Origin of the sequence: Photobacterium arenosum, assembly GCF_014841115.1 — a bacterium.
GTDB classification, from domain to species: Bacteria; Pseudomonadota; Gammaproteobacteria; order Enterobacterales; family Vibrionaceae; genus Photobacterium; species Photobacterium arenosum.
Genome location: NZ_JACYTP010000006.1, coordinates 57,672 through 113,564, shown reverse-complemented (window position 1 = coordinate 113,564; position 55,893 = coordinate 57,672). Strand labels below are relative to the sequence as shown.

At 53.8% G+C, this 55,893-nt stretch carries 57 protein-coding genes (2 of these 57 running past the window's edge); 19 read left to right on the top strand and 38 right to left on the bottom strand.

The window, feature by feature from the left end; translation table 11 throughout:
* Both mutM and IFO68_RS11425 read left to right on the top strand, forming a co-directional pair.
* Positions 1 to 60: the end of a bifunctional DNA-formamidopyrimidine glycosylase/DNA-(apurinic or apyrimidinic site) lyase gene (gene mutM / locus IFO68_RS11430; RefSeq protein WP_192015996.1), read on the top strand. The gene continues 750 nt to the left of window position 1, outside the view; the window shows 60 of its 810 coding nt (coding positions 751–810); the start codon falls outside the window, past its left edge; its stop codon occupies positions 58 to 60.
* An 83-nt stretch (positions 61 to 143) separates the two neighbouring features.
* Positions 144 to 1,157, top strand: coding sequence for an NAD-dependent epimerase (locus tag IFO68_RS11425; RefSeq protein ID WP_192015995.1), 1,014 nt, complete (start codon positions 144 to 146; stop codon positions 1,155 to 1,157).
* A gap of 55 nt (positions 1,158 to 1,212) precedes the next feature.
* On the opposite strand, the gene coaD is transcribed toward IFO68_RS11425, so the two are convergent.
* From coaD to IFO68_RS11405, 4 genes are all read right to left on the bottom strand, one after another.
* Entirely contained in the window at positions 1,213 to 1,695 is a 483-nt protein-coding gene (coaD, locus tag IFO68_RS11420) for a pantetheine-phosphate adenylyltransferase (RefSeq protein ID WP_192015994.1), read from the bottom strand.
* Positions 1,692 to 2,486: a glycosyltransferase family 2 protein gene (locus IFO68_RS11415; RefSeq protein ID WP_192015993.1), complete on the bottom strand. Its 795-nt coding sequence runs from the start codon at positions 2,484 to 2,486 to the stop codon at positions 1,692 to 1,694. Before IFO68_RS11415 ends, coaD begins: the two co-directional genes overlap by 4 nt.
* A complete protein-coding gene (locus tag IFO68_RS11410; RefSeq protein WP_192015992.1) occupies positions 2,483 to 3,268 on the bottom strand; it encodes a glycosyltransferase family 2 protein in 786 nt (261 codons plus the stop codon). Before IFO68_RS11410 ends, IFO68_RS11415 begins: the two co-directional genes overlap by 4 nt.
* Positions 3,269 to 3,414: 146 nt before the next feature.
* On the bottom strand, positions 3,415 to 4,458 hold the full coding sequence (locus tag IFO68_RS11405; RefSeq protein WP_192015991.1) for a glycosyltransferase family 9 protein: 1,044 nt from the start codon (positions 4,456 to 4,458) through the stop codon (positions 3,415 to 3,417).
* Between the two features lie 172 nt (positions 4,459 to 4,630).
* Between IFO68_RS11405 and IFO68_RS11400 the strand changes: the two genes are divergently transcribed.
* Positions 4,631 to 5,347: a 3-deoxy-D-manno-octulosonic acid kinase gene (locus IFO68_RS11400; protein WP_192015990.1), complete on the top strand. Its 717-nt coding sequence runs from the start codon at positions 4,631 to 4,633 to the stop codon at positions 5,345 to 5,347.
* Here the strand turns inward: IFO68_RS11400 and waaA are convergent.
* The 8 genes from waaA to rfaD all read right to left on the bottom strand — a co-directional run bounded on the left by waaA (position 5,344) and on the right by rfaD (position 13,472).
* A complete protein-coding gene (gene waaA, locus IFO68_RS11395) occupies positions 5,344 to 6,615 on the bottom strand; it encodes a lipid IV(A) 3-deoxy-D-manno-octulosonic acid transferase (protein WP_192015989.1) in 1,272 nt (423 codons plus the stop codon). The two genes, IFO68_RS11400 and waaA, sit on opposite strands and share 4 nt — an antisense overlap.
* Complete coding sequence (locus IFO68_RS11390; protein WP_225445188.1) at positions 6,612 to 7,583, bottom strand: glycosyltransferase family 90 protein; 972 nt, start codon at positions 7,581 to 7,583, stop codon at positions 6,612 to 6,614. Before IFO68_RS11390 ends, waaA begins: the two co-directional genes overlap by 4 nt.
* Positions 7,583 to 8,623 (bottom strand): lipopolysaccharide heptosyltransferase II, encoded by a 1,041-nt coding sequence (gene waaF, locus IFO68_RS11385; protein WP_192015988.1) that lies wholly within the window; start codon positions 8,621 to 8,623, stop codon positions 7,583 to 7,585. Before waaF ends, IFO68_RS11390 begins: the two co-directional genes overlap by 1 nt.
* Before the next feature lie 19 nt (positions 8,624 to 8,642).
* Positions 8,643 to 9,608, bottom strand: coding sequence for a lauroyl-Kdo(2)-lipid IV(A) myristoyltransferase (gene lpxM, locus IFO68_RS11380; protein ID WP_225445187.1), 966 nt, complete (start codon positions 9,606 to 9,608; stop codon positions 8,643 to 8,645).
* Between the two features lie 61 nt (positions 9,609 to 9,669).
* A complete protein-coding gene (locus tag IFO68_RS11375) occupies positions 9,670 to 10,350 on the bottom strand; it encodes a glycosyltransferase family 32 protein (RefSeq protein WP_192015987.1) in 681 nt (226 codons plus the stop codon).
* The gene (locus tag IFO68_RS11370) at positions 10,347 to 11,678 is read right to left on the bottom strand and encodes an O-antigen ligase family protein (RefSeq protein ID WP_225445196.1); all 1,332 of its coding nucleotides are present in this window, start codon (positions 11,676 to 11,678) and stop codon (positions 10,347 to 10,349) included. The genes IFO68_RS11375 and IFO68_RS11370 overlap by 4 nt, the downstream gene beginning before the upstream one ends.
* A 49-nt stretch (positions 11,679 to 11,727) precedes the next feature.
* Positions 11,728 to 12,456 (bottom strand): glycosyltransferase family 25 protein, encoded by a 729-nt coding sequence (locus IFO68_RS11365; RefSeq protein WP_225445186.1) that lies wholly within the window; start codon positions 12,454 to 12,456, stop codon positions 11,728 to 11,730.
* 71 nt (positions 12,457 to 12,527) lie between these two features.
* Entirely contained in the window at positions 12,528 to 13,472 is a 945-nt protein-coding gene (gene rfaD / locus IFO68_RS11360; RefSeq protein ID WP_192015985.1) for an ADP-glyceromanno-heptose 6-epimerase, read from the bottom strand.
* 184 nt (positions 13,473 to 13,656) lie between these two features.
* Here rfaD and IFO68_RS11355 point away from each other — a divergent pair, with 184 nt between their 5' ends.
* The 3 genes from IFO68_RS11355 (at position 13,657) to tdh (ending at position 16,723) form a co-directional block, all read left to right on the top strand.
* Positions 13,657 to 14,304 (top strand): TetR/AcrR family transcriptional regulator, encoded by a 648-nt coding sequence (locus tag IFO68_RS11355; RefSeq protein ID WP_192015984.1) that lies wholly within the window; start codon positions 13,657 to 13,659, stop codon positions 14,302 to 14,304.
* A 130-nt stretch (positions 14,305 to 14,434) separates the two neighbouring features.
* On the top strand, positions 14,435 to 15,628 hold the full coding sequence (locus IFO68_RS11350; RefSeq protein WP_192015983.1) for a glycine C-acetyltransferase: 1,194 nt from the start codon (positions 14,435 to 14,437) through the stop codon (positions 15,626 to 15,628).
* Positions 15,629 to 15,691: 63 nt separating this feature from the next.
* Entirely contained in the window at positions 15,692 to 16,723 is a 1,032-nt protein-coding gene (gene tdh / locus IFO68_RS11345; protein ID WP_027250583.1) for an L-threonine 3-dehydrogenase, read from the top strand.
* 56 nt (positions 16,724 to 16,779) lie between these two features.
* Here tdh and IFO68_RS11340 read toward each other — a convergent pair whose 3' ends face one another.
* Genes IFO68_RS11340 through gpmM form a run of 3 tightly spaced genes read right to left on the bottom strand, consistent with a single transcriptional unit; the run spans position 16,780 to position 20,261 of the window.
* On the bottom strand, positions 16,780 to 17,499 hold the full coding sequence (locus tag IFO68_RS11340; protein ID WP_192015982.1) for a divergent polysaccharide deacetylase family protein: 720 nt from the start codon (positions 17,497 to 17,499) through the stop codon (positions 16,780 to 16,782).
* A 48-nt stretch (positions 17,500 to 17,547) separates the two neighbouring features.
* Positions 17,548 to 18,714: a peptidoglycan DD-metalloendopeptidase family protein gene (locus tag IFO68_RS11335; RefSeq protein ID WP_192015981.1), complete on the bottom strand. Its 1,167-nt coding sequence runs from the start codon at positions 18,712 to 18,714 to the stop codon at positions 17,548 to 17,550.
* 8 nt (positions 18,715 to 18,722) lie between these two features.
* A complete protein-coding gene (gene gpmM, locus IFO68_RS11330; RefSeq protein WP_192015980.1) occupies positions 18,723 to 20,261 on the bottom strand; it encodes a 2,3-bisphosphoglycerate-independent phosphoglycerate mutase in 1,539 nt (512 codons plus the stop codon).
* A 425-nt stretch (positions 20,262 to 20,686) separates the two neighbouring features.
* On the opposite strand from gpmM, the gene IFO68_RS11325 reads away from it, so the two are divergent.
* The 4 genes from IFO68_RS11325 (at position 20,687) to cysE (ending at position 23,724) form a co-directional block, all read left to right on the top strand.
* Positions 20,687 to 21,121, top strand: coding sequence for a rhodanese-like domain-containing protein (locus IFO68_RS11325; RefSeq protein WP_192015979.1), 435 nt, complete (start codon positions 20,687 to 20,689; stop codon positions 21,119 to 21,121).
* 111 nt (positions 21,122 to 21,232) lie between these two features.
* On the top strand, positions 21,233 to 21,703 hold the full coding sequence (gene secB, locus IFO68_RS11320; RefSeq protein ID WP_027250588.1) for a protein-export chaperone SecB: 471 nt from the start codon (positions 21,233 to 21,235) through the stop codon (positions 21,701 to 21,703).
* Positions 21,704 to 21,716: 13 nt separating this feature from the next.
* The gene (gene gpsA, locus IFO68_RS11315) at positions 21,717 to 22,733 is read left to right on the top strand and encodes an NAD(P)H-dependent glycerol-3-phosphate dehydrogenase (RefSeq protein WP_311567646.1); all 1,017 of its coding nucleotides are present in this window, start codon (positions 21,717 to 21,719) and stop codon (positions 22,731 to 22,733) included.
* A 133-nt stretch (positions 22,734 to 22,866) separates the two neighbouring features.
* Positions 22,867 to 23,724 carry a serine O-acetyltransferase gene (cysE, locus tag IFO68_RS11310; RefSeq protein ID WP_225445185.1) on the top strand — a complete coding sequence of 286 codons (858 nt, stop codon included), beginning with the start codon at positions 22,867 to 22,869 and terminating at the stop codon, positions 23,722 to 23,724.
* Positions 23,725 to 23,796: 72 nt separating this feature from the next.
* Here cysE and trmL read toward each other — a convergent pair whose 3' ends face one another.
* From trmL to IFO68_RS11280, 6 genes are read right to left on the bottom strand one after another with little or no spacing between them, the layout of a single operon-like run.
* Complete coding sequence (trmL, locus tag IFO68_RS11305; RefSeq protein ID WP_192015978.1) at positions 23,797 to 24,261, bottom strand: tRNA (uridine(34)/cytosine(34)/5-carboxymethylaminomethyluridine(34)-2'-O)-methyltransferase TrmL; 465 nt, start codon at positions 24,259 to 24,261, stop codon at positions 23,797 to 23,799.
* A 43-nt stretch (positions 24,262 to 24,304) separates the two neighbouring features.
* Positions 24,305 to 25,057 carry a sulfite exporter TauE/SafE family protein gene (locus IFO68_RS11300; RefSeq protein WP_192015977.1) on the bottom strand — a complete coding sequence of 251 codons (753 nt, stop codon included), beginning with the start codon at positions 25,055 to 25,057 and terminating at the stop codon, positions 24,305 to 24,307.
* Complete coding sequence (locus tag IFO68_RS11295; RefSeq protein WP_192015976.1) at positions 25,054 to 25,848, bottom strand: SDR family NAD(P)-dependent oxidoreductase; 795 nt, start codon at positions 25,846 to 25,848, stop codon at positions 25,054 to 25,056. Before IFO68_RS11295 ends, IFO68_RS11300 begins: the two co-directional genes overlap by 4 nt.
* Complete coding sequence (locus IFO68_RS11290) at positions 25,841 to 26,794, bottom strand: SDR family oxidoreductase (RefSeq protein WP_192015975.1); 954 nt, start codon at positions 26,792 to 26,794, stop codon at positions 25,841 to 25,843. The genes IFO68_RS11295 and IFO68_RS11290 overlap by 8 nt, the downstream gene beginning before the upstream one ends.
* Positions 26,791 to 27,717 (bottom strand): bile acid:sodium symporter family protein, encoded by a 927-nt coding sequence (locus IFO68_RS11285; RefSeq protein WP_192015974.1) that lies wholly within the window; start codon positions 27,715 to 27,717, stop codon positions 26,791 to 26,793. The genes IFO68_RS11290 and IFO68_RS11285 overlap by 4 nt, the downstream gene beginning before the upstream one ends.
* On the bottom strand, positions 27,718 to 29,013 hold the full coding sequence (locus IFO68_RS11280) for a flavin-containing monooxygenase (protein ID WP_192015973.1): 1,296 nt from the start codon (positions 29,011 to 29,013) through the stop codon (positions 27,718 to 27,720).
* Positions 29,014 to 29,220: 207 nt separating this feature from the next.
* Here IFO68_RS11280 and IFO68_RS11275 point away from each other — a divergent pair, with 207 nt between their 5' ends.
* The gene (locus tag IFO68_RS11275) at positions 29,221 to 30,210 is read left to right on the top strand and encodes an AraC family transcriptional regulator (protein ID WP_192015972.1); all 990 of its coding nucleotides are present in this window, start codon (positions 29,221 to 29,223) and stop codon (positions 30,208 to 30,210) included.
* Here the strand turns inward: IFO68_RS11275 and cpxA are convergent.
* Complete coding sequence (cpxA, locus tag IFO68_RS11270; RefSeq protein ID WP_192015971.1) at positions 30,180 to 31,613, bottom strand: envelope stress sensor histidine kinase CpxA; 1,434 nt, start codon at positions 31,611 to 31,613, stop codon at positions 30,180 to 30,182. The genes IFO68_RS11275 and cpxA overlap by 31 nt on opposite strands.
* Positions 31,610 to 32,299 (bottom strand): response regulator, encoded by a 690-nt coding sequence (locus IFO68_RS11265; RefSeq protein ID WP_192015970.1) that lies wholly within the window; start codon positions 32,297 to 32,299, stop codon positions 31,610 to 31,612. Before IFO68_RS11265 ends, cpxA begins: the two co-directional genes overlap by 4 nt.
* Before the next feature lie 165 nt (positions 32,300 to 32,464).
* Here IFO68_RS11265 and IFO68_RS11260 point away from each other — a divergent pair, with 165 nt between their 5' ends.
* Positions 32,465 to 32,971, top strand: coding sequence for a CpxP family protein (locus IFO68_RS11260; protein WP_370630678.1), 507 nt, complete (start codon positions 32,465 to 32,467; stop codon positions 32,969 to 32,971).
* A gap of 477 nt (positions 32,972 to 33,448) precedes the next feature.
* The gene (gene pfkA / locus IFO68_RS11255; RefSeq protein WP_027250596.1) at positions 33,449 to 34,411 is read left to right on the top strand and encodes a 6-phosphofructokinase; all 963 of its coding nucleotides are present in this window, start codon (positions 33,449 to 33,451) and stop codon (positions 34,409 to 34,411) included.
* A 117-nt stretch (positions 34,412 to 34,528) separates the two neighbouring features.
* Here the strand turns inward: pfkA and tpiA are convergent, their stop codons facing one another.
* Entirely contained in the window at positions 34,529 to 35,299 is a 771-nt protein-coding gene (gene tpiA / locus IFO68_RS11250) for a triose-phosphate isomerase (RefSeq protein ID WP_192015969.1), read from the bottom strand.
* 371 nt (positions 35,300 to 35,670) lie between these two features.
* On the opposite strand from tpiA, the gene IFO68_RS11245 reads away from it, so the two are divergent.
* Positions 35,671 to 36,018, top strand: coding sequence for a 5-carboxymethyl-2-hydroxymuconate Delta-isomerase (locus tag IFO68_RS11245; protein WP_192015968.1), 348 nt, complete (start codon positions 35,671 to 35,673; stop codon positions 36,016 to 36,018).
* Between the two features lie 110 nt (positions 36,019 to 36,128).
* On the opposite strand, the gene IFO68_RS11240 is transcribed toward IFO68_RS11245, so the two are convergent.
* The 6 genes from IFO68_RS11240 to IFO68_RS11215 all read right to left on the bottom strand — a co-directional run bounded on the left by IFO68_RS11240 (position 36,129) and on the right by IFO68_RS11215 (position 41,782).
* Positions 36,129 to 36,440 carry a DUF3135 domain-containing protein gene (locus IFO68_RS11240; protein WP_192015967.1) on the bottom strand — a complete coding sequence of 104 codons (312 nt, stop codon included), beginning with the start codon at positions 36,438 to 36,440 and terminating at the stop codon, positions 36,129 to 36,131.
* 152 nt (positions 36,441 to 36,592) lie between these two features.
* Positions 36,593 to 37,336, bottom strand: a complete 744-nt coding sequence (locus IFO68_RS11235; protein WP_192015966.1) for a ferredoxin--NADP reductase — start codon at positions 37,334 to 37,336, stop codon at positions 36,593 to 36,595.
* Between the two features lie 29 nt (positions 37,337 to 37,365).
* A complete protein-coding gene (locus tag IFO68_RS11230; RefSeq protein WP_192015965.1) occupies positions 37,366 to 37,983 on the bottom strand; it encodes a helix-turn-helix transcriptional regulator in 618 nt (205 codons plus the stop codon).
* Between the two features lie 166 nt (positions 37,984 to 38,149).
* Positions 38,150 to 39,157, bottom strand: coding sequence for a class II fructose-bisphosphatase (glpX, locus tag IFO68_RS11225; protein ID WP_192015964.1), 1,008 nt, complete (start codon positions 39,155 to 39,157; stop codon positions 38,150 to 38,152).
* 213 nt (positions 39,158 to 39,370) lie between these two features.
* The gene (gene glpK, locus IFO68_RS11220) at positions 39,371 to 40,888 is read right to left on the bottom strand and encodes a glycerol kinase GlpK (protein ID WP_192015963.1); all 1,518 of its coding nucleotides are present in this window, start codon (positions 40,886 to 40,888) and stop codon (positions 39,371 to 39,373) included.
* A 42-nt stretch (positions 40,889 to 40,930) separates the two neighbouring features.
* Positions 40,931 to 41,782, bottom strand: a complete 852-nt coding sequence (locus tag IFO68_RS11215; protein WP_192015962.1) for an MIP/aquaporin family protein — start codon at positions 41,780 to 41,782, stop codon at positions 40,931 to 40,933.
* Positions 41,783 to 42,256: 474 nt separating this feature from the next.
* Between IFO68_RS11215 and zapB the strand changes: the two genes are divergently transcribed.
* Positions 42,257 to 42,499, top strand: a complete 243-nt coding sequence (zapB, locus tag IFO68_RS11210) for a cell division protein ZapB (RefSeq protein WP_192015961.1) — start codon at positions 42,257 to 42,259, stop codon at positions 42,497 to 42,499.
* Positions 42,500 to 42,583: 84 nt separating this feature from the next.
* On the opposite strand, the gene rraA is transcribed toward zapB, so the two are convergent.
* From rraA to priA, 7 genes are all read right to left on the bottom strand, one after another.
* Positions 42,584 to 43,069, bottom strand: a complete 486-nt coding sequence (rraA, locus tag IFO68_RS11205) for a ribonuclease E activity regulator RraA (protein ID WP_192015960.1) — start codon at positions 43,067 to 43,069, stop codon at positions 42,584 to 42,586.
* A gap of 117 nt (positions 43,070 to 43,186) precedes the next feature.
* On the bottom strand, positions 43,187 to 44,095 hold the full coding sequence (locus IFO68_RS11200; RefSeq protein ID WP_192015959.1) for a 1,4-dihydroxy-2-naphthoate polyprenyltransferase: 909 nt from the start codon (positions 44,093 to 44,095) through the stop codon (positions 43,187 to 43,189).
* A gap of 155 nt (positions 44,096 to 44,250) precedes the next feature.
* A complete protein-coding gene (gene hslU / locus IFO68_RS11195; RefSeq protein ID WP_192015958.1) occupies positions 44,251 to 45,582 on the bottom strand; it encodes an HslU--HslV peptidase ATPase subunit in 1,332 nt (443 codons plus the stop codon).
* A gap of 9 nt (positions 45,583 to 45,591) precedes the next feature.
* Positions 45,592 to 46,119 (bottom strand): ATP-dependent protease subunit HslV, encoded by a 528-nt coding sequence (gene hslV / locus IFO68_RS11190; protein ID WP_027250611.1) that lies wholly within the window; start codon positions 46,117 to 46,119, stop codon positions 45,592 to 45,594.
* Between the two features lie 199 nt (positions 46,120 to 46,318).
* Positions 46,319 to 46,972, bottom strand: coding sequence for an SPOR domain-containing protein (locus tag IFO68_RS11185; RefSeq protein WP_192015956.1), 654 nt, complete (start codon positions 46,970 to 46,972; stop codon positions 46,319 to 46,321).
* A gap of 161 nt (positions 46,973 to 47,133) precedes the next feature.
* The gene (gene cytR / locus IFO68_RS11180) at positions 47,134 to 48,147 is read right to left on the bottom strand and encodes a DNA-binding transcriptional regulator CytR (protein WP_192015955.1); all 1,014 of its coding nucleotides are present in this window, start codon (positions 48,145 to 48,147) and stop codon (positions 47,134 to 47,136) included.
* A 177-nt stretch (positions 48,148 to 48,324) separates the two neighbouring features.
* Positions 48,325 to 50,523: a primosomal protein N' gene (priA, locus tag IFO68_RS11175; RefSeq protein ID WP_192015954.1), complete on the bottom strand. Its 2,199-nt coding sequence runs from the start codon at positions 50,521 to 50,523 to the stop codon at positions 48,325 to 48,327.
* A gap of 229 nt (positions 50,524 to 50,752) precedes the next feature.
* Between priA and rpmE the strand changes: the two genes are divergently transcribed.
* Both rpmE and IFO68_RS11165 read left to right on the top strand, forming a co-directional pair.
* Positions 50,753 to 50,965, top strand: coding sequence for a 50S ribosomal protein L31 (gene rpmE / locus IFO68_RS11170; RefSeq protein ID WP_192015953.1), 213 nt, complete (start codon positions 50,753 to 50,755; stop codon positions 50,963 to 50,965).
* Positions 50,966 to 51,225: 260 nt separating this feature from the next.
* Positions 51,226 to 52,473: a malic enzyme-like NAD(P)-binding protein gene (locus IFO68_RS11165; RefSeq protein ID WP_161445616.1), complete on the top strand. Its 1,248-nt coding sequence runs from the start codon at positions 51,226 to 51,228 to the stop codon at positions 52,471 to 52,473.
* A gap of 77 nt (positions 52,474 to 52,550) precedes the next feature.
* Here the strand turns inward: IFO68_RS11165 and metJ are convergent, their stop codons facing one another.
* Positions 52,551 to 52,868 carry a met regulon transcriptional regulator MetJ gene (gene metJ, locus IFO68_RS11160; protein WP_027250617.1) on the bottom strand — a complete coding sequence of 106 codons (318 nt, stop codon included), beginning with the start codon at positions 52,866 to 52,868 and terminating at the stop codon, positions 52,551 to 52,553.
* Between the two features lie 188 nt (positions 52,869 to 53,056).
* Here metJ and IFO68_RS11155 point away from each other — a divergent pair, with 188 nt between their 5' ends.
* Both IFO68_RS11155 and IFO68_RS11150 read left to right on the top strand, forming a co-directional pair.
* Entirely contained in the window at positions 53,057 to 54,226 is a 1,170-nt protein-coding gene (locus tag IFO68_RS11155) for an O-succinylhomoserine (thiol)-lyase (RefSeq protein ID WP_192015952.1), read from the top strand.
* Positions 54,223 to 55,893: the 5' portion of a bifunctional aspartate kinase/homoserine dehydrogenase II gene (locus IFO68_RS11150; protein ID WP_192015951.1), read on the top strand. Its footprint extends 735 nt past the window's final position; the window shows 1,671 of its 2,406 coding nt (coding positions 1–1,671); its start codon is at positions 54,223 to 54,225; its stop codon lies beyond the right edge, outside the window. Before IFO68_RS11155 ends, IFO68_RS11150 begins: the two co-directional genes overlap by 4 nt.

Genomic DNA, 55,893 nt, shown 5'->3' with positions numbered 1-55,893 from the left:
CTGAATGAGGTCAAAATCGGCCAGCGTGCTACAGTCTATTGTAGTGAGTGCCAACGATAATAAGTTTGTCAGAGAGATAGGCCCTCATATCTGTCTTTAGGGAAGAGAAGGTGGGCAGCAACACGCCTTCTTCGGGGGTGTGCATGCGCATTTTGGTAACAGGAGTGGCCGGTTTCATTGGCAGTGCAGTGGCTCAGCGTTTGTGCCATATGGGCCATGAAGTGGTGGGCATTGATAATTTCAACAGCTACTACGATGTGAAGCTGAAGCAGGCCAGAGTCAGGCATATTGCCCATCCGGCGCTTTTGGTGCTGGATTGCGATATCGCAGACAGGGAAGCCATTGCCCGTTTGTTTCTCACCCACAGATTTGAGAGAGTTATCCATCTGGCCGCGCAGGCCGGGGTTCGCTATTCGCTGGACAACCCTATGACCTACGCTGACAGTAATTTGATCGGCCACCTGACGATTCTGGAAGGCTGTCGCCGTCATCAGGTTGAGCATCTGGTGTATGCTTCTTCCAGCTCTGTGTATGGCCTTAATCGCAAGCAGCCTTTCTCGACCTCTGACAGCGTCGATCATCCGGTATCCCTGTATGCCGCCACCAAAAAAGCCAATGAACTGATGGCACACACCTATTCCCACCTCTATGGTCTGCCTACCACGGGCTTGCGCTTTTTTACTGTGTACGGGCCGTGGGGCAGACCCGATATGGCATTATTTCGTTTTGCTGAAGCGGTCATGGCCGGGCAGCCGATCGAGGTATATAACCACGGCGATATGCAGCGCGATTTCACCTACATTGATGATATCGCTGAAGGTGTGGTCAGAATTCAGGATGTGATTCCTGCCCGCCAGCCTGACTGGAGCGCCGAACAGGGCTCTGCGGCCAGCAGTTCCGCGCCGTACCGTGTGTATAACATCGGCCATGGTCAGCCGGTTAAGCTGATGGACTTTATTGCCGCGCTGGAAAAGGCACTGGGCAGAGAGGCCAGCAAAGACTTCCTGCCGATGCAGCCGGGCGACGTTTATGCCACCTTTGCCAACACCGACGATTTATTTGAGGCGACAGGATTCAGGCCACAGGTGGGTATTGAACAGGGGGTGCAGCAATTTGTGGACTGGTATCTGGGGTATTACGGCCATCAGGGGAAGTAAAACATGACGGCGCGCTAAGTGGCGAGCCGTCAGTTCTGAGTGTTCGGTTTGAGTGTTATTTAGCCAGTTTGGCTTTCAGTGCCTGTGCCACAGTCGGGTGAACGAACTGATCCACCTGTCCTTTGTGCAGCGCCACTTCTTTGACTATGGTGGACGAGATAAAAGAATTTTCCTCGGCCGGTGTCAGGAAAACCGTTTCCAGTTCCGGCATCAGGCGGCGGTTCATATTCGCCAGCTGGAACTCATATTCAAAGTCTGACACCGCACGCAGGCCACGAACCAGAATTGTAGCCTGCTGCTCACGGGCAAAATCGACCAGCAGACCGGAAAACCCTACCACTTCAACATTAGTGAGATGACTGGTGATGGCTTGGGCGAGATTCACTCGCTCCTGCAGGTCGAATAACGGCTTTTTGCTCGGGCTGAAAGCGATACCGACGACCACCTGATCGAACATGGCGGCAGCGCGCTCAATCAGATCCTGATGGCCGTTAGTGATAGGGTCAAAAGTGCCGGGGTAAATGACTCGGGTTGTCATGATTTTTCATCCAGAAATTTATCAATACCATTTTCGCAACGTGTCAGTTTCTGACGGACGGTATTTTCCAGTATCTCATCGTTCTTGGCTAACGATGCTCTTGAACTCTCATCATGGTAGAGGTGGTAGCCTACGCCGGCAAATTTGAGATACAGCCTTTTTTTACCGCTATTTAGCATGCGGTGAACAAATTCACTGTCTTCACGGCCCCAGCCGACAAAGTCTTCATTAAAGCCGTTGACCTCGATCAGATCGGCTCGCCAGAATGCCATGTTACAGCCACGCGTTGAGGCATCATTATTGCGCTCATACGAGCACAATTTGCTGAGCCAGGCACTGCTGATGCAGTTGTGGCGGTTTTTAATGCCGGGAGAGAACAGATTGGGTACTACCTGCTGATGCATGATCTGCTGGCTGATATCATTGTTAGCCAGCACGCGCCCACCCTGAACGAAATAACCGAGCTTTGCCGCCTGCTTATGAGAACGAATAAAATCCGGAGACATAACAATGTCGCCATCAATCATAATGATATAGTCCGCCTGCGATTTAGCCATGGCACGGTTACGGCTCATGGCGAGCTGGAAGCCGTCATCGGGTTGCCAGGAATGTATCAGAGGGCAGGGGAACTGCGCTTGGTAGGACTGAATCAGTTCAGCGGTATCTGCTCGGGAGCCATCATCGGCGATGATCACTTCATCAGGTAACTCAGATTGGCGCTTCACGCTGTCCAATACGGCCTGTAAGGCTTCTTTCCAGTTGTAAGTCGTAATAATGAGAGCGACTTTCATTGATTTCTCTCTTTTTGATAATCCCGTAGCCAGAGATCAATATATTTTACGAAGGTCGAGTGCATGCTGAGCCACGCCAGAATAAAACCATGGCGACCATCCAGAAAACCGAGCTTAAGAATGTACATTTTCAGAAAACTGGCAAGGGCATGCAGCAAAGCGGTACCCAGTCCGGCTTTTTTCCGGCCTTCGCGTTCATCCGTCCAGGCTTTGAGGTATTGGGTGGTCTTGCCTATGTAATGGTGCAGATTGTCATAGGTAAAATGCAGTAACCGGCCTTCTAGCGGGCGGACAGTCAGGCCATCCGTCAGCACTTTTTCATGCACCAGGGCATCGTTGTAGCGGGTTTCGTCGCGGCGGTACAGGCGGATCACCCAATCCGGCGACCAGCCCGAATGGTGGATGGTTTTGCCAAAGGCGTCGCTCAGGCGGTTTATCTTAAAGGCAACACCGGTCGGGTTGCTGCTGACCGCAGACTGTATTGCCGCTTTCAGCTCAGGGGTGACCCTCTCATCGGCATCCAGCACCAGTACCCAATCTGTGGTTGCATGCTGCTGGGCGCGCTGGCGCTGCGGGCCAAAGCCGGGCCAGTCGTCATAGCGGAAGAATTTATCTGTGTAACGACGGGCAATGTCTTCCGAATCATCCGTACTGCCGGAGTCAATAATTACAATTTCGTCGACCCAGTCTTTCACCGTATCCAGGCAGCCAGCCAGATGCTTGGCTTCGTTCTTGATGATCATCAGCACACCCAAAGTGGTGTTGGAGGTGTTAGGCGCCATTAGGTGTCCAGTTTTCAGGTAGATGAGTAGTGACTGTCAAAGCAGTGATATGCGAACGATTATGCCGACCGGGGTGGGGAATGTAAAACCCCGGCCCTGATTCAGGGATCAATCTATCGCTTTCATTTCGTCTGAAATGCATACGATCACAGTTCAGAGGTAATTTTGTCGAACATAGCGATGACGCGCTCTGCCGTGATACGTTTCATCGCTGCGTCATCTTTGACCCGGCTGCGCCAGGGCAGCAACTCAGGGGCTTTACCTGTTTCGGCCGCAATGCATTCATCGTATACACTCACTACATACTGCCGTGACAGGTAAGGGCCGGTACGTTTGGGGTTATGGTGGGCATACAATCCCAGCACCGGGGTACCGACAGCCACCGCCATGTGGGCCGGGCCGGTATCCGGCGCGCACACCAGTGCTGCTTTCTGTAGCAGGGCCAGCAGTTGTTTCAGGCTGCTCTGGCCAATCAGGTTGGTGATCGGAAAATTCAGATTTTCTTCAATGGCATTGCCCAGATCAATCTCAATCTTTGCCGGGCTGCCGGCCAGAATGATCTCATAGCCCTGCTGGCGGGCATGGCGGGCTAATTCGGCATACCCTTCCGGCGTCCAGTTTTTATAGCCTTTACTGGCTGCGGGTGTGATGACCAATGTTGCGTCCTGATGGATTTGCTGATCGGCCCAACGGTGGTCATCTTCAGATAAAGGGATATCCCACTTAGGTGTCAGATCGGTAACGCCCAGAGTGGCGGCAAACTGCATGAAGCCATCCAGCACATGGGGGGAATCCGGTGACGGGACTTTCACATTGGTGAACAGCTGCTGAAGATCGCTGCTGCGGGCGGCATCAAATCCCAGCTTGTATCTGGCGTTGATACCGAGACTGACGATACTGGCACGAATGGCGGTTTGCATATGCAAAAGCGCATCAAAACGTTCGCCTTTGAGTGCCTGCCAGACAGCTTTGTAACCCTGCCAGCCCTGCTTTTTATCGAAGATGATCACCCTGATGCCCGGTAAATCTTTCAGCAGCCGTGCCTCTGCTTTACCGCAGATCCAGGTCAGGCGCGTTTGAGGCCATTGCCGCTGGATAGCCTGTGCCATGGCAATACTGTTGCAGACATCACCAATCGCCGACAGGCGCAGGATGCACAAAGACTGGGGAGCGGAGTGGAATAATGTCATGACACCTGCTTTCAACGGAATAGATGTGATTGTGTGTTGGGAATTATATACATATAGCATGCCGGAATCAGCGTGATTGCGCGAACACTGTGCAAAGATTCTGTCTATCCCATGACGGGCACGGACAAACCTGTATAAAATAGATCTTTTCAGTAGTTTGGGATACCGCGCAATGGAAATACGGGAGCAAGATAACTGCCAGGTCATGTTTGACCCTGCTTTGCTGGCAGAAGATCCCTGGCAGTGCTTTGAGCCGGATTTCTGGCAGCGTCAGCAGGCTGTGCTGGGCAGTGCCAAAGGGCGGGGAACCACCTGGTTTGTGCGCGGCGAACAGATCGATATGGCATTGCGGCATTACTTCCGTGGCGGGCTGTTCGGTAAGCTGGTGAAAGATCAGTATTGGTTTAACACCTGGTCAACTTGCCGCAGCATGGCTGAATTTACCCTGTTGCAGCATCTGGTGGAGCAGGGCGTCAGAGTGCCGAGACCCGTCGCGGCAAGGGTGTGTAAATCCGGGCCTTACTATCGGGCTGATCTGCTGACAGAAAAAGTACCGCAGGCGACTGACCTGGTGGCTCGTTTGCAGCAGGGCGCCTTGTCAGCCGGGCAATGGCAGGCGGTGGGCGACATGATTCGCCGTATGCACGATTGCCGGGTTAATCACACTGACCTGAATGCGCACAATATTTTGCTGGATAATCAAGAGCAGATCTGGCTGATCGATTTTGATAAATGCAGTATTCATCGTGACGATGATGGCTGGCAGGAGGACAACTTGTCCCGGCTGCGCCGCTCTTTTGTCAAAGAAGTCGATAAAGCCGGTATTCACTGGCAGGAAAGCGACTGGCAGCAACTGTTGTCAGGTTACCGCCGATCGCCTGCCGATTAATTGAGGCTGGCAGAGAGTGCATGCAAGGTGCGCGCTATGGCACCTTGATTGGTTTTTACCACGTCAAGGGCGGCCTGGCCTGTCTTGGCTTGTTCTGCTTTATCCGCCATCAGGCGTGACACGGCGCGCGCTAATTCCTCGCTGTTGCCGACGATTTCTGCGCCACCCGCGTTTAACAGCTGAGTGGTAATGTCGGTAAAGTTGTAATAGCTCGGGCCACTCAGAACAGGTTTTGCCAGTGCGGCAGGCTCAAGTAAGTTGTGACCGCCGACTTTGTTGCCCAGCAGGCTGCCGCCGACAAACGCGAGATCGCAGGCGCCGAGCAGCAGCATCATTTCGCCCATAGTGTCGGCCAGATAGACTTGTTTACCGGCCAGCGGCTCATTGCTCTGAGTGCGGCGGGCGGCGGTAAAACCCTGTTGATCAATCAGCGCGTAGACAGGGTCGAATCGCTCGGGGTGCCTTGGCACCAGAATCAGCAGCGCGTCAGGATGGCGGCGTAAAATCTGTCTGTGCGCCTCAAGTACCTGCTCATCTTCGCCCTGGTGGGTGCTGGCGGCAATCCACACCGGACGCTGGCTGCCCAGCTCATCTCTCAGTATTTCGCTGGCCTGTTCCAGCCCTTCAGGTAAAGCAAGGTCAAACTTGATAGAGCCGGTAATCTGTACCGCTTCCGGCGAAACGCCTAAGCGGATGAAGCGCTCGGCATCATCCTGATGCTGGCATAATACCTGATCCAGTTTATGGGCAAGCAGGTTAAACAGAGGTTGTACTCTGGCATAGCGCTGGCAGGAGCGCTCAGATAAGCGGGCGTTGAACACAGTGACGGGCAGGCCGGCATGCTTTGTTTCCGCCAGCGTGTTGGGCCAGAGCTCAGTTTCCATGATGCACAGTGCCCGCGGTTGCTGTATTCGGATGAAGCGGCGCAGTGCCCAGGGAAAATCGAGCGGCATATAGCGGTGCTCAACCAGTGATCCGAGGCGTGCGGCCTGTTCTGCCCCCGTGGCTGTTGTGGTCGTCAGCAGTATCGGTAAATCGGGATATTGGGCTTTCAGGGCTTTGATCAGCGGCGTGACAGCCAGGGTTTCCCCGACGGACACTGCATGTATCCAAAGTGGACGCTGGCCCTGCACCTGAGGACTGACCCCGAAATGCTCTTTCCAGCGCTGACCAATAGGCGGGACACCCGGCCGCTTTTTATAGAGTGACACCAGCAGCATCGGAGCCGCTACAGCGAGCAGGCAGGTGTAGAGAAAGCGCAGCATCACTTATTCGCTTCCCGTTGCCATTGGCCGGACAGTTCGAAATATTTCTTCAGTACCAGCAGACCTATCAGTTTCTCCTGCCGCGGATGACAGAACTGGTGGACGTGCTCATGAGCATTGGCAATGATAGCCTCGGCCGCTTCAGGGTGCTGATTGTAGTAGTGAATCTTTTCTTCTAAATCAGAAAAGTCATCCTTCAGCTCGACATAATGGACCCCAGCCTTGAGTGTTCCTTCCATAAACCATGTCTCGTATTTAGGTTTGGGCATCATACACAGAGAGTTCGATGACATGGCCCACTTCAGGTTAGTGGCGACATCGTTGCCTTCGATACAGAGAATAAATTTATAACCGAGCTGCTCAGCAATCGACATGAAGCCTTTATCCCACGGCTGCGGTGTGTCGCCTGGGTTGGTCTGGCCGATATCACAAAGGGGATGATTGTAGTATTGCCTGACGAAGCTGGCACGATGGGGCTGGTAGGCGGCACCGCGCCAGACGGCCTTGTCAGTTTTTTCACGAAAACTCAGCGAATCTTCAATGAAATTAAAGTGGCGGACTTTATTGAGCTTAAATAAAACGGCGTTGGCATTGTCACCGGCAATAGGTCTGGCTTTGACCAGGAACGGGTAAGGTTCCAGGTGGGTGTCATCGCCAAAGCGGTAGGTCACTTTGAAGTGCCGATCAAAGTAATGCAGGTATTCTTTCAGATCGTAATAATAGGCACTCTGACCTTTTTTGCGATAGCGCTTGATGGATACGGCTTTATCGTCGGGCAATGAGAATGCGTCATTGTGCTTGAGGTAGTAATTGACCCTGGAGACAATGTACTGCCTGTCGTAGCTGTCCAGCGTATTCAGCAGGTACTGTAACCTGCGATGGTAGATTAGCTTGGGCGTCAGAGAGCGCAGTATGTTACGACTGTAAAAAGCGACTTTGTTATTTTTATGTCGTTGTATCAAGGTCATCATTAATCTGTTTTGGGAGTCGTTAGGTCGTCAATGGCTTGAATGACACGATCTGCCGGTAAGTCTTTCAGGCACTTAAGGTGCCCGTAGGGACATTCACGTTTAAAGCACGGACGGCACTCAATATCTGTATATACGATGGCGACCTGTTCTGCCAGTGGCGGGGTATAGTCTGGTGAGGTCGAGCCGTAAATAGCGACCACTCTACAGCCAACCGCCGCGGAGACATGCATCAGCCCCGAATCGTTACTGACAACCGTATGGCAGGCAGCGAGCAGATCAACCGCTTCAATCAGGCTGGTTTGTCCGGCTAAATCGTGGCAGAAAGCTTGTAATTCAGCGGGAAGGGCTTGTTTGATAGCGGCGGTGACAGGCTGATCTTTTGCCGAGCCGAACAGCCAGACCTGTTTACCCTGCTCAATCATTCTCTGCGCGACCTGAGCAAAATAGGCGTCAGGCCAGCGTTTGGCCGGACCAAATTCCGCCCCCGGGCAAAGGCCAATCACAGGGCGATCGCTATTGAGCGCCAGGCGCTTCATTGCGCTGGCCTGATTGTGACTGTCAACCGTCAGTGCCGGCTTGGGAAGTAGTGGCAGCGCCGCACTGCCTGTCATGTTCGCTTTGGGATAAGCCAGTGCGCAGTAGCGCTCGATCATCAGGCCGAAATCACGCTTGTTGCCACGCAGGTCAGTGAGCAAACCGTAGCGGCTTTCTCCTTTCCAGCCGGTACGGACCGGAATGCGGGCAAAAAACGGGATCAGCGCAGATTTCGCCGAATTAGGCAGGATATACGCCTGATCATAGCCATGTTCACGCAAAGAGCGCCCAATCCGGTAGCGACCTTTGAGGTTAAATTCACCGTGGCCGATTGGCATCTCAAGCGCGCGGTGCACCTCGGGCATGCGCTCCAGGATAGGCCGGCACCAGGCCGGTGCCAGCACATCAATCTCAGCCTGCGGATACCGCTGTTTCAGACTGGTATACAGACATTGCGACATCACCATGTCGCCAACCCAGGATGGACCGATAATAAGAATTTTCATATGACGCTGCTCATTAACTTCAGTAGGGTTTGCTGCCATCAGGGCGTGTTTTCAGCAATTGCAGATTCCACATGTACTGCTCAGGATAGGGGGCGACCATTTTTTCCAGTGCGTTTGCCAGTAAATTGGCATCATGCTGCGCATCAGGCCCCGGAAGTGGTTTCAGTGCCGGGGAGATATGAATCTCAAATTTACCGTTTGTCGTGTTGTATACAGGGATCATAGGTACTACGGAGGCGCCTGTCAGTTTGGCAATCTTACCCAGACCAGAAAATGTCGCCTTTTGAGTCGCAAAGAAATCAGTAAACTGGCTCTGCTCTGGCCCGAAGTCCTCATCAGGCAGGTAATAGCCGAGAAAACCTGACTTGATTGCACGAAAATAAGGCTTTAATCCGCCTTCTCGTGCATAACAAATTCCCCCATACTGCAGACGCTGACAACTGATTAACCAGTCGAAAACGGGTTGGCGATGTTGAGGCTGCATCAAAGCAGCGACAGGCAGACCCAGTGATGCCCAGTAGATAGCCGGAAAGTCAATGGCCCAGCAGTGAGGGACTAAAATAATGACAGGATTGCCTGCTTCAACTTCTTTATCAATATTTTCCTGACCAAAAACTTCAGTGCGCTGCTGGAGATGGCGGCGACTTCTGAACAACAATTCGCCCATGGCCAAAACCACTTTGGCGGCGACTGTGAACATGGCGTCGATTTTCTCTTCCCGTTCTTGATCGGTCAGTTCCGGAAAGCACAGTGTCAGGTTAACCCTGGCACGGTGCCGTGCTTTTTTGACTTTCCGACCTATGTGCAACCCCAGAAAGCCAGCGATTGGATCGCGGATTCTCCAGGGCAACAGTGCCAGCAGGCTTAACAGCAGAATACTGATCCAAGTTCCCCAATGCCGGGGGTGCAAAAAAGACCACTGGAAAGACGGACGATAGCCTGGTGCCAGTTCATCCTGTGATACGCGGGTTCGGACTGTAGTCAAAAGATGCTCTCTCTTTTAGCTGTAAACTCTAATCAACCGGTTGGAAACAGGAGCGGCATGATTATGTACGGAAAAAATACTTCTGCCAGACGTAGAATTTCCCCAGTAGTCCCATGTGCTTGGATTTTAAAAACACCAGTCCTTTCGACTTTTTCCAGCTGTGCTGAAACCAGTGTGTCAGATAAGCATTGGCGGGCTTTTCAAAATGCATGGGTTCACCCTGATAGTTATAAAAATAGGCTACCGGGTAAAGCTGGCTGCTTTCAGTGTTGCTGAGGGCTTTCTCGATCAGGAAGTGAGTCATGATGTCAGGGCCCATATACAGCGGGGACTGATAAATGTCATTCTCATAGAATTGAATGAGTTGATTCAGAATCGTCGAGTGCGGCTCTGCATAGATAGCTGCGGTGCCCAGCAGCGCCTCCGTTTCATAACCTACTGAAAACAGACAATTGTCAAATAACGGGAAAGGATCCTGCTGGATGGTGACATCCACATCCAGATACAGTCCGCCCTCATGCTGGAGAATTTTCAATCGCAGATAATCAGTGACAAAGGCCAGCAGGCCCTTATCGTAACACTCTTTTGCAAACCGGCATTCGCTGATCCATTGCTGAAGCAGCGGATTTTTTTCAGTCCACAGGGTGTAGTCAAAACCTTGTTTTTTCCAGTCATCAATACAGACGAAGGCTAATGGTGGCATTTTATTGCCAAGCCAGATGGCGTGGATTCTTTTAATCATGAGCTCGCTTGTTCTGAAGGCGGTAAACGGTTCAGTTTATACGTGAGGTAGAAGGTATAACAACTGCCTAACATCACGTTATGGATCCACTGACCATTATTGGAAAAGAAGAATGACTCGAACAGGTTTACGGTCAGCCAGTAAACAGTAAACAGTACAGAAATCAGCAGAACCTCGTTGATACCGCGTTTCTCTGGGGCAACTTGAGTACTTCGAATGACCCATCCGAAGACAAAATACATTAACGCCAGGCCAACGATGCCGTAGGAGACCAGCAGTTCGATGTGCGAACTGTGCAGGTGCGTGAAATACTTATGGATATTGGGTGGAAAATGCGTTGCCTGTTTAATGACCGTCTCACGGGTGTTGTAGCCGCTGCCCAGCAGTGGTCTTTCTTTGATCCATTTGATGGACTCGTACCATAAATGCAGGCGCGTACCCGCACTGTTGAACGGTATTTTAGACATGTCACCATTAGTGACTATGCTGGTGGCGGTTCCCATCTCTCTTTGCACTCTGTCATGGACTAAAGGCATGCTGGCATAGGAGTAGAAGGCAAATCCTAACAGAGACAATGAACCTGCCAGAATGATCTTATTCAGCTTTTCTTTATGTAATATGGCATAAAGAACCGTGCCTATAACATAGGCTGCCAGCAAACCGACCCAAACCTGACGGGACTGGGTAGTAATCACTACGAAAACAAAGGCAATAAACAGCAGCAGCGCAGAGAAGAAAAGAGCAATATATTGAGCCTTTCTGGTCCGGACACTGAGGCACAGGTACTTCACCAGAAAGAAGGAGGAGAGCAGAAAGCCAACTCCGCTGTACATGGCCGGATACTGGGCATTGATGATATTGAAATCGATGCGAACACCCTGGAGCCCCAATTGCACCTGCTGAACAATGTCGGAATGGCTGTAAAACGCCAGCAAAATTCCCAGGCACATAGCCCACCAGATCAGGTAAACATTGTTGAGTGATCCTTTCAGCCAATAGGCAACAAAAATAAAGACAAACAGGTCAGCTAACACACCAATATGCGGGCTGGAATAGGCGAGTTCAGGTATGTCTATCAGCGAATTGGCCCAGCTGAGTATCTGAATAGCGATAGCAAAGAATAGTGCCCACAACATTTTATCTTTGGCGAACTGTTTTCTGTCGACAAATAAGGCTGCCACGGACGCCAGCAAAAAGACTGACTGAAAGATATCGCCTATTTCGCGGTAAGAGCGCTTGAACAGCACATAGCCCACAATGCAGCACAGCATCGCCAGACAAAAGCCCCGAGAGTTGATGAGTCGTTTTATTTGCGCGTTAAATTGCATCACTGATTGCTCTGAAATAGTGGGTCATATTGATAAGGCTGATTATTTTTTATTTTATGCTTTTCAGCTTTCTCATAATAGTTTCATATGTTCTGAAACCTTCGATGTACAGTTTGTGGGAGAATCCCACAGATTGTTTCTGTTTGCGGGTGGAGCCAATTGTAGTCGCAGTTTGCGAGCGTTCAAACACTGACGGATAGACATGGTAGGCATGAATGCCGTGTCGCCAGGGCTTCTCCATATAGTCGTCGACCGGCTCGATAAACAGCTGGGCATTGTCCAGGAAACTTTTTGCGGCAACCGGTGTAATGATGTAAGCGCTGGTACCGCAGGTGCCTTTTCGGTAAACACCGATTGAGTGGGTATCTGAGACAGCAAACAGGGCTTTAAATGTATTTGGCTGATGCGCTGACAGTTTAATGTAATGGTATTGTTCAATGTATGGCTGAATGTCAGCCAGCACGGAGTGAACGTCGTCAGCCAGCACGTTGACATTGTCTTCGAGGATCAATATTGGCGTATCCAGTTCAAGGCACTTTTCCCACAGGGCATAGTGACTGGCAAAACAGGCAACTTCAGCCGTGACCAATTGATAGCCTTTTCGTTTGAAGGTTAGCGCTGGTGTAGCCTTTTCACTGTGCAGGAAATGTTCAGAGTCAATGCCATCAACGGCATCAAAAAACTGGAAAGGAACCTCAGCCTGAGCCATTAACGTTTGCATGTGCTCACGGCGATGAGAAGACCGCGCTAAGCTGACAACGAAAGTTGGTATAGTCATCAAATCAATCTTTTTATACAAGTCAGCGACACCCAGAGCGAATCAGGGTGTCGCTGAAAGGTTTGTTAGAATTAGTTGTTCAGAATCGCCATATACTCAGCGACGCCTTCGGCAACGGTTTTAAACGCTTCGTTATAACCCGCGGCACGGACTTTGGTCAGATCTGCCTGAGTATAGGCCTGATAGCGGCCTTTCAGGTGCTCAGGAAACGGGACAGATTCTACCTGACCTTTACCGTGATGCTTGATGACTGCATCTGCTACGGCCTGAAAACTTTCTGCCCGGCCAGTGCCGCAGTTGAAAATGCCAGAGACGCCATTTTGCCAGAACCACAAATTCACTTTGCAAACATCGCCAACATAAATGAAGTCGCGTTTAAAGGTGTCTGACCCTTCGAATAACTTCGGCATTTCGCCTTTTGCAATTTGTTCATTCAGGTGGAAAGCCACTGATGCCATGCTGCCTTTGTGCTGCTCACGCGGGCCGTAGACGTTGAAGTAACGGAAACCGGTGATTTGTGACAGCGTTTCACCGTGCGCTTCGGCGTCTTGCCACAGGCGGCGGACATAGTTGTCAAACAGCTGCTTGGAGTAACCGTAAACGTTCAGCGCACCTTCGTAGGCTTTTTCTTCAATGAAATCACGGTCACGGCCGCCGTAGGTCGCGGCGGAAGAGGCATACAGGAACGGGATCTCGCGCTCCAGGCAGAAGTGCAGCAGCTCTTTGGAATACTCGTAATTATTGAGCATCATGTATTTGCCGTCCCACTCTGTGGTAGCAGAGCAGGCGCCTTCGTGGAAGACGGCTTCAATCGGGCCAAAGTCATCACCCGCCATGATTTGGGTGATGAAATCTTCTTTGTCCATATAATCGGCGATATCCAAATCGACCAGATTAGCGAACTTGGTACCGTCTTTGAGGTTGTCGACGACCAGAATGTCGCTATACCCTTGTTCATTGAGCGCTTTTACAATGTTGCTGCCGATCATGCCGGCGCCACCAGTCACTATAATCATGGCACTTCCAGTTTTGTCAGATGGACCCGGTAGTAAGAGGCCAGAAGCGTAGCAGAAGAACTGCACCACCGCGTCAAAATTTAGTCAGTAGTTATGATAACATCATCAGGGTTTGTTGATCTTGATTTTGACCCACATAAGATAACAAACCGAGACTGCCCAGGGCGACGCAAGTGAGAGGCTTATGAAAACCCGCGATAAAATCATTCATGCTGCATTGGAGTTGTTTAATGACGGAGGGGAACCCAACGTCACCACCAACCATATTGCGGCATATATGGGCATCAGCCCAGGCAACCTGTATTACCATTTTCGTAATAAAGAAGAGATTATACACAGTATTTTTGATGAATACGCTCAGGATTTGCGGGTTCGCTTCCAGCCGCGGGAAGAGGCGGTGTTGTCTGCTGACAGCCTGCTGCAATATCTCGATGCGGTATTTATGCTGATGTGGCGTTACCGTTTCTTCTACGCCAATCTGCCCGACATTCTCAGCCGGGATCCTGTGCTACAGCATAAGTATCTGGAAGCGCAGGAAAACCTCCATCAGGATATCATGGTGGTGATGCGCCATTTTCGTTCCTTAGGGTTGGTCACCCTGAACGATGATGATTTGCTTAGCCTGGCAACCACGCTCAAGCTGGTGGCAACCAGCTGGATCAGTTACCAGACCGCGCAGGCACCTGAGGCTAAAATTACCAAAGCTGTCATCTATCAGGGGGTGCTGCAGATGCTTTCAGTAATAAGACCTCTGACCAGTATGGAGGGGCGGGATGTCGTTCTTCAACTTGAATCACATTATTGTGATCAAGTGGAGCGGGATGTTTCATAGTTGTCGACTGAGTAGAGTTTAGCTCTTAGAATCCGGCAAACTTTGTAACATTGTGGCGAATGATTGCTAATTTAATAGTAGGTTGTTCGCTAAAAGTGGCAAATACGCCTTTACATGTTTGGAGAGCAAGATGTCAGCTGCCTTTTATCAACAGATCGCCGATCAGATTCAGGAAGTGAAAGCAGAAGGATTATACAAAAGTGAGCGTGTAATCACTTCTGCTCAGGAAGCCAATATTGCGATTGCCAGTGGTGATCAGGTATTGAATTTCTGTGCCAACAACTACCTGGGTCTGGCTAACCACCCGGCGTTGATTGAGGCTGCCAAACAAGGCATGGATGAGCACGGTTTTGGTATGGCTTCAGTGCGTTTTATCTGCGGTACGCAGGACGCACATAAAGAGCTGGAGAGTAAGCTGTCGGCCTTCTTAGGCATGGAAGACACTATCCTTTACTCTTCGTGTTTTGATGCAAATGCAGGTCTGTTCGAGACCATTCTCGGCCCTGAAGATGCCATTATTTCTGATGCGCTGAACCACGCTTCTATCATCGACGGTGTACGTCTGTGTAAAGCAAAACGCTTCCGCTACGCCAACAATGACATGGCCGAGCTGGAGCAGCAGCTGATCGCTGCCAATGAAGCCGGTGTGCGCCACAAGCTGGTTGTAACCGACGGTGTCTTCTCTATGGATGGCGTGGTAGCAAACCTGCCGGCTATCTGTGATCTGGCGGACAAGTATGATGCGCTGGTAATGGTCGATGATTCCCACGCCGTAGGCTTTATGGGTGACAATGGCCGTGGTACTCATGAATATCATGATGTGATTGATCGTATCGATATCATCACAGGTACGCTGGGTAAAGCCCTGGGCGGAGCGTCAGGCGGTTATACCGCAGGTAAGAAAGAAGTGATCGACTGGCTGCGCCAGCGTTCTCGTCCTTACCTGTTCTCTAACTCGCTGGCCCCGGCGATTGTGTCAGCCTCTATCCGCGTGCTGGATCTGCTGGCAGAAAGCAGCGATCTGCGTGCAACGCTGTGGAAAAATGCTGAGCAGTTCCGCACCCGTATGTCTGATGCCGGCTTCACGCTGGCAGGTGCCGATCATGCCATTATCCCAATCATGCTGGGTGATGCTAAAGTAGCCGCCGAGTTTGCTGAGCGTGCACTGAAAGAAGGCATTTACGTGGTGGGCTTCTCTTACCCTGTGGTGCCGAAAGGCCAGGCGCGTATCCGTACTCAGATGTCTGCCGCGCACAGCGCAGAGCAGCTGAATAATACTATCGATGCGTTTATTCGCATTGGTAAAGAGATGGGCATCATCTGATAATCACTGAATTTGCTGCAGGAGCGGTGTGATACCGCTTCTGGGCTACTTGTGGAAAGCATCATGAAAATTAAAGCATTAGCAAAACTGAAGCCAGAAGAAGGCATCTGGATGACAGAGGTCGACAAGCCTGAACTGGGCCATAACGATCTGCTGATCAAGATTAAGAAAACCGCTATCTGTGGCACTGACGTCCATATCTATAACTGGGACGAGTGGTCACAAAATACGATTCCAGTGCCTATGGTGGTGGGTCACGAATACGTGGGTGAAGTGGTCGCGATTGGCCAGGAAGTCCGTGGTTTTGACATCGGTGACCGTGTTTCCGGCGAAGGCCATATCACTTGCGGCCACTGCCGTAACTGCCGTGGCGGCCGCACCCATCTGTGCCGTAACACTATCGGTGTGGGTGTCAACCGTGAAGGGGCCTTTGCTGAGTATCTGGTGATCCCGGCGTTCAACGCATTCAAGATCCCGGACAATATTTCTGACGATCTGGCGTCGATTTTTGACCCGTTCGGCAATGCTGTGCACACTGCGCTGTCTTTCGACCTGGTAGGCGAAGATGTGCTGATCACAGGTGCCGGCCCTATCGGTATCATGGCGGCGGCGGTTGCCAAGCACGTAGGTGCCCGTCATGTCGTGATTACTGACGTGAACGAATACCGGCTGGATCTGGCCCGCAAGATGGGTGTGACCCGTGCGGTCAACGTGGCAGAGCAAAAGCTGGAAGACGTGATGGCAGAGCTGGGCATGACAGAGGGCTTCGATGTCGGTCTGGAAATGTCGGGTGTGCCTGCTGCGTTTAACAGCATGCTGTCGAGCATGAACCACGGCGGTAAGGTGGCTATGCTGGGCATTCCGCCATCGAGCATGGGTATCGACTGGACTCAGGTGATTTTCAAAGGCCTGGTGATCAAAGGTATCTATGGCCGTGAAATGTTCGAAACCTGGTACAAGATGGCGAGCCTGATTCAGTCTGGCCTGGATCTGAGCCCAATCATTACCCACCACTATAATGTGGATGACTTCCAGCAGGGCTTTGATGTCATGCGCTCCGGCCAGTCCGGTAAAGTCATTCTGAGCTGGGACTGATTTCCCCCTCAGATGCAAACAAACGGAACGGTGTGCCTCGGCACACCGTTTTTTTGTCAGCTGCCGGCGGGAAACAGCTCAGACAAGCGAACCAGGGTGACCTGTTGCTGAATTTCGGGCAGCATGGCAGTGAGTGTCGATAGTGTGATTGGGTGCGGGTGGCCTATCGCGATCACAGTGCCTTGTTTTTTCGCCTGTAAGACGGCCTGTTTCAGCTGGCGGCGGATGAAGGTTTCGGTCGGGACATGATCCAGGAAAACATGGCGGCGCAGGGCGGGAATGTGTGCCGCCTGAGCTTGCGATTGCGCGACGGACCTGGCCGTGGTGCGGCTGTCGAGAAAGGCCAGATGCTCTTGTTTCAGCACTTCCATCACCCAGCCCATCGCGGTCGGATTCTGGGTCAGGGCACTGCCCATATGATTATTGACCGCCACCGCGCCCGGCACGCGTGTCAGCGCATAGCGGAGCTTACTCTGAAGTTCTTCCTTGCTCATGGCCTCGGTCAGGGTGGTCATTTCGAGCGGCGCAGTCCTGCTCGGCTGCATCGGCATGTGGAGCAGCACGTCTCTGAATTCCCGCCGGGCCTGGTGGGCGGTCAGCTGGTCATAAGGGGTCTCGGGCAAGATGGAGACACTGATTTGTGGCGGGAGTGCTGATAACGGGGAGGGCATATGCTGATAACCCAGATCATCAATCACAATCGCCAGTCTGGCCGCTTGTGCCGGCGATGCCCAGAGCCACAGCCAGACCAGCCCTACACTGAATAACCCCTTCATTCGAACCATCCTTGTTCTGCTACCGGGTGCTGCGTGTCATAAATGCGGTTAACGGGTCAGCCAGGGCTGCGGATTGGTTGGCGTGCCTTTACGGCGGATTTCAAAATACAGTCCCGGTGATTCCTGCCCGCCGCTGTCGCCAACCAAGGCAATGGCTTCGTTACGCTGCACGGTATCACCCACTTTTTTCAGCACGGTCTGGTTATAACCGTAGAAGGTCATATCGCCTTGGCCGTGATCCACGGCAACCATCAGGCCGTAGCCGCGCAACCAGTCGGCAAAGACGACTTTCCCGCCATGTACGGCTTTTACTTCGCTGCCCACAGCTTGACCGATCACCATGCCTTTCCAGCGCAGCTCACCCTGAAGCGGGCTACCGTATGCGTGGCGAATTCTGCCCGAAACCGGCCAGGGCAATTTACCTTTGTATTTGCCCAGTCCATCCATACTGACTCTGGCCTGACGCGCCGCGTCCTCGGCCGCTTTGCGGGCTTTGGCAATTTCGGTGATCAGGCGTGATTCATTGCTTTTCAGTTCAGTTAAGTAGCGTTTATCTGCGTTCAACTGGCCCTGCAATTCCCTGACCGTGCTTTTACGCGCCTGCTGGCTGCCCAGCAGTGTCGCCCTGTCTTTTTTCAGCTGGCTAAGCAGGGTTTGCTGCTCATTACGCTGTTCGCTTAACTGATGTTTTTTGAGCTGCAGTTCGGTATCCGTGGCGGCCAGTTCATCCAGTGCATGGCTGCGAGCCTGGCTGAGATGTGAGGCGTAGATGGCCATGCGGTCTAACCGGGCAGGGTCGCTTTCGCCCAGTAAGTTGGCGAGCGGCGAGGATTTGCCCATTTTGTACTGGCTGGTGAGCAGTTCTTTCAGCAGTTCACGCTGGCCAATCTGGCGTTGTAGCAGTGCCTGCTGTTCTTTTTCCAGCTGGCTGATAGAGCGTATCAGACCGTCGACTTTTTGCTCGGCGGCGTGAATATTGCCGGCCGCTCTGGCGATGGCCAGCTCCTGTTGTTTCAGGGTTTTCTGGACATCGTTGAGCTGCTGTTTTTTATCGCTCAGCTGTTTTTGTTGCCGTGCTATTTCCTGTTTCATGCCGTCAAGCTGATTCTGGCCGTCGGCAGACACGGAGGCACTGAACGCCAGGCATAGCAAAGCGCCAGTGCCTAAGGCACTGGCGCGGAGTGTACAGATTGCACTATAAAATAATTCCCGCATGTCCGGGATTATTTCAGATCGTACAGCACCTGACCAGTCATCTCTGACGGGATTTGGAGCCCGGTCAATGACAGCATGGTTGGCGCCAGATCAGACAGCTTACCGCCGTCTTTCAGGCTGATCTGCTTGTTGCCGACATAAATCAGCGGCACAGGCAGGTTAGTGTGTGCGGTATGAATGCCCCCGGTTTCCGGGTTCACCATCATTTCAGCGTTACCGTGGTCAGCGGTGATCAGCAGCTGTCCGTCCGCTTCTTTGATGGCTTCAACTACACGGCCGATACTTTCATCAATGGCTTCACAGGCTTTCACCGCGGCATCGTAGACACCTGTGTGGCCGACCATGTCGCCGTTCGGGTAGTTACAGATGATCATATCGAATTCACCGCCTTTGATGGCCGCGACCAGCTTGTCAGTCAGCTCAGGGGCGCTCATTTCAGGCTGCAGATCATAGGTTGCCACTTTTGGTGATGCCACCAGGGCGCGGGACTCGCCGTCAAACTCGGTTTCGACACCGCCATTGAAGAAGAAGGTCACGTGAGCATATTTCTCGGTTTCAGAAATGCGCAGCTGGGTTTTGCCCTGTTTCGACAGCCATTCGCCTAAGGTGTTGGTCAGGCTTTCCGGCGGGAACGCGGATGGCAAATCGATATCTGCGGCGTATTGCGTCAGGGTCACGAAGTGCAACGCCGGGAACTGTTTGCGTTCAAAACTGCTGAAAGCTGGCAGGAAGGCACGTGAAATCTGACGGGCCCGGTCTGCACGGAAGTTCATGAAGACAACCGCATCACCGTCCTGCATGGCGGCATCAGGCTGGCCGTCGGCACGCAGCACTGTGGCTTTGACGAATTCGTCGTTTTCTTCGCGGGCATACGCAGCCTGCAGGCCTTCGACGGCAGAGGCGGCGGTGAAATCCCCTTTGGCTGCGGTCAGCAGATCATAGGCAGACTCGACGCGTTCCCAGTTGTTATCCCTGTCCATGGCGTAGTAACGGCCAACCAGAGAGGCGGTACGGCCTTTGCCCAACTGGGCAAACAGCGCGTCGAAACGTTCCAGAGAGGCTTGTGCGCTGCGCGGTGGCGTGTCGCGGCCGTCCAGGAAACAATGCAGGTAAATATGCTCAGCACCGCGTTCTGCCGCCATTTTCACAGCCGCTTCAATGTGATCTTCGTGGCTGTGAACACCGCCAGGTGACATCAGCCCCATGATGTGAACGGCTTTCCCCGCGGAGATAGCGCTGTCCATGGCTTTCACCAGCGTAGGATTATGCTGGAACTCACCGTCGGAGATGGATTTGGCAATGCGGGTCAGATCCTGATACACCACACGGCCGGCACCAATATTGGTATGGCCCACTTCTGAGTTACCCATCTGGCCATCAGGCAGGCCCACGTCCAGCCCGGAGGCCTGGATCAGGGTGTTGGCTTCATGCGCCATCAGGTTATCCAGTACCGGGGTGTTGGCGTTGGCAATCGCGTTATTTGCGGTATCTTCGCGGTATCCCCAACCGTCCAGAATCACCAGAGCCAGTGGTTTCTTAGCAGACATAAGCTGTCCTCTCCATAAATGTGAACAATCTGAAAATGTAGACCAATTACCTCAACATCCGGCTGTAATGTCGTATCAAGGCGCTCAGGTAAGTAGTCAGGTCGGTAATTTTACTACAAAATCACCGCTACTTTGTAGTTCAGATCAAACATTGCTGTAAATGGTTTGTTATCTTTACTACCTAGAATATATTCATTTCTACTGTGTAACGTAAGATCTGAGAATGCGTTTTTTTCTATTGTAGTTATAGGCGGCGCCTTGCGATGTGTGGTTATTGCGCAGAAAGCAGTGAGCCGTGACGCGTAAATGTGGCGGGTGGCTGTACATCATTCCGGCCACAGGTATACTCAGTTTCCTTAATTTTGGTTGAATCTTGCCACTGTGCGGGAATCCGGCAGGCAGTAAAGGTTAATAGAGCGAAAATCATGCAGCAATTCATAGAGTTTGTTACGAGTAATCCCATTTTGTCACTGGTCTGGGTTGGCCTGGTTCTGGCCCTGATATCTTCCATGGTGAAGCAAAAAACCGCGGGTTATGCCGTTGTCACCCCTAATCAGGCGACAGTGCTGGTCAACCGTGAAGACGGCGTGTTTGTCGATATTCGCAGCAAAGATGATTTCCAGCGTGGCCACATTGCAGGCGCACTTCACATTTTACCAAGCGAAATTAAAGCCGAGAACTTTGGACTGCTTGAAAAGTATAAGTCAGCCCCCATCATTGTGGTATGCAAAACAGGTCAGACGGCGCAGGAAAGTGCCAGCCTGCTGCACAAAGCGGGTTACGCTAAAGTTAGCCTGCTGAAGGACGGATTGATTTCCTGGAATGAGGCCAATTTGCCTCTGGTGCAGGGAAAGAAATAAGTTCTTGAACTCTCAGGTGGCTGACGGTGTCAGCTGCCCTTTATTTCAGGCCGGAAGATTCCGGTAAAAATGACAGATTTCTTAACGAAATCATCAAAAAAGGACAATAACATGGCTGAAGCAGCGACCAACGAAGCGCAACAGAACTTCCAAATCCAACGCATTTTCCTGAAAGATGTGTCTTTCGAGGCGCCAAGCTCGCCGGAAATGTTCCAGAAAGAATGGAACCCTGAAGTGAAATTGGATCTGGATACGCAGAGTCGTGAGCTGGCGGAAGGTGTGTACGAAGTCGTACTGCGTCTGACAGTCACAGTGAACAATGCGTCAGAAGCGGCGTTCCTGTGTGAAGTTCAGCAGGGCGGTATTTTCTCTGTAGCCGGTATGGAAGCGCCACAACTGGCCCATTGCCTGGGTGCATTCTGCCCGAACATCTTGTTCCCGTACGCACGTGAAACTATCTCCAGCCTGGTTGTCAAAGGCACTTTCCCGCAACTGAACCTGGCACCGGTTAACTTTGATGCCCTGTTCATGAACTACCTGCAAAGTCAGGCGGAAGGTAACCAGGAAAGCACTCAAGCCTGATTGGCGACACAGCATGACCTCAATCACTGATAACGCAATAACGATGACAGTGCTGGGTGCCGGTTCTTACGGCACCTCGCTGGCCATCTCGCTGGCCCGTAATGGCGCTAATGTCATTTTATGGGGCCATAACGCTGCGCATATGGCGCAGCTGGAAACAGATCGGGCCAACGAGGCATTTCTGCCTGGCGTGGCCTTTCCGGACTCGCTGATCCTAAGTGTGGATCTGGAAGCCGCCGTTAAAGCCAGCCGGGATTTACTGCTGGTGGTGCCCAGCCATGCTTTTGCCGATGTGCTGAAACAGATGAAGCCTTTCCTGCGTGATGATTCGCGGATCTGCTGGGCCACTAAAGGGCTGGAGCCGGAAACCGGACGTTTGCTGCAGGATGTCGCCCATGAGATTCTGGGCGAGGGGGTGCCTCTGGCTGTCCTCTCCGGGCCGACGTTCGCGAAAGAGCTGGCCGCCGGTTTGCCCACCGCGATAGCGGTGTCGTCACCGGATGCCGGGTTTGTTAAAGATCTGCAGGATAAAATTCACTGCGATAAAAGCTTCCGGGTCTACAGCAATAACGATTTTATCGGTATGCAGCTGGGTGGCGCGGTGAAGAATGTGATTGCTATCGGTGCCGGAATGTCAGACGGGATTGGTTATGGTGCCAATGCCCGCACCGCTCTGATCACCCGCGGACTGGCCGAGATGTGCCGTCTGGGTGCGGCGCTGGGTGCTCAGCCGGAAACCTTTATGGGTATGGCCGGGCTGGGCGATCTGGTGCTGACCTGTACCGACAACCAGTCGCGCAACCGCCGTTTTGGCTTGGCACTGGGGCAGGGAAAACAGGTTGATGAAGCGCAGCACAGTATCGGCCAGGTGGTTGAGGGGTATCGTAATACCAAAGAAGTCTGGGTTCTTGCCCAGCGTTTTGGTGTGGATATGCCGATCACCGAGCAGATTTATCAGGTGCTTTATCAGGGTAAAGATGCGCGCGAGGCCGCCAGAGATCTGCTGGCACGGGCCAAGAAAGACGAGTGAGCGGCTGGAAAAGTTGCCTTACCGGAACAACACAGCGCGGGCAAAAAAGCCCGCGTTGTTTTTTTTTCTGAGAAGTTTAAAGTTATAACCATTATCAGCAGTCGATACTCATCAGGTGAGTAGGGTGCAGGCTATGGTGCAAACACATAAAGGATATACAGGGGACGACGTGAGGGAGTGTCAACAGCAAGCCGTCTGGGAGACGATCAAGCAAGAGGCCAAGGTGCTGACTGAGCAGGAGCCCATGCTGGCCAGTTTTTACCATGCCACCATCATTAAGCACGATAATCTGGGTGCCGCACTCAGCTATATACTGGCGAACAAGCTGGCTACCCCTTCCATGCCTGCAATGGCAGTGCGGGAAGTGGTGGAAGAGGCGTATGTTGCGGACAGTATGCTGACGGAATCGGCCGCGTGCGATATTCGCGCCGTCGTTGACCGTGACCCTGCTATCAACAAATTTTCTGTGCCGCTTCTGTATCTGAAGGGCTTTCACGCTTTGCAGGGCTATCGTGTTGCCAACTGGTTGTGGAAGCAAAAGCGCGAAGCACTGGCCATTTATCTGCAAAATCAAATCTCAGTGACTTGTCAGGTGGATGTGCATCCGGCGGCCCGCATCGGCCAGGGCATCATGTTTGACCACGCTACAGGTATCGTGATTGGTGAGACGGCAATTATCGAAAACGATGTGTCTATCTTGCAGGATGTGACGCTGGGCGGGACAGGCAAAGAGTGCGGCGACCGTCACCCTAAAATACGTGAAGGGGTGATGATAGGCGCCGGTGCCAAAGTGCTGGGGAATATTGAAGTGGGTGAAGGGGCCAAGATCGGTTCGGGCTCAGTGGTGCTGGCACCTGTGCCGCCTCATACCACAGTGGCCGGAGTACCGGCGAAAATTGTCGGCCGTCCGAGCAGCGACAAACCTTCCATGGATATGGATCAGCAGTTCAATGGCATTTACCAGACTTTTATTGCCGGTGACGGTATCTGAGTGCCGATTGCCTTCAATATCTCAACGTGAAAAAGGGGTCGGTAGACCCCTTTTTTTGTCTTGCTGCCCGGGCTATCTGGCTCCGGCAAAATCAAACTGGCGCCAGGCCTCATAGGCAATGATGGCGGCTGCGTTGGAGAGATTCAGGCTGCGGCTGTCCGGATGCATAGGGATGCGCAGCCGCTGCGCCTGGGGCAGGCTTTCAATGACAGCTGCCGGCAGGCCGCGGGTTTCCGGGCCGAACAACAGTATGTCGCCGTCCTGAAACCGGGCCTGGGTGTGGTACTGGGTGGCTTTGGTGGTGCAGGCAAACAGGCGGCGACCGGCAGTGGCGGCCAGGAAAGCCTCAAAGTTGGCGTGACGATGCACATGGGCCAGATCGTGGTAATCCAGACCGGCACGGCGTAATTTTTTTTCTTCCAGATCAAAGCCTAACGGCTCAATCAGATGCAGATGCGCACCGCAATTGGCGCACAGGCGAATAATGTTGCCCGTATTGGGCGCAATTTCAGGTTCGTACAGGGCGATATCAAACATGGTCAGGCTACAACAGCGGCAAAAACACTATTGTAGCCTGCATTCATAGCCCGGAACCAGTGCTGAGCGCTGCCCAGGAAAACAATGTGTTGGTCATCAGAATCAGCCCGACGGCCAGCAGGACACCAAACACCAGCTTGCTGAAGTGCGCCTGATCGATACTGTGGTGCAGCCGGTTACCGATACATGCCCCTATACCGACACAGGGTGCCAGCCAGAGCAAGGTTTCCCGGTAGGGTGCCAGTTCGCCGGCCTGGATAAAATACAGGGTCAGACAACCATTGAGGCTGAGCCAGACCGTCAGCAAGGTTGCCCTGAACTGGGTTTTATCCAGCGAGGTGCGGGCCAGCGCATAAACCAGCAGCGGGCCGCCGGACGCGAACAGGCCGTGGGTGATCCCGGCCGCCGTGATGGTGGAGTGCCGCCGCAGTGAAGGCATCTCAACCGCTGCTGGTTGCAGCAGGGCTCGGGCGGCGAACCAGATGATCAGGCCGGCAAACAGGGTTTTGCTCAGCAGTTCGGGGACATAGGGGGTCAGCCCGACGCCGACGGCTGTGCCGACCAGCATCATGGGCAACACGGAACGCAGCAGGAATGAAACCTGTATGTGCTGTCTGAGCTTCCAGACCAGCGGCGCCGTCATCAGCAGATTCAGCGGCACCAGAATATGAACCAGTGATGCCAGATCCATGACCAGCGCCCCCAGCGCCAGCGCCAGCACTATACTGCCAAATCCCGTCATGGCTTCAATACCAAAGGCCAGAATAATCGCCAGGCCCAGCCACACCAGTGTCATGGTTTGACCTCAAGCTCAGTGGCAAATTTCCGGCTCATCAGGTGCAGAAAAACCCGCGGCAGCAAACGGTACAGCAGGCTGGAAAAATGGGTAAAGGCATCCGGGAACAGCCGTTGTTTGTCTTGCCTGATGGCAGTGACAATCTGCTCGGCCATCCACGAACTGGGGCGTATTTTACCGACCATAGAGCGTTGATGGCGACTGCGGCCCCCGTCGCCATTGAGGGCGTTGCGCTCTATGGGGGTATCGAGAAAGCTCGGGTAGACCATCAGAACTGTCACGCCGTCGCTGTGCATTTCAGCCCGGAAAGTTTCAAAATACTGGTGCAGGGCTGATTTAGAGGCGCAGTAACCGGCCCGGCCCAAAACAGGCATCCAGCCTGCCATCGAGCTGATGTTGACCACTTTGGCCTGGTGTTGCACCAGCAGCGGCAGCAGCCCCTGGGTCAGGCGGACCGGCGCGAAGAAGTTCACCGCCATGACTTTTTCTATCACTGCCGGTTGCGTAATACGGGACAGCGAGCGGTGGGTAATACCGGCATTGTTGATCAGCAGCGCAATCTCAGGCTCGCGCTGCCGGATATCAGTAATCAGCGTGTCTATGGCATGGCTGTCAGCCAGATCGCAGACAAAAAAACGGCTGTCTTCCAGCGTGGCGGCCAGTTCAGTCAGCTTATCCTGGTCCCTGTCTATCAGATACAGCCGGTAGCCATATGACAGACGAATCGCCAGATCGCGGCCCAGCCCTGAGGCGGCGCCGGTGAGGATGGCGACAGGTTTGTGCTCAGTCATGCTGGCACCCCCTGGCCGGGATCAACCCTTGCTGGCTGGCATAATATTCGAACACCTCCAGCGAGGTTTTCTTCGGGATATAGCCAAAATCAAATTTCAGCGCGTAGTTTGCCAGTACGGGGCGATAGCGAAGAAAGTCCAGTTGCTCGGGGCCGTATTGGGTCATACGCAGCAGCTTGCCAATGCGCAGGGCGGTTTTCAGCAGCCAGGCCGGCAAGTCCCGGGTGTCTTTACCGAGAATATCGGCGATTTGGTGAACGCTGAGGGCGCCGTCTCCCGCCAGATTAAATTGCCCCGATTTACTATGGCTGACCCCCTCGGTGATGATATCGACGACGTCCTGATCCCAGATGAAGACAAACGGCGACGGCGAGCCTTTAACGGCCAGTAACTTGTCTTTGCGAAACAGGTCAGTGATCAGATTGTTGGTCTCAGCGCCCAGCACAGTGCCCGGGCGCAGGATCAGCTGCTGCAGTTCCGGGTAGGCGACGCGGTATGCGGCCAGCATCTCTTCCACCAGTCGTTTGTGGTAGCTGTAGGAAAAATGCCGGTTCCCCCGCAGCGGGTCGGATTCACGCAGCCACTCTGCATTGTCGGCATGATAGCCGTAAGCGGCGCCGCTGCTGGTCACTGTCAGGTGGGCGACCTGGCTGGTGATACAGGCTTTGAGCAGATTTTCCGTCCCGTTGACATCAATGTCATAGTCTCTTTGCCTGTCACGGGATGGCTGCACAATACTGGCCAGATGGATGACATGGCTGATGTGGTGACGTCCGATGAAATCGCTCAGCGCGGCAGAACGAATGTCCATTTTCTGGTAGGTGACGCCCTCAGGCTGAGCATCATGAATATCAATACCAAATACCTCGGCGTGCTGGGCGAGGCGTACACTGAGCTGCCGGCCCAGATAGCCCTGGCAGCCGGTGATTAAAATTCGCTGTGTCATAAGGTCCCTTTATGCTGTTCGCGAGTGGATGAAACAGGTGAGGTGAGGGCAGCGCGGCGGTTATCCAGCCGGTGCCAGCAGTAGCACAGTCCCATGCCACTGATCAGATGCCAGATCCCCCAGCCAGCGGCAATAATGGCCATACCGGTCAGATCGCCGAAAAAGGTGAAAATGATGCCCAGTCCCAGGCCGGAGTTCTGCAGGCCGACTTCCAGTGTGATCGCCCGGCGATCAGCAACCGGCAACTTCATGACCCAGGCACAGAGCCAGCCGATGGCCAGCGCCAGAGCATTGTGGAAGATAACGGCCAGCAGGAAGACACTGGCGCCGGCGATAAAGCGCGGCCAGTTAGTGATCAGCGCGATAGCCACAAAACCGAACAGGGTGAGCAGCGAGATGATGCGGAAAAAGGGTTCGCTGCGTTTGGCAAAGCCGGGGGCCATCTGGCTGCAGAACAGTCCGAGCGTCAGCGGTAACGCCAGCACCAATGCCACCACAATAAACAGGCTCTCCGGTGGTACGGCAATTTGCTTCAGTAACTGGGCGGTGTGCGGGTTCATGCTGGCATAAAACATGAAATTAAAGGGGGTCATGAAGGCCGCGGCGACACTGGCGATTCCAGTCATACTGATGGACATGGCCGTGTTGCCTTTGGCCAGATAGGTGACGATATTGGAAAAGCTGCCGCCGGGGCAACTGGCGACCAGGATTAATCCCAGCGCCACTTCGGCGGGCATGGGCACCAGCAGGGTGAGCAGCCAGGTCAGTGCCGGCATCAGCACAAACTGGGCAGCCAGCCCGGTCAGGGGGCCTTTGGGCTGGCGAACAACCTGGCGGAAGTCGGCCGGTTTGAGACTCAGGGCGATGCCAAACATCATCATCGCCAGAATCAGATTCAGTAACAGCAGGCTAGTGCTCGACATTCAGCTCTCCCATTGCAGCTGGCGAATTTCGTGGTTCAGCGCCGCCAGATAATCGGCTTTGTGTACATAGTAGGCCATGCGTTCCAGGTTCAGGTACGCAATACCGCCATCAATTCTGCGGCTGGCCTGCTGGCGGACTTTGTGCATGAATTTTTCTGCTGCGGCCGGTTTCTCATGGCGGGCCCGGATAAAACGGGCCACCAGCTGAGCCTGATCATCGCGTCCCTGCCAGCCAAGACCTGAGGCTTCTACCATCCCCATCACAAACAGGTTGTCATGCTGTGGCGTGAAAATATTAAGGTACAGGCCAGGTGCATCACCGTTCCAGTTAAGGTGCTGGCGGTCAATAAAGGGGTAATGCAGAGAGTAGCCGGTGGCCTCAAGGATCAGATCATACTCTGCTTCCTGCCCGTCCTGAAAACGCGCACCAGTCGGCAACAGTTGCTCAATCGACGGGCGCACAGTGATATCACCGTGCCCTATGTGGTGCAGGAACATGGAATTGACCACAGGGTGGGATTCATACATACGGTAGTCGGGATCTGGCAGGCCAAACTGGCTGGGTTTGCCGGAGATCAGCCGGACCAGGGTGCCGTCGACCATTTGCTTCAGCCGGTTCGGCAAGCGCACTTTGCCACCCAGGGTATCTGTGGGTATGCCCGCCACAAATTTGGGCAGGAAGTAATACCCGCGGCGGATCACCATATCAACCGAGCGGGCGCGGTGCACGGCATCCACCGCAATGTCGCAGGCACTGTTACCACAGCCGACAATCAGTACACGTTTTCCGGCAAAGACCTCGGCGCTTTTATAATCGCTGCTGTGAAATTGCTCACCCTGGAAGTCACCACCAAAGTTGCCCCGTCTGGGGTGATGTAGCGTACCATTGGCCAGCAATACCCCGGATGCCATCAGGGTAAAGGTCTCACCATGCTGACGGTAAGTGACCAGCCAGTTGCCCTGGCAAGGTTCCACCTTTTCCACCCAGGCATGGAAACGATAGTGACCATACAGATTAAAGTGCCGTGCATAATCCTGAAAATAGCGACAAAGCTGATCATGTTTCGGGTAGGTGGCCACATGATCCGCCATGGGAAAATCAGAGAATTCTGTCATTCGCTTGGAGGAAATCAGGTGAGCCGATTGGTACATGGTACTGGTCGGGCTGCTGATGTCCCACAGTCCGCCGACATCGGCATGGGCTTCCAGCCCGATGACAGGCAATCCTTGTTCGGCCAGGCGGCGCACTGTGCACAGGCCCATAGGCCCGGCTCCAATCACAACGTAGGGATGCATACTGAATGACTCTCTGTTTAGGTCCTGAATACTATCATTAACTTTTTGTTAACACTTTGCTATGGCCCAGACGGGACGTGAACAGGTTAATTCGGGACGTAATGGCCCGAAATAACAGCCGGGTTCCGAGCCGTATCACGGTGCTCGCCGGCGGGCCTGTGGTATAACGGCGGTAAGTATGATCAATTGACTGCCCGGGTTAGCGCTATGTACCCCAGCACTGTTACATCAGGATTCAGCAAAGCGATTCTTAAATTTCTGCCGTCTTTGGGGATAGCTCTGCCGGACGCGCTGCGACGTCAGGTGGCTGCCTGTCCGGCCGGTGAGCGCTTGCCGCTGTCGCTGCAGGATCAGCTCTGGCAGGCGATTGCGGATCACGCCGATTGCGACGGGGTCGGGTTGCGGATTGGCCGCCGCCTGCAGATCGATCAGTTTGATATGCTGGGCTTTTTGTTACTCAGCAGTGTCAATCTGGCCGGTGCGGTAGACAATCTGTTGCGTTTTTCTGATCTGGTCGGAGAAGGCGGACGCTTTGCCCGGTTCCACAGTCAGGAAGGCTGGCACCTGGTCTACCGTCCTCATTTTGAAGCGGCCAGAGCCGCGCGGCTGGAAGCCATTTTTGCCAGCGTGATGCAGGGCGCTGCCGTGGTCGCCAGCGGCCCGGTGATCCCAAAGCTGGTCGCGTTCGAGCATTCGCCTCAGGCGCCGTTAGCCCTGTACCATGAGGTGTTTGGCGATACCCAGGTCTGTTTTTCCCGGACAGGGAACTATATGGTTTTCAGTGATCAAGACTGGCTGTGCAGCCGGCGTGACATCCAGCCGGAATTGCAGGCTCAGCTGATACGGCTGGCCCAGCAGCAGATGAAACGCCTGGCTCCAGCGTCTTTTCTGGAGCAGATCAGCCATCTGCTGACACAGCAACCCAGGCTGACCCGCGCCCAGACCGCGGCCTTGTGTAATCTCAGCGAGCGCCACCTCAACCGCAAGCTGGCGGATTTTGGCGTCAGCTTCAGGGCATTGTCTGAGCAGATAAAAAAACAGCAGGCGCTGCAGATGCTGAACCAAAAGGGCAGCACACAGGCTAACCTGGCGCTGTACTTTGGTTATGCGGACGATAGTGCGTTTGCCAAAGCGTTCAAACGCTGGACCGGCATGGGGATCCGGGACTACCGTGCTTCCGGCTGTGACAACGAGTGACGCTGGCTTTTCTGCGCCAGCGGCAGCAGCAGGGTCACTCGCAGGCCACCCAGCGGACTGCGGCTGGCGGTGATGCTGCCATTGTGCTGGCGAATGGCATTTTCTGTGATGGCCAGCCCCAATCCGGTGCCGCCGCTGTGGCGATCCCGGGCGGTTGATACCCGGTAGAAAGGCCGGAAAATATCTTTCAACTGATCATCGGGTACCCCTTCGCCGTTATCGTCTATGGTCACGGTCAGCGAGTGGTCATTGGCGCTGAACTGAACTTCGATGCGATCTTGGCTGTAGTAGATGGCATTACGAACGACATTTTCCAGGGCACTGATCAACAGCTCGGGGTTTCCGGCCAGCGGCCAGGACAGCAGCGGGCTGCAGGTCAGGCTTTTCTGGTGCTGACTGGCTTCAAATTCGGCATCATCCAGCATCTCCTGCCACAGGCTGACCGCATCACTGTATTCGCGGGTTTCCTGCCCGTGTATCTGCATCCGCGACAGTTCCAGCAGTTTGGCGATCATGGCTTCCAGTCGTTCGGCTTCGGTATCAATCCGATCCAGCTCCGGACTGTTGCCCTGCTTGCGCTGGGCCAGGGCGGTCGCCATGCGAAGCCGGGTCAGGGGAGAGCGCAGCTCGTGAGAGATATCCGACAGCAACCGCTGTTGCCCGCCTATCATCTGATTGACCGAGGTGACCATCTGATTGAAGCTGGCACCAGCCTGGCGAAATTCGCGCGGCCCGGAGGATTCGAGTGCCGGATCCTGGGTGAATTGTCCGCTCGCCACCCGTTGCGCCGCTTCCTGCAGTTTGCGCGCCGGGCGGCTTAATGCCCAGGCCAGCCACAACAGCAGCGGCGTACTGATAAGCATGGTCAGCAGCAGCAGATGAAAAGGCTGATCGAGAATGCGCAGAAAGAAAGGCGGTGGCCGGTGTGACACCCTGCCGATATACATCAGCGCGCTTTGCTGCTGATCCTTGACCAGAAAAGGCCCGGCCACCATCCAGCGGCCGTAGAGTTTCTGGCGCGGCGCGTCCGGGCTGTCGGCACTGGTAATGAAATTGCGCAACGCTTTGGTGCGCTGATGCGGCGTGAGCAGCTCGCCGTCATCATTGGTGAAATACAACTGCATACCTTTGTGGCGCTTGGGATCAGCCAGCGGCTGCAGTTTTTCCAGCAGGGTGCCGGGTTGACTGCTCAAGCGCTCAGAGATGCGCTCCGCCGCGTCCTGATAACGATTCAGTTCCGGCTGAGGAATAGTGTGTTGCGAGCGTGGGTCAAGGTGCGGTAACAGTAATAGCACCACAACGACCAGCATCAGGGTCAGCCAGAAAATCGCAAAGATCCGGCTGGAGAGCCGGTTGAAAATGGGCAGGCTGAACACAGGCAGGTTAAACAGGGGCCGCTTCATCCCGCCTCCACAAACAGATAGCCTTTGCCGCGCAGGGTTTTTATTCTGGGCTTACCGTCTTCGCGCGGGGGGAGTTTTTTACGCAGGTTTGAGACATGCATGTCGATGGCGCGGTCAAACGGCGCCAGGCGTTTGCCCAGCACTTCCAGGCTGAGATCCTGTTTGGTCACTACTGTGCCGGGGTGGCGGATCAGGTGGCTGAGCAGGGCCAGCTCAGTCGCTGTCATGTCGATCAGCTCACCGTTACAGGTAACTTCCTGGCGACCGGGATAAATGGTCAGATCCAGATAGGTCATGCAGTCTGGTTCGCTCTGGTTGTCCTGCACCATGCGGGAGCGGCGTAAAATAGCACGCATGCGGGCCAGCAGTTCCCTGTCACTGAAAGGCTTGGGTAAATAGTCATCCGCGCCCAGCTCGAGTCCCAGCACTCTGTCGATCTCTTCGCCTTTAGCGGTCAGCATCAGCACTGGCGTGCTGGTGGTTTCGCGGAGTTTACGCAGCATATCAATGCCATTCATGACTGGCATCATGACGTCCAGCAGGATCAGATCTGTGTCTTCATCAACCATTAACAGCCCTTGCTCACCATTGTGCGCGACGCGCACTGTGAAGCCTTCCAGCAGAAGGATGTCATTGAGCAGTGCTGTCAGTTCATTATCGTCATCGACCAGAAGAATGTTTGCCATACTGATTCCATACCCTCTAAATGATTCAGGTTAAGTATCCCCTATGCCCGAAAGCAGGCCAAGCCGGATGACAGTGCTTTACCCAGCTTTACGTTTTCACGACAACAGTTTACCTGCCAGCGGGTAGTATTTGCTTATCGGACATCAACAGAGCGAGAACAGGATATGAATAAGACTATGACCCGGAAAATGAAAACGACAGTCGCTATGGTATTAGCGGTACCTATGCTGCTGGGCTCCGTTTCGGCACTGGCGGAAGGGGGCAAGTCTCATGGTAAAGGTCATTATGGCGACTGTGGTGGTCATCGTGCCGAGCGCGGCGTTATGCAGTCTCTGGATCTGACCGACGCGCAAAAAGAGCAGATGCGCAGCCTGCGCGAGAGCAATAAGGCAGAGATGCGCGAAAACATGGCCCAGGGCCGTGAAGCCATGAAAGCAAATCACGATAAGATGCAAGATTTGCTGCTAGCCGACAACTTTGATGAAAATGCAGTGCGTGATCTGGCCAAGCAAATGTCAGATCAACAAATTGAGCGTCGTGTGAGCATGATGAAAAAACGTCACGACATGCTCAACATTCTGACAGCGGAGCAGAAAGCACAGTACAAGACATTAAAAGCTGAGAAGCAGGCAGAGTGCATGGCGAAATGGAAAGAAAAACACAGTGAATAATGCTGCATTTGACTGAAAATACCGAAGCCACAACGAAATGTTGTGGCTTTTTTTGTTGTCACCATGAGCTTAACTTGTCAATTTTGTTATTAAATTTCATCACAAAACCGCTATACTGCGAATAATATTTAGCTGTCCATGTGGCCGGAAACCATACTTACCGTCAGGGTTCGGGAGAATTTGCCGGCGAGGCGGCCGACATTGCGAACTAAGCATATACTTAGTGGCATATAGCCTGGCGGCAACCTGGGGTACAAAACACACTCGGGGTTCCAGTATGCCAACAAGGCTGCCGACACATGGCAAGTTTACGTGATATGAATCAATACATCGTTTTTCTAAATTGTAATACTCCTACATTAGTAGGAAAGTTACAGTTTACGCGAGTCGCCACCGTGAGGGAGGCGAGGCGGAGTCGCTGACTTGGGCCAGCTCGCAAAGGAAAGGATTTTCATTTCCCAAAGTCAGAGGGTAACCATGATTAAAAAGATTGGTGTTTTGACCAGTGGCGGTGACGCCCCAGGTATGAACGCGGCGATTCGCGGAGTTGTTCGCGCAGGTTTATCAGAAGGCCTGGAAGTTTACGGTGTATATGATGGCTATCAGGGCCTGCATCAGAACCGTATTCAGAAACTTGACCGCTCCAGTGTCTCTGACGTGATCAACCGGGGCGGCACGTTTCTTGGCTCTGCCCGTTTTCCTGAATTCCGTGATGAGAAAGTCCGTGCTCAGGCGATCGAAAACCTGAAAATTCACGGTATCGATGCGCTGGTGGTGATCGGCGGTGATGGCTCTTACATGGGGGCGAAAAAGCTGACCGAGATGGGCTATCCGTGTATCGGCCTGCCCGGCACCATAGACAACGATGTGGCCGGTACTGATTATACGATCGGTTTTATGACGGCGCTGAATACCGTAATTGATGCGATTGACCGCCTGCGTGATACCTCATCGTCGCACCAGCGTATTTCGATTGTTGAAGTCATGGGCCGTCATTGCGGCGATCTGACCCTGATGGCATCGATTGCCGGTGGCTGTGAGTACATCATCACCCCGGAAACCGGCCTGCACAAAGAGCAGCTGCTGGCCAAAATCAAAGAAGGCATCTACAAAGGTAAGAAGCACGCAATTGTGGCGATTACCGAGCTGATGACAGACGTCAATCAGCTGGCTAAGTATATCGAGACGGAAACCGGCCGCGAAACCCGCGCCACCGTGCTGGGCCATATCCAGCGTGGCGGACAGCCAACTGCCTTTGACCGTATTCTGGCTTCTCGTATGGGTGCTTACGCGGTTGATTTGCTGATGCAGGGCGAAGGTGGCCGTTGCGTGGGGGTGCAGAATGAAAAAATGGTCCACCACGACATCATTGATGCCATCGAAAATATGAAACGCCCGGTGCGCACAGATTTGTACAAGGTTGCCGATAAGCTGTTCTGATCATTTCAGGACGGGACAAGTGAATAAAAAAAGCCGACGCTGCTGTGGTCGGCTTTTTTGTGCTCTTGCCTGAGACAGGATGCTGCCGGAGCGGCGTGTGCCGCCCCTGATGGTATCTTATTTCTTGGCTTCAGCTGCTGCTTTCGCGATAGCGGCAAAGCCTTCTGCATCCAGCGCTGCACCGCCAACCAGGGCGCCGTCGATGTCTGGCATCGCAAACAGCTCAGCGGCATTGCCAGCTTTAACCGAACCGCCGTACTGGATCACTACGTTTTTCGCGACTTCTGCGCTGAAAGACGCGATGTGGGCACGGATAGCGGCGTGAATGTCCTGTGCCTGCTCGGCAGTCGCCGCTTTACCGGTACCGATGGCCCAGATAGGTTCATAGGCGATGATGGCACCGTTCAGGGCTTCAACACCTTGTGTTTTGATCACAGCGTCCAGCTGGCGGGCACAAACGGCAACCGTTTCGCCGGCTTCGTTTTGCGCTTCAGATTCACCGATGCACAGAACAGGCGTCAGGCCGTTCTCTTTCAGGAAGGCAAACTTCTGAGCCACGAACTCGTCCGACTCGTGATGGTACTCACGACGCTCTGAGTGGCCGATGATGATGTGGCTGGCGCCGAAATCTTTCAGCATCTCAGGTGAGATATCACCTGTGTAAGCACCGCTGGCGTTCACATCAACGTTCTGGGCACCCAGAATGATCTTGCTCTTGCCCTGGCTGATCAGACGCTGTGCCAGATCCAGGTACATCACAGGTGGCGCGACTGCCACATCAACGCCCTCAACGCCAGCCAGCGCGGCATCCAGACCTGTCAGCAGGTTGGTGACCATTTCTTTGCTGCCGTTTAGTTTCCAGTTACCCATAACTACAGGATGACGCATAAGATTTTCTCCATATCTATGTGATGTCTAAAGTCAGACTAAACTGAGTACACCGCTGTCAGGCAGTAGTGTGTTCAGTGCAGCCTGCCTGATGATGCAGGTTTAAACGTCCGACAGTATACGCCCGATAGACGTAAACTTCCTTAATCTCGAACAAATCCATGCCCGGTTGTACCTGTTTCAACGGCAAAAGTGAACTCTGAGCTGTAATAAATTTTCACTTTCAACTCAGAGCGGCTAGCCACATTGATGGTGAAAAGTGATCAACAGGGGATTTCTGCATGCCCGTGTCGCTGTCGTCAGTAAAATCGGCTAAGTTATGTGCCAGTTAATGGAATATCGGGTCGCCCCTGACCAACAAGGAGAGTTGTATGCCCCACCTGAAGCTGGAATTTGCCGATCCCGTTGCTGAGCGCGTTAACGTTGCAGCCTTACTGGAAGATCTTCATCAGTCATTGCTAACCTGCGGGGTATTTGAACCCGCCTCTGTGAAATCTCGCGCCTATCCTTGTCATCAGTGGCAGGTGGGAGAGGGCGGTGATGCTCATAATTTTATTCATCTGGAACTGGCTTTGTTGTCGGGGCGTGACGATGACTGTAAGCGCGGATTGGCAGAGCGTCTGATGCCGCTGCTGGAGCAGCACGCTGCGACGATTGACAGCCTGACGATTGAAATCCGGGATATGGAAAGCGACACCTATTTGAAGTCGAAAAGATAGCTGAAGCTGAAAAGACAACTGAAGCTGGAAGTGGAGATCCTATCTTTAACTCTCAGACCAAAAAAACGGGCCAGCATTCAGGCTGGCCCTCGGTATTCGTATCGCTGGCATTATGCCTGACGGCGAAACGGCATCACTTTCGCTTCATGTTCTGTCAGGGTTTCCGGCGCTGTCAGTGAGCGGGCAAAGCGCTGTAATTGTTGTTGTAATTCAGCCCGCAGCAGCATATTGGTATGGTTCGGGTTTTTACCCCGCGCAATGACCTGGTTGATGTGGCTCATCTGCGCGCGCAAGCGTGGTTGCATGGCTGGGCTGGCGTTTTCAATGATTTCCTCGCTCATTCGCAGTCGCAAGGCTTCCAGCTCTTCAGGTGCCGTTTCGGCCAGTTTCTTGAGTTCATCAAAGGATGGTAACGTTTGCATAACTCATTCCCCAAGCGTCAAATCTGTGACTTACTTAACACTAGATGGCGGGGAATGAAAAAAACGTCTCATTGATGAGACGCTCAATAAAAGTGACCTGAGTGTACAGGGAATAAGACTGGCAGTGGCTTCTGAGCCTGCTACCAGCCCGGTTACCAATAGTGCTCGACGGTGATCTGGCCGGGCTTACGGCGCAGGTTTTTCACAAATCCGCGCGCTTCCAGTACCGCCTTGGTGTCTTTCACCATCGCCGGGTTACCGCACAGCATCAGTTGCGAGGTTTGAGGATTGAGCGGTATGCCGACATGGCGTTCCAGCAGGCCGTCTGAAATGGCCTGAGGAATGCGGCCGGTGAGCGCAAGTGGTGCCGGCTCGCGGCTGACAAAGGGCTGGACGATCAGCTGTTCGGGATGGGCTGCTTTGAGCGCGTTGATTTCTGCCTGATAGCTGAGATCGGCGGCAAAGCGAACGGCATGCACCAGCACGATTTTACGAAACCGCTGCCAGGCGGTGGCTTCACGCAAAATGGACAGATATGGCCCGATGGCCGTCCCGGTTGACAACAGCCACAGGCTATCCCCGTCAGGCACTTCATCTAAGATAAAGAAGCCGTTAGCCCGGGCGGTGATGAAGACTTCGTCTTCGGCTTGCAGGGCGTGCAGGCGAGGGGACAACAAACCGTCAGCCACTCTGGTGGCGTAGATTTCAATCTGATGGCTGCTGGGCGGATTGACAAAGGAGTAGGCGCGTTGGATCATTTTGCCGTCGCATTCCAGCGCCAGCTTGGTAAATTGCCCGGCTTTAAAGGGTTCAATATTCGCCTCCAGCGTTAAACTGAACAGTTCGCTGTTCCAGTGACGATTACTGATAACCTTGGCAGGGATCCAGTCAGCCATTGTGATCTCCTTCTTACATAGTCAGATTCTCAGGACGGATTAATGCGGTAGCTGCATCTGCGCTGTCCGGCAATAATGTGTTCGTTACGCTCTATTGTCACACTGTCTCCCAGCAGACGCTGGAAGACCGCCAGTTCAGATCGACAAAGAGAGGGGCAGCGCTTCGCGGCATGGCAGATAGGACAATGGTTCTCAATCAGAATGAAGCCGTGTTCATCGGACTCCAGCTGTGCCATGTAGCCTTCCTTTTCCCTCAGTGTAGTCAGAATCTGAAGTTTTTCTTTTAAATCTGTGGCCTTTGCAATGGCCTGCTGATACTGGTTCAGCGTGCCTTCTTCGCGCTGCAGCAAAATCTTCTGCAAGCCTTCCTGACCGAACAGATTTTCCACTGAATCCAGCATTTGAATGATCAGGTCACCGTGACGATCGGCAAACTGCTCATGGCCTTGAGCCGTCAGGTGCCAGTGACGGGTTGGCCGGCCGACTTTGGCTTTGATGTCTTCAAACCCCACCAGACCGTCGTCTTCCAATCCCTGCAAGTGCTGGCGCACTCCCATAGTCGTCAGGCTCAGCTCCTCTGACAGGGCTTTGGCAGTGACCGGGCCGTCTTGCTTCATTCTATGGAGAATTTTATCTATGGTTTTCATAGTCGTATTACTTGTATTCATGCGCCTATTATGTGGCCAGCTAAGTATATAAAGCAATGGCTTTACTAAATAGCATAGCCCAGCTTTATAAAAAAAGCAGTGAAAGTCTTATTATGATCAGGCGGTTATCCCGGTACTTATCACATACCGGGACGGCAGAGCGCTGTCAGAGAATATGAGGCAGAATAGCCGGGTCTTTTCTGTCCAGGTAATGAATCGACTTGATTCGGCGGATCGTGCGGCATTTACCGCGGATTAGCAGGGTCTCTGTGGTGGCGATATTGCCATTGCGGGTAATGCCGTCCAGCAAATCGCCTTTGGTGATACCCGTACCGGCAAAGATCACATTGTCGCTTTTCGCCATTTGCTCCAGCGGCAGGACCTGATTGGGTTCAATACCCATTTCGCGGCAGCGGTCCATTTCCTGCTGGCCCATGCGGTAGTTGTCATCACTGCCGCCTTTGACCAGAAAACGTGGCAGCAGGCGCCCTTGCATATCACCGCCTAACGCCCGGATGGCCGCCGCCGAGACCACACCTTCCGGCGCACCGCCGATGCAGTACATTACGTCGACTTCGCTGTCTGGCATGCAAGTGAGAATGGAAGCGGCTACGTCGCCGTCCGGCACGGCATAGACACGAATGCCCATGGCCTGCATTTTGGCAATAATCTCGTCATGGCGCGGTTTCGCCAGTGTGGTCACCACCAGGTTTTCTAACGGCTTACCCAGCGCGGCAGCGATATTGACCAGGTTGTCTTCCAGCGGCAGATTGAGATCTATCTGTCCCTTGGCTTGCGGGCCGACCACCAGTTTTTCCATATACATGTCAGGTGCTTTGAGAAACGCCCCTTTTTCACCGGCCGCCAGTACCGCCAGCGCATTGTTCTGGCCCATGGCGGTCATCCGGGTGCCTTCTATCGGATCGACCGCGATATCGACCGCATCGCCACCGGCACCCACCTGCTCGCCGATATACAGCATAGGGGCGTCGTCAATTTCCCCTTCACCGATAACAATCTCACCGGTGATCTCGGTTTTGTTTAGCAGGGTACGCATGACCTCGACAGCAGCGCCGTCAGCGGCGTTTTTGTCGCCACGGCCGAGCCATTTGTAACCTGCCAGCGCGGCACCTTCAGTGACACGGGAAAAAGCCATTGCCAAATCGCGTTTCATGGGAACTCCAGAACTACTCAGTAAAAAGATATCAGGTCAGTCACAGATATCGGGGTGTCGATTCTCTGCGCGAATTGTAACACAGACGCCAGCGCAGCGTTTCCTGCTGCAAGGTATCGATAAAAAAACAAGCCTGCCGGGAAGGGCAGGCTTGTGGTCAGAGTTAAAACACTCTGCGTGAAAAGACTCGGCGTAACAACGGCTCGGCGGGGATTACTCGTCCTCGTCGATGGCCCAGCCTTTGGCGCATTCCACGGCGCGCTTCCAGCCTTTATAGCGTCGGGCGCGTTTGCTGTCATCCGGACACGGGGTGAAACTGCGCTCCAGTACGGCTTTGTTTTTCAGCTCATCAATGCTGTCCCAGAAGCCCACCGCCAGACCGGCCAGATACCCGGCGCCCAGTGCGGTGACTTCTGTCACCACGGGGCGGTGCACTTCGGTGTTCAGCAGATCAGACTGGAACTGCATCAGGAAATTGTTGGACACCGCACCGCCGTCCACTTTCAGTGCGGCCAGATGGATCCCTGAATCCGCCTGCATGGCATCCAGAACATCACGGGTCTGGTAAGCAATGCTTTCCAGTGTGGCGCGGATCAGGTGGTTGTTGTTGACACCTCGGGTCAGGCCGACAATGGCGCCGCGCGCATACGGGTCCCAGTAAGGGGCGCCTAAACCGGTGAAGGCCGGCACCACATACACACCGTTGGCACTGCCCACTTTTTCTGCAAAGTACTCAGAATCTTTGGCATCGCCCAGCAGTTTCAGCTCATCACGCAGCCATTGGATCGAGGCACCGGCCATGAAGACCGCCCCTTCCAGTGCGTAAGCCGGCTCGCCTTTCGGGCCGCAGGCCAGGGTGGTCAGCAGGCCGTTCTGCGAGTTGACTTTCTCTTTGCCTGTGTTCATCAGCAGGAAGCAGCCGGTGCCGTAGGTATTTTTGGCCTGACCAGGTTCCACACACATCTGACCGAACAGTGCGGCCTGCTGGTCACCGGCAATGCCCGCGATAGGCACACGGGTGCCGCCTTTGCCGCCAATGTTGGTCTGACCGTAGATCTCGGAAGAGGCTTTCACTTCCGGCATCATAGACAGCGGGATATCCATGACTTTGAGCAGTTTTTCATCCCACTCCAGCGAGTTGATGTTAAACAGCATAGTCCGGGAGGCGTTGGTGTAGTCGGTGACATGAACACGGCCTTGGGTCAGTTTCCAGATCAGCCAGGTATCTACGGTACCGAACAGCAGGTTACCTGCTTCGGCCTGCTCACGGGCTCCTTCGACGTTGTCCAGAATCCACTTGATTTTGGTGCCGGAGAAATACGGGTCCACGACCAGGCCTGTGTTGTCACGGATGTAGGCTTCCAGATCCTGCTGTTGTTTCAGCTGCTGGCAGATGTCGGCGGTACGGCGGCACTGCCAGACAATGGCGTTGTAGACAGGTTTGCCTGTGTTCTTGTCCCAGACAATGGTGGTTTCACGCTGGTTGGTGATACCGATACCGGCAATCTGATCGGTGCGGATACCGACTTTGGCCAGGGCTTCCACCATAGTGGAGCTTTGACTGGCCCAGATTTCCATCGGGTCGTGCTCAACCCAGCCTGCTTTGGGGTAGATTTGAGTGAATTCGCGCTGCGCAGTGCAGACTATGTTGGCGTCATGATCCATGATCACAGCGCGTGAACTGGTGGTTCCCTGATCGAGTGCGACGATGTACTTTTGTTCTGTGGTCATCTGAGGGTCCTCTTCTCTGATTAATTATAGATAGCGCTGCAATCAGGCTTGCGCGACTTCTTTCTCATTGTCTGATTCACATTGGTTCGGCAGGGTACAGCGGTTACCCGGCAGATAGACACCAATGACTTTCGGATACAGCCAGGCACCGAAGCCGGCACCGGCAATCGGCGCCAGAATAGGGATGATAAAGTAAGGAATATCTTTTCCGCCAGTCAGCGCCATGTCGCCCCAGCCAGCCAGGTAAGCAAAAAACTTGGGGCCAAAATCCCGGGCCGGGTTCATGGCAAAGCCAGTCAGCGGGCCGAGTGAGCCACCAATCACGGCGATCAGTATACCTATCAGTACCGGGCCAAGAGCACCACGGGGAGTACCGTTTTTCTCATCACCTATGGCCAGAATGGCAAACATCAGCACAGCGGTAATGACAAACTCGACGGCAAAGGCGCCGCTCAATGACAGGGCAGGATTCGGGTAGGTAGAAAAAATGCCAGCCGTGGCCAGGCTTTCGACACTGCCGCGAACAATCCCATGCGCACTTTCGAATTCGGTGAACAGATTGCTGTAAAGGCCATATATCAACGCGGCCGAGCAGAAGGCGCCAGCCAGTTGAGACAGGATGTAAGGGAGTACTTTTGCTTTATCAAAACCGTGAAAAATGGCTAATGCAATGGTGACGGCCGGGTTAATGTGCGCGCCGGAGACACCCGCCGTGCAATAAATCGCTATGGTGACTCCAAGTCCCCACATAATACTGATTTCCCATTGACCGAAGTCAGCACCTGCTAACACCAGCGCAGCGACACAGCCTACTCCAAAGAAGATGAGCAGTCCGGTGCCAATGAATTCTGCCAGGCATTCGCCAAGCAGCGTAGGGGGTTGTCGTTTTGTCATGTGCCAATCCTTGTGTCGAGTGATAGGTAATAGAGTTGTTATCGTTATGTGACCAAAAAATACTCGAATGGTGATTTATCCGAAAGGGCCGCGAATCAAAAATGTGCGTTCGAGCATATAATTTGTTTGATTGGTCGATATCGAAAGGAAAGCGAAAGGTATGAATAGAGTTAATACTCTATTTCGTGTTGAGAGGCGCGAACACTAGCATGTCAGCCGCAGCGGTTCAAAATGTGCAGGGGAAAACTGAGTGATCGCTAACAGTTCACTGTGTCTGGCAGCGCGCGATGCCTTACTGAAGGTAAAATGTTGTGGAAGTTTGGATGATTTTTATCCGATTGTGGCAAAGCGTGGTATTAGTAGATGCCAGACGAATAAGGCCTAGTTAGAATAGGGGCTACATTGGAATTGTAATTTGCCTGGTAGACGCAGTTTAAGCTGCGGTCTTGCGCAGGTGCTGATAGGGTGAAAATTATGTCTTTAGAGATGCTGGAACAGCTGGAAGCCAAAGTGCAAATGGCTGTCGATACCATTTCCCTGCTGCAGATGGAAGTGGAAGAACTGAAAGAGAAAAACGATAATCTGGTAAACCTTGCTCAGGAACTGCGCGCAGATCGTGAGTCACTGGTCCAGGATAACGAGAAGCTGCGTAATGATCATCAGGCGTGGCAGGAGCGTGTCCGCATGCTGCTGGGTAAAATGGAAACGGTGGAATAATTTCCACAACAACTGCCACCCGCAAGAAAAACAGAGCCATTTGGCTCTGTTTTTCTTTAAAGCGCACAGAATGTCAGCGGGGTATCAGTCGATATCCAGAGGTTCCGGAGACAAAATTACCCCGGTGTTGTCTGCATAGAGATGATCTTCCGGCAGGAAGGTGACTCCCCCGAAATTAACAGCGACGTCTACTTCCCCCGTTCCTTGCTTGTCAGCGCCGACTGGAATCGAAGCCATGGCCTGAATACCGATATCCAGCTCATCTAATTCATCGACATGGCGCACACAGCCATACACTATGATGCCTTCCCACTCACTCTGTACTGCCATTTGCGCCAGTTCGGCATCAATCAGCGCGCGACGAAGCGAACCGCCACCATCAATTAACAGGACTCGTCCAGCGCCCGGTTCTGCCAGCACAGTCTGAAGCAGACCATTGTCTTCAAAACATTTTACTGTGGTGATCTGGCCTCCGAATGAGCTTCGGCCACCGTAAGAGCTGAACATTGGCTCAACCACGTCAACCAGGTCGAGGTAAATATCACAGAGTTCAGAGGTATTGTATTCCATAAGCTCGCTTCTTTATTGGCAGTAATATTAAGCAGGACAGGAAGCAGAAAGCGCCCATTCACTAACTTGCTGAAAGTATAACCAGCTCAGGCTGCATTGCAATCTCGACGCCATGCTTTAGCGGTCGGCAAGCAATCCGATGGCAAACAGCAGGTTAGTCATCAGTGCTATTTTAGCCAGTAAGGCCAGCATAGGAGCCAATGATTGCGCTTTTTGCGTGGCCAGCACGTTAGCGGCATGCGCCAGCAACCAGGGGGCGGCCAGCAGAAACAACCAGCCCCACGGTGAACGGGCCGTCAGCAGGGCATAGGCCGCAAAGCCGAGCAGGCTGGCTGCCATGAGCAGCAGGTGATACCAGCGGCCTGCTGTCGGACCGAGTCTTGCCGCCAGAGTGAGTTTTCCGCAGGCCCTGTCGTTATCAATATCACGCAGGTTATTGAGATTCAGTACCCCGACCGCCAGCAGTCCGCTGGCCGTCGCTGGCAGTAAAATGGCCCATTGGAACTGTTGGCTCTGCAGATAATAGCTGCCGCCGACGGCGACCCAGCCGAAGAAGAACAGTACCGCAGGATCGCCCAACCCGCGATAACCATAAGGTTTCGCGCCTAAGGTATAGGCCAGTGCTGCCAGCACAGAAGCGACACCCAGGGCCATAAAGCTGAGCAAGACGGTGAGGGATGGTCGGGCCAGCCAGAGCAGGGCGATGCCGCTCAGGGTGGTTAACGTCAGGGTTACGGTTATGGCTGCCCGCATGGCAGGTAGGGAAATCCGGCCCTGCTGCAGTCCGCGCTGCGGCCCCAGTCGGTGGATGTTATCTGTTCCTTTGCGCACGTCGCCATAATCGTTGGCCAGGTTAGACAATATCTGGAGCAGCAAAGCTGTCAGCAGAGCCAGCAGGGCGATCGCCGGTGAAAAGTGCCCCTGGGCAGCGGCCAGGCTGTTACCGCACAGCAAAGCGGCCATGGCCAGCAGCAGGGTTTTGGGCCGGGTCGCATCCAGCCAGACGGAAAGAGAGGACAAAGCCATGATCCCAAGATAAAGACAGTATAGGGTATGAGTATGGCCCGATTACAGAAAGGAATGTTGTTCTGGCGCAACAAGAAGATAAAAAACGGGATGCCGGTCGATAATCTGGCATCCCGCTGAGTAAGGATAACGAGTGGCTAAGTTAACTACTCGGGTTACAGGATGAAGCGGCTGAGATCTTCGTCTTCCACCAGCTCGCCCAGATGGGCATGCACATAGGTTTTATCGATGATCTGCTCTTTACCGCCCTGCTCGGAAGCATCATAAGAGAGCTCTTCCATCAGGCGCTCCAGCACAGTGTGCAGACGGCGGGCACCGATATTTTCGGTGCGCTCGTTGACCTGCCAGGCCGCATCGGCAATCTGGGCAATGCCATCTTCGGTAAAGCTGATGGTGACATTTTCCGTGGCCATCAGGGCGCGGTACTGTTCGGTCAGCGACGCGTTCGGCTCGGTCAGGATACGCTTGAAGTCTTCGCTGGTCAGGGCTTCAAGTTCAACACGAATTGGCAGACGGCCCTGCAGCTCTGGGATCAGATCAGACGGACGTGCTACCTGGAAGGCGCCGGACGCGATGAACAGGATATGATCGGTTCTGACCATGCCATGTTTGGTCGAGACCGTCGAACCTTCCACCAGCGGCAGCAGGTCACGCTGGACCCCTTCGCGGGACACATCCGGGCCAGAGCTTTCGCCACGCTTACAGATTTTGTCGATCTCATCAATGAAGACGATACCGTTGTTCTCAACTGCGTGGATAGCCAGCTCTTTCAGCTCTTCCTGATTAACCAGCTTGGAGGCCTCATCTTCGGTCACCGCTTTGAGCGCATCTTTGATTTTCATCTTGCGCTTTTTGGTGGTGTTGCCCGCCAGATTCTGGAACATGCCCTGCAGCTGATTGGTCATTTCTTCCATGCCGGGAGGGGCCATGATCTCGACACCCATCTGAGGGGCGGCCACGTCAATTTCTATTTCCTTGTCATCCAGCTTGCCTTCGCGCAGCTTTTTGCGAAATGACTGACGGGTGGCCGAATTGGTGTCGCTTTCTTCATTCTTGCCCCAGGCATCACGCGGGGGCGGGAGCAACACATCCAGGATGCGGTCTTCTGCCAGCTCTTCAGCGTGGAAGCGGACTTTTTCGGTGGCCTGCTGATGGGTCATTTTGACCGCAACGTCAGTCAGATCGCGGATGATGGTTTCCACTTCTTTACCGACATAACCGACTTCGGTGAATTTGGTGGCTTCAACCTTGATGAAAGGGGCGTTGGCCAGTTTAGCCAGACGGCGGGCGATTTCGGTTTTACCGACACCGGTCGGCCCTATCATCAGGATGTTTTTCGGGGTCACTTCAACGCGCAGCTCTTCCGGCAGCTGCATGCGACGCCAGCGGTTACGCAGCGCAATAGCCACAGCACGCTTGGCCTTGTCCTGGCCGATAATATGGCGGTTCAGTTCATGAACAATTTCGCGGGGAGTCATTTCAGACATGGGGAATCCTTACTGGGTATCGAGTTCTTCAACAGTCTGGAAGTCATTGGTGTAAACGCAGATATCACCAGCAATGGTCAGCGACTTCTCAGCTATGGTGCGAGCATCCAGCTCGGTGTTTTCCAGCAGCGCCCGGGCTGCGGATAACGCAAAATTACCGCCTGAGCCAATGGCAATCAGGTCGTTTTCCGGCTGAACTACATCACCGTTACCTGTGATGATCAGCGAGGCGGTGGCATCCGCAACGGCCAGTAAGGCTTCCAGGCGGCGCAGGCTACGGTCGGTACGCCAGTCTTTTGCCAGTTCGACCGCGGCTTTCATCAGGTGCCCCTGGTGCATTTCCAGCTTGCGTTCGAAACGCTCAAACAGGGTGAAGGCATCGGCGGTACCGCCGGCGAATCCTGCCAGTACCTGATTGTTGTATAAGCGGCGGACTTTGCGGGCATTGCCCTTCATGACGGTATTGCCCAGTGAGACCTGGCCATCACCGGCGATGACGACTTTTCCATTGCGACGTACAGAGACTATGGTTGTCACGGTATTACCTCTTAGCATCAGTCCGGCTCGTGGGCCGGTATGGGTATAGCCGCAGATCTGGGGATGGTGGTTTCCGATTTCAAGGCAAACGAAACAATCTGCGCGGTGAAGGCCATAAAAAAAGGATGCCTTGGCAGCGTTTTGTCTGCTTCAGCATCCTTAATCAGTGTAGTTAGCCGTTATCAGGTCAGCAAACGACTCAGGCGTCCCAGTACCAGATGGCGCAAGGTTCAATCCCGGCCCGACGCAGCATATTGCGATCACTTTCGGCTTTGCGTTTCTGCGGGTATGGGCCGAGTACTACGCGATACCAGCTGCCTTTTTCACCCTGAGACACTTTGATCTGGCTGGTGAGCCCCTGGAAAGCAATCATGGCTTTGCGCTCCTCCGCCTGCCCTGGCGAGCGGTAAGCGCCACACTGCATCAGATAAGGGCGACCCGGCTTATCCGGAACCTTCTTCGCTTCCACCTGCACTTCTTTATTTTCCAGCTCTTCAATGTAGCGCCATTTTTCTGCAGGCTTAGGCGGTAATTTTTCTTGTTGCTTAGGCGCAGTCACAGGCTTGGTGTCGACTTTGGTGCTGGTTTCCTGCTTGGGCTTGGTGGCTGGTGCAGGCGGCGTTTTGTCTTTGACTGTGACCGGCGCCGGCTTAACCGGGGTCGTATGGGTTGCTGCAGGCTTGGGTGACGAAGACAGAAAATATAAGCCATAGCCGAGGGCAATAACCAGGCACAGGGCAATCAGTGCCCATTTTACCGGGAACTGGCCACTGGGTTTACTGCTGCGGGAAGGCGTTCTTCTGGCGGGCTTTTTCGCGGCCCGGCCTCGCTTGACGTAATCTTTGGTTGCCACAATGTCTTGATGATTGTTGGACTAATGGTCTGACATGGTACAAAGAAGTGTCCACACTGGCTAGTGTCGGGAAGCCTGTACCTGCCACAGAGGCAGAGCTTCCCGATCATTCTGTGACCTTTTGCTCAAAGTGGTGATTTTTTCAGCTCAGGTCGCGGTGGCTATTGCGGCTTGGTTGGCGGTGGCGCGGCACTTTCCCGGATGACCAGCTTGGCATCCAGCAGGCGCGAACCGGCAGCTATGTCCTTACCTTGCAGTATGTCCAGCAGCATCAGCATCGACTGACGGCCAATTTCATAGCGTGGCTGCGACACTGTGGTCAGCGGCGGATCGCAGTATTCGGCGAACTGGATATCATCAAACCCTACGATAGACAGGTCCTGAGGGACATTGATCCCTAATCGCTTGGCTTGCTGCATGGCGCCGATGGCCATGACATCGTTGTGGCACAGCAGGGCGGTCGGTGGCTCCGGCAGCGATAACAGGGTGGTCACAGCGCGGGCACCGCCGGCAAAGGTGAAATCACTTTTTACCGTGTAAGCCGGATTCAGTTCTGTGCCGGCACGGCGCAGGGCCTGCTGATAACCCTGAGAGCGGAACTGGCAGAGCATGGCACTGTCGGGACCTGTGATTTGGGCAATGTGTTTGTGGCCCATCTGGGTCAGGTAGTTCACGGCTTCAAATGCTGCGGTCAGGTTATCAATGTGGACGGTCGGCAGCTCCAGCTCAGGGGCAAACTCACAGGCCATCACCATAGGAGGCAGGTTTTTCTGTTCCGGTTTGCTGATATCAAAGGGTAAATCCGTGCCCAGCAGTAACATGCCGTCTGCCTGCTTGGTGAACACCAGATTCACGAATGAGTTCTCCCGGCTTTTCTGCTGGCCGCTGTCGCCCAGCAGTACCAGGTAGCCATATTCCATCGCTGCTTCTTCAATCCCCCGGATAATTTCCGTGAAATAGGGATCGCAGATGTCGGGGACGATAGCGACAATGGTTTTGGATTCATTGCGCCTAAGGTTACGAGCCAGGGAATTCGGGGAATAGCCAGCATCCATGACAGCCTGTTCGACTTTTTTACGGGTCGAGGCTGACACTTTTTCCGGGTTCATCAGAGCGCGCGACACAGTCGCGGTAGAGACTCCGGCTAGCTGGGCAACATCCTTCATTGTCGCCATAAATAGTTCCTCTCTAAGACATTTCTCTCAATAATGCTGGAGGATCGCAGCCAAATCGGTGCAGAAACCTGGTCCAACAAGCCTGTTATTGTAGGCGCTTTATGCGGGTTTAAACATGTGCCAAATAGCATAAATTACATTGGGCTTGTGATCCAAATCGCATTAATTATCTTATCTTCAGCTTAAATCCTGAGGTTCGACGTCTAGCGACCAGCGCACTTTCCGCGCCAATGGCAGCAAGTTAATGGCAGGACGGGCCACAGACAGCAGAGTTTGCAGGGTTTTCCTGTCGGGCGCCTGCAGCAGTAACTGCCACCGGTAGCGACCGGCGCGGCGGGAGAGAGGCGCCGGATTGGGGCCCAGCACCAGAGTGTGAGCCTCAAACAGCGGGCTGGCCTCCAGAATGCCGCGCATCTGATGCAGAAACTGCTCGGCCAGCTCACTTTGCGCTGCTTCGGCTCTGAACAGTGCCAGATAAGTAAAAGGCGGCAACATGGCCTGACGGCGTTCTGTCAGCGCCTGAACAGCAAAGTGGTCGTACCCTTTGTAGAGCAGGGCCTGAAGCAGGCTGTGTTCCGGATGGTGGGTTTGCAGCAGCACTTCACCCGGTTTACTGGCGCGGCCAGCACGGCCTGCGACCTGGATGAACAGCTGTGCCAGCCGCTCCGCAGCCCGAAAGTCATTACTGAACAGGGCGCTGTCGACATCGACCAGCGCTACCAGGGTCACATCCGGAAAGTGGTGACCTTTGGCCAGCATCTGGGTGCCGATCAGGATCTGGTACTCCTTGTTTCTGACCGCCTCAAGGTAATTGTCCAGGCTGCCTTTGCGGCGGGTACTGTCGCGATCAATGCGCACGGTACGGAACTCAGGAAACAAGCTGGCGAGCTGGTGTTCAAGCTGCTCGGTGCCGACCCCGACGGTCTGGAGCTGAGTCGAGCCGCACTGCTGACACTGGGGCATGACAGGACGCTGGGTCTGGCAATGGTGGCAGCGAAGCTCGCCGGAGTGCTGATGGTAAGTGTAATACGCATCGCATCGCTTACACTCCGCCAGCCAGCCACATTCGTGGCACATCAGCGCCGGCGCGAACCCGCGGCGGTTGAGAAACAGCATCACCTGATTGCCAGCGCTCAGATGCTGGCGCATACGGGCAATCAGCGGTGCGGACAGCCCTGCCTCCAGATGGAGTCCTTTCATGTCCAGTACCCCGTGACGGGCGGCCTGAGCGTTACCGGCGCGGCGGGTCAGATGCAGGTGGTGGTATTTGCCGGTTCTGGCATTGTGCAGGGTTTCCAGTGCCGGCGTGGCTGAACCGAGCACAACCGGAATGTTTTCTTTGCTGGCCCGCAGCACGGCCATGTCTCTGGCGTGATAGCGCAGGCTGTCCTGTTGCTTATAGGACGAGTCATGCTCTTCATCGACAATAATGATGCCGAGATCCGCGAACGGGGTGAACAGGGCAGAGCGGGTACCAATAATGATGCCGGCCTGATTGTCGCGCCCGGCCAGCCAGGCGCTGAGGCGCTCGGTATCATTCAGGCCGGAGTGAATAGTGAACAGCGGCACATTAAAGCGACGCTGAAAACGGCTGATGGTCTGCGGCGTCAGACCAATTTCCGGCACCAGCACCAGGGCCTGTTTACCGGCGGCCAGCACCGGCTCAATCAGGTTGAGATAGACTTCGGTCTTGCCTGAACCCGTCACACCTTCCAGTAAATAACAGGTATAACCCGGATTGGCATTGATACTGGCAATCGCCAGTGCCTGCTCTTCGTTGAGGCGGGGCTTCTCTTCGGTGACGGCGAAATCCGTTGGCCAGTGGGCGCTGGACGCTGTGGTGTGAAAACTGTCGACCCAGCCTTTTTCTGCCAGCGTTTTCAGGGTGGCGCTGTTAACCTCCTGGTCGAGTAAGGCATCGTGACTCAGCGCGCCATGGCGCAGCAGCGTCAGCACTTTTGCCTGCCGCGGTGCCCGTTTGAGCGCTGCCAGAGGTTGTTCCTGGCCTTTTTCTGTCAATTGCCAGTAACGAATCTCGGCATTGGCCGGTCTGCCTTTACGTAAGGCCGAAGGCAGGGCATTGGCCAGCGTATCGCCCAAAGGGTACTGGTAGTAGCGGCTGGTCCACTCCAGCAACTGAAACAATGGCGGTTGCCACAGCGGTTCGCTATCGAGAACGGCTTTGAGGGGCTTGAGCTGGTCGCGGGGAAAATCGGACTGCTCTGTCAGGGCAATCACTATCCCGGTGAGCTGCTGACGGCCAAATGGCACCCGTACCCGGCCACCGACCACGGGCCGTTGGCCTGATGGGATCAGGTAGTCGAAGCTTTTGTCCAGCGGAACGGGCAGGGCAACCCTGGCAATGGTGGCAGTCATGGGTATTGGCTGATATCACTTATACTTACAGGTAGATGGCAGTGTACCTTGCACAAGGGGTGAGGCAAAGCAAGACGACACTGCGATTGCAGGTTGATCTGTGTCGGCTGATTGATTATCATACGCCGCCTATTTGTCCAGCGCCTTTGGCCTGGCAGTATTTATTAACCACGTGTGGTGCCCGGCTTTGGATCGGGAGAGCGACACGGCCTTAGCTTAGAGGTTTCCCATGAAACAAGGTATCCACCCAGAATACACAGCTGTAAACGCAAAATGTTCTTGCGGCAACGCTTTTGTCTTTAATTCAACCATGAAAAAAGACATCAGCCTGGATGTGTGTGACAAATGTCACCCATTCTACACTGGTAAGCAGCGTCAAGTGAGCACCGGTGGCCGTATCGACAAATTCAACAAGCGTTTCGGCGCTCTGTCTAGCAAGTAATTGCTTTAAGACACTGTCGAGAAAAGGGACGCATATGCGTCCCTTTTTGCTATTTGCTGTTTCTTCCCGCCTTTAATGACTGATTTATTTGTAGTCATTGACTCCAACCTGTCATCCCCTGCATATCTTCTGGCCTGTCACGGTAATTGTCTTGGTATTACCAGCTTGTGCGAACTAGGATTTTGTGCTGCTATCGAATATGATTGATTGTTCAATACCGAACCGAACAGAACATCCATCCATTCAGGATTCTAATAATTATGTCTGAAGATTTTCGTCAACAAGCACTTCACTATCATGCTTACCCTGTCCCCGGGAAAATTTCGGTTGAACTAAGCAAGCCTGCCAATACAGTAGAAGATCTCGCTCTGGCCTACAGCCCTGGCGTGGCTGAGCCGGTGCGGGAAATCGCCCAGAATGCAGAGAATGTGTATAAGTATACAGGTAAAGGCAACATGGTTGCTGTGATTACCAATGGTACGGCCATTCTGGGCTTGGGTAACCTGGGGCCGTTGGCTTCTAAGCCGGTTATGGAAGGTAAGGCCCTGCTGTTCAAGCGTTTCGCTGGCCTGGATTCGATTGATATCGAAGTGAAACACCGTACCATCGACGAGTTCGTTGATACTGTGGCCAATATCGCCGATACCTTTGGTGGTATTAACCTGGAAGATATCAAAGCCCCCGATTGTTTTGAGATTGAAAAACGCCTGATCGAACGTTGCCAGGTGCCTGTGTTCCATGATGACCAGCACGGTACGGCAATTGTAACGGCAGCCGGTATGCTGAACGCACTGGAACTGCAGGGTAAAGATATCAAAGAAGCAGTGATCATCTGCCTGGGTGCCGGCGCAGCGGCCGTCGCCTGTATGGAACTGTTGATCAAATGCGGCGCGCAGCGTGAAAAAATCTACATGCTGGATCGCAAAGGTGTGATTCACACCCGTCGTGATGACATCAACGAGTATAAGCAACTGTTTGCCAACAACACAGATAAGCGCACCCTGGAAGATGTTATCGAAGGCGCGGATATCTTTGTCGGTGTCTCTGGCCCGGATCTGCTGGCCCCTGAGTCGCTGAAACTGATGGCTGACAAGCCGATCGTGTTTGCCTGCTCAAACCCGGATCCGGAAATTAAACCTGAGCTGGCCCATGCGGTTCGTAATGATTTGATCATGGGAACCGGCCGTTCGGATTATCCGAACCAGGTAAATAACGTCATTTGTTTCCCGTTTATCTTCCGTGGTGCGTTGGATGTGCGTGCCAGCGAGATTAACGATGAAATGAAACTGGCTGCGGTGAACGCTATCCGCGAACTGGCCAAAGAACCGGTACCGGCAGAAGTTGTTAAAGCAGCAGGTGTGGATAAGCTGGAGTTCGGTCCGGACTATATTATCCCTAAACCTATGGATCCGCGTTTGTTGCCACGGGTTGCCAAAGCGGTTGCGGTCGCGGCTGTGGAATCCGGCGTTGCCCGTATCGAAATGCCTGTGGGTTACATGGAAGTGTAATGACATACAGTGTGTGCTTATGATTGAAAAAACCAGCCATATGGCTGGTTTTTTTTTATCTCAAGGCGTTATGTTGATTATTCGTTGATGTCTTCGTACTCAATACCCAGGCTGTCCATGATGGCCTTAGCTTCTGCCGGTAAATCGTCAGGGCGATCTTTGCGGATATCTTCATCCGTTGGCAGTGGCTGGCCGGTGTAGGCATGCAGGAATGCTTCGCACAGCAGTTCACTGTTGGTGGCGTGGCGAAGGTTATTTACCTGACGGCGGGTGCGTTCATCTGTGAGGATTTTCAACACCTTTAATGGGATAGAGACAGTGATTTTCTTGACCTGCTCATTTTTCTTGCCATGTTCCGCATAAGGGCTGATGTACTCACCGTTCCACTTTGCCATTGTTTACCTTCTCAGCGATATAGGGTTTTGAAATATTGTATGGGGGGAATTTTAGCGGCATTTACTGCCACAAGCAAAGACATATAGACGTCTAGAAGTGTTGACGTCTTTTTTAAATCTCGCTAAGGTTGAAGCATCTTACTCTCGTCGGCCTCTGGCCTGGTCCCAGAAACAAGGAAGCAAATTACATGAGTGACAAGAAAACAGCTACTATCGCTGTTCGCAGCGGCATTGAAACCGATCAGCAATTTCGTGCAGTGGTGCCACCTATTTACTTGACCTCAACCTATGGCTTCCCTGAATTAGGGACTTTACCTCAGTACGATTATTCCCGCTCGGGAAATCCCACCCGTAATTTACTGGCAGACACTCTGGCGGAACTGGAAGGCGGAGCGGGTGGTGTGGTGACCAGTTGCGGTACAGCGGCGATTAACCTGCTGGCAACGGCGCAGCTGGGGCCGGATGATCTGGTTGTGGCCCCCCATGACTGCTACGGCGGTACCTACCGCTTGTTCAATACCCGTGCCGGCAAAGGTGACTTCAAGGTGCTTTTTGTCGATCAGGGCAACCCTAAGGCACTGGCTGAAGCACTGGCCAGAAAACCTAAACTGGTGTGGGTTGAAACGCCGTCCAACCCCTTGTTGCGGGTGATTGACGTCGAGCAGCTGTGTTTGCAGGCGCATGACGCGGGAGCGCTGGTGGCGGTGGATAACACTTTCCTCTCGCCGGCGCTGCAGCAGCCTATCGCGCTGGGCGCAGACTTCGTGGTGCATTCCACCACTAAATATATCAATGGGCATTCCGATGTGGTTGGCGGGGTGCTGATTGCGAAAGACAGCGAGCACGCCGAGAACTTGTCCTGGTGGGCCAACTGTATCGGCGCCACCGGCGCGCCCTTTGATGCTTACCTGACCCTGCGCGGCGTACGTACTTTGATGGCACGTATGCGTGTCCATGAAGAAAATTCCGCCCGGCTGCTGGCCTATCTGCAAACCCAGCCGCTGGTGGGTAAGATTTATCACCCCAGCCTGGCAGATCACCCAGGTCATGAGATTGCTGCCCGGCAGCAAAAAGGCTTTGGCTCCATGCTGAGTTTTGAGCTGGCCGGCAGCATGCAGCAACTGGAAGTTTTTGTGGCGTCTTTGCACGATTTCTCTCTGGCTGAGTCACTGGGCGGCACGGAGAGCCTGATTGCGCATCCTGCCAGCATGACCCACCGTGCCATGTCGGATGAGGCGCAGCGCGAGGCCGGTATCTTGCCGTCGTTACTGCGTCTGTCTGTGGGCCTTGAAGATGCTGATGATTTGATTGCCGATCTGGCTCAGGCCTTTACCAAAGCGGCGGAGGTCAGTGAATGACCCTGACACGTCAGTTGCACAAATTTGGCGGCAGCAGTTTAGCGGATGCCAGCTGTTACCGTAATGTCGCCCATATTCTCGAGCAGTATTCCAGCGCCGATGATCTGGTGGTGGTCTCGGCAGCCGGTAAAACAACCAACCGACTGATTCAGTGGCTGTCTTTGCTGAGCAAAGATGGCCGGCTGGCGCATGAAAGCCTGCAGGATTTGCGCACCTTCCAGCAGCACCTCATCGAAGAGCTGCTAGAGGAAACCGTGGCGGATGAGCTGTTAACCTCGCTGCATCTGGAGTTCAGTGAGCTGGGTCAGCTTACTGACAGCGAGATCACCCCGGCCAGACAAGCCTGGGTACTCGGACACGGTGAACTCTGGTCCTCCCGATTACTGGCCGCACTGCTGACACACAAAGGCATGGCGGCACGTGCGCTGGACTCGCGGAGTTTCCTGCGTGCCGAGCGCGCCGCTCAGCCGGAAGTTGACCGCGGCCGTTCACTGCCGTTGCTGCAAAATGAGCTGGCACAGCACAGTGGTCATCGCATGGTGATCACAGGTTTTATGGCCAGCAATCAAGCCGGAGAAACCGTACTGCTGGGGCGCAATGGTTCGGATTATTCCGCCACTGTTATCGGCGCCCTGGCCGGTGTCAGCCGGGTGACCATCTGGAGTGATGTCGCCGGTGTCTACAGTGCGGATCCCCGTCTGGTCAGTGATGCTTGTCTGTTGCCCTTGCTGCGTCTTGATGAGGCCGACGAGCTGGCTCGTCTGGCGGCTCCTGTGCTGCACAGCCGCACGCTGCAACCTGTGGCCCAGAGTGCCATCGACCTGACACTGCGCTGCAGCCTGCAGCCGGAATCTGGCTCGACCCGTGTGGAGCGGGTACTGGCATCTGGCCGTGGCGCCAAAATCATTACCTCTCTGGATGAGGTCTGTCTGCTGGAGCTGTCTGTCTCCCGTGCCCAGACGCTGGAGCAGGTGGAGCGCGAGCTGGCGACTTTGCTGCCGAAAGCGCAGCTGATCCCGCTGGCTCAAGCGGTGGAAACCGACAAAGGACAGATTCTGCTGGCATATACCGCCGAAGTGGCCAACGGGGTACTGGCACTGCTGCAGGACAGCGGTTTACCGGCCGAGATCCGTTTGCGCGACGGTTTTACTATGGTGGCCGCGGTAGGGGCCGGGGTGGTGATAAACCCTGTGCACTGTCATGGCTTCCAGCAGCAGTTGAAAGGCCAGCCGGTCGAATTTATTGCCGAAGCCGAATCCGGGCTGAGTCTGGTGGCGGTACTGCGGCAGGCCGATACCCAGACCCTGGTTCAGCTGATTCACCAAAATTTGTTCCAGGCGCAAAAGCGTATCGGTCTGATCTTGTGCGGCAAGGGCAATATCGGCAGCCGTTGGCTGGAGTTGCTGGAAGAAGAAAAGGTGGCGCTGGAAAAGCGTCACGGCATGAGCTTTACCCTGATAGGGGTGGCCGATAGCCGGCGCTACTGGCTTAATCTGCAGGGCATTGAGCCAGTTCAGGCTCTGACCCTGTTTGATGATGAAGCCACAGACGGCACGGACTGGCTCCCGGCTCTGGGGCAGCATGACTATGATGAGCTGGTGGTACTGGATGTCACCGCCAGCAAAGCACTGTCTGAGCGTTACCCGGAATTTGCCAGCCACGGCTTG

Bases quoted from the DNA above. Each gene is read 5' to 3' on its own strand.
- IFO68_RS11425 (WP_192015995.1), top strand. From the start codon at position 144: ATGCGCATTTTGGTAACAGGAGTGGCCGGTTTCATTGGCAGTGCAGTG.
- coaD (WP_192015994.1), bottom strand. From the start codon at position 1,695: ATGACAACCCGAGTCATTTACCCCGGCACTTTTGACCCTATCACTAAC.
- IFO68_RS11415 (WP_192015993.1), bottom strand. From the start codon at position 2,486: ATGAAAGTCGCTCTCATTATTACGACTTACAACTGGAAAGAAGCCTTA.
- IFO68_RS11410 (WP_192015992.1), bottom strand. From the start codon at position 3,268: ATGGCGCCTAACACCTCCAACACCACTTTGGGTGTGCTGATGATCATC.
- IFO68_RS11405 (WP_192015991.1), bottom strand. From the start codon at position 4,458: ATGACATTATTCCACTCCGCTCCCCAGTCTTTGTGCATCCTGCGCCTG.
- IFO68_RS11400 (WP_192015990.1), top strand. From the start codon at position 4,631: ATGGAAATACGGGAGCAAGATAACTGCCAGGTCATGTTTGACCCTGCT.
- IFO68_RS11390 (WP_225445188.1), bottom strand. From the start codon at position 7,583: ATGATGACCTTGATACAACGACATAAAAATAACAAAGTCGCTTTTTAC.
- waaF (WP_192015988.1), bottom strand. From the start codon at position 8,623: ATGAAAATTCTTATTATCGGTCCATCCTGGGTTGGCGACATGGTGATG.
- IFO68_RS11375 (WP_192015987.1), bottom strand. From the start codon at position 10,350: ATGATTAAAAGAATCCACGCCATCTGGCTTGGCAATAAAATGCCACCA.
- IFO68_RS11370 (WP_225445196.1), bottom strand. From the start codon at position 11,678: ATGCAATTTAACGCGCAAATAAAACGACTCATCAACTCTCGGGGCTTT.
- IFO68_RS11365 (WP_225445186.1), bottom strand. From the start codon at position 12,456: ATGACTATACCAACTTTCGTTGTCAGCTTAGCGCGGTCTTCTCATCGC.
- rfaD (WP_192015985.1), bottom strand. From the start codon at position 13,472: ATGATTATAGTGACTGGTGGCGCCGGCATGATCGGCAGCAACATTGTA.
- IFO68_RS11355 (WP_192015984.1), top strand. From the start codon at position 13,657: ATGAAAACCCGCGATAAAATCATTCATGCTGCATTGGAGTTGTTTAAT.
- IFO68_RS11350 (WP_192015983.1), top strand. From the start codon at position 14,435: ATGTCAGCTGCCTTTTATCAACAGATCGCCGATCAGATTCAGGAAGTG.
- tdh (WP_027250583.1), top strand. From the start codon at position 15,692: ATGAAAATTAAAGCATTAGCAAAACTGAAGCCAGAAGAAGGCATCTGG.
- IFO68_RS11340 (WP_192015982.1), bottom strand. From the start codon at position 17,499: ATGAAGGGGTTATTCAGTGTAGGGCTGGTCTGGCTGTGGCTCTGGGCA.
- IFO68_RS11335 (WP_192015981.1), bottom strand. From the start codon at position 18,714: ATGCGGGAATTATTTTATAGTGCAATCTGTACACTCCGCGCCAGTGCC.
- gpmM (WP_192015980.1), bottom strand. From the start codon at position 20,261: ATGTCTGCTAAGAAACCACTGGCTCTGGTGATTCTGGACGGTTGGGGA.
- IFO68_RS11325 (WP_192015979.1), top strand. From the start codon at position 20,687: ATGCAGCAATTCATAGAGTTTGTTACGAGTAATCCCATTTTGTCACTG.
- secB (WP_027250588.1), top strand. From the start codon at position 21,233: ATGGCTGAAGCAGCGACCAACGAAGCGCAACAGAACTTCCAAATCCAA.
- gpsA (WP_311567646.1), top strand. From the start codon at position 21,717: ATGACCTCAATCACTGATAACGCAATAACGATGACAGTGCTGGGTGCC.
- cysE (WP_225445185.1), top strand. From the start codon at position 22,867: ATGGTGCAAACACATAAAGGATATACAGGGGACGACGTGAGGGAGTGT.
- trmL (WP_192015978.1), bottom strand. From the start codon at position 24,261: ATGTTTGATATCGCCCTGTACGAACCTGAAATTGCGCCCAATACGGGC.
- IFO68_RS11300 (WP_192015977.1), bottom strand. From the start codon at position 25,057: ATGACACTGGTGTGGCTGGGCCTGGCGATTATTCTGGCCTTTGGTATT.
- IFO68_RS11295 (WP_192015976.1), bottom strand. From the start codon at position 25,848: ATGACTGAGCACAAACCTGTCGCCATCCTCACCGGCGCCGCCTCAGGG.
- IFO68_RS11290 (WP_192015975.1), bottom strand. From the start codon at position 26,794: ATGACACAGCGAATTTTAATCACCGGCTGCCAGGGCTATCTGGGCCGG.
- IFO68_RS11285 (WP_192015974.1), bottom strand. From the start codon at position 27,717: ATGTCGAGCACTAGCCTGCTGTTACTGAATCTGATTCTGGCGATGATG.
- IFO68_RS11280 (WP_192015973.1), bottom strand. From the start codon at position 29,013: ATGCATCCCTACGTTGTGATTGGAGCCGGGCCTATGGGCCTGTGCACA.
- IFO68_RS11275 (WP_192015972.1), top strand. From the start codon at position 29,221: ATGTACCCCAGCACTGTTACATCAGGATTCAGCAAAGCGATTCTTAAA.
- cpxA (WP_192015971.1), bottom strand. From the start codon at position 31,613: ATGAAGCGGCCCCTGTTTAACCTGCCTGTGTTCAGCCTGCCCATTTTC.
- IFO68_RS11265 (WP_192015970.1), bottom strand. From the start codon at position 32,299: ATGGCAAACATTCTTCTGGTCGATGACGATAATGAACTGACAGCACTG.
- IFO68_RS11260 (WP_370630678.1), top strand. From the start codon at position 32,465: ATGAATAAGACTATGACCCGGAAAATGAAAACGACAGTCGCTATGGTA.
- pfkA (WP_027250596.1), top strand. From the start codon at position 33,449: ATGATTAAAAAGATTGGTGTTTTGACCAGTGGCGGTGACGCCCCAGGT.
- tpiA (WP_192015969.1), bottom strand. From the start codon at position 35,299: ATGCGTCATCCTGTAGTTATGGGTAACTGGAAACTAAACGGCAGCAAA.
- IFO68_RS11245 (WP_192015968.1), top strand. From the start codon at position 35,671: ATGCCCCACCTGAAGCTGGAATTTGCCGATCCCGTTGCTGAGCGCGTT.
- IFO68_RS11240 (WP_192015967.1), bottom strand. From the start codon at position 36,440: ATGCAAACGTTACCATCCTTTGATGAACTCAAGAAACTGGCCGAAACG.
- IFO68_RS11235 (WP_192015966.1), bottom strand. From the start codon at position 37,336: ATGGCTGACTGGATCCCTGCCAAGGTTATCAGTAATCGTCACTGGAAC.
- IFO68_RS11230 (WP_192015965.1), bottom strand. From the start codon at position 37,983: ATGAAAACCATAGATAAAATTCTCCATAGAATGAAGCAAGACGGCCCG.
- glpX (WP_192015964.1), bottom strand. From the start codon at position 39,157: ATGAAACGCGATTTGGCAATGGCTTTTTCCCGTGTCACTGAAGGTGCC.
- glpK (WP_192015963.1), bottom strand. From the start codon at position 40,888: ATGACCACAGAACAAAAGTACATCGTCGCACTCGATCAGGGAACCACC.
- IFO68_RS11215 (WP_192015962.1), bottom strand. From the start codon at position 41,782: ATGACAAAACGACAACCCCCTACGCTGCTTGGCGAATGCCTGGCAGAA.
- zapB (WP_192015961.1), top strand. From the start codon at position 42,257: ATGTCTTTAGAGATGCTGGAACAGCTGGAAGCCAAAGTGCAAATGGCT.
- rraA (WP_192015960.1), bottom strand. From the start codon at position 43,069: ATGGAATACAATACCTCTGAACTCTGTGATATTTACCTCGACCTGGTT.
- IFO68_RS11200 (WP_192015959.1), bottom strand. From the start codon at position 44,095: ATGGCTTTGTCCTCTCTTTCCGTCTGGCTGGATGCGACCCGGCCCAAA.
- hslU (WP_192015958.1), bottom strand. From the start codon at position 45,582: ATGTCTGAAATGACTCCCCGCGAAATTGTTCATGAACTGAACCGCCAT.
- cytR (WP_192015955.1), bottom strand. From the start codon at position 48,147: ATGGCGACAATGAAGGATGTTGCCCAGCTAGCCGGAGTCTCTACCGCG.
- priA (WP_192015954.1), bottom strand. From the start codon at position 50,523: ATGACTGCCACCATTGCCAGGGTTGCCCTGCCCGTTCCGCTGGACAAA.
- rpmE (WP_192015953.1), top strand. From the start codon at position 50,753: ATGAAACAAGGTATCCACCCAGAATACACAGCTGTAAACGCAAAATGT.
- IFO68_RS11165 (WP_161445616.1), top strand. From the start codon at position 51,226: ATGTCTGAAGATTTTCGTCAACAAGCACTTCACTATCATGCTTACCCT.
- metJ (WP_027250617.1), bottom strand. From the start codon at position 52,868: ATGGCAAAGTGGAACGGTGAGTACATCAGCCCTTATGCGGAACATGGC.
- IFO68_RS11155 (WP_192015952.1), top strand. From the start codon at position 53,057: ATGAGTGACAAGAAAACAGCTACTATCGCTGTTCGCAGCGGCATTGAA.